This is a genomic window from Rhizobium sp. 42MFCr.1 (genome assembly GCF_000377185.1).
GTDB classification, from domain to species: domain Bacteria; phylum Pseudomonadota; class Alphaproteobacteria; order Rhizobiales; family Rhizobiaceae; genus Rhizobium; species Rhizobium altiplani.
Window position 1 is genome coordinate 1 of the sequence record NZ_KB897842.1, and the last position, 54,962, is coordinate 54,962.

A 54,962-nucleotide genomic window follows, 5' to 3' on the forward strand; every position below is an offset into this window, starting at 1 on the left:
AGCTGGACGGCGGATCGCTTTCGAACGTCCAGCGCCACAGCCGCTGATAGGCGCGCGGGCCCGTCAGCACGTAGGACGGAAAGGTCTTGGAATTGGTGAAGGACAGATAGATCGTCCAGAGGATGAAGCCGTAGACGAACACAAGCGTGATGGCGAAACTCGGCGCGAGCACGATCTTCGGCAGCGCGTCCTGCAGGCGCGCGCGGATGGAAATGGGCGTTCCACGGTGCGGCGTGAGAACGGTTTTATCGGTAGCGATGGTGCTCATGGGGTCATCTCCTCCAACGAGATCGTCCGTGGCGGAATCTTCCCCGCCGACACCGGCGGGGAAGACCGTGGGAGGCCTTGATTACTTGGCGTCGTCGATGGCCTTGACGAGCTCTTCGACCGCCTGGTCGGAGGTCTTGATCTGGCCATGCACGAACTTCGAGACGACGTCCTTGTAGGCATTGGCAACCGCCGGAGGCGCGCCATAGCCCTGGGCCAGCGAGCCGTACAGCGTGCCGCCTTCATTGGCCTTCTTCAGGTCGGCGATACCCTTCTTGCCGCAGGCGTCGAAATCGGTATCCGGAACGTCGGTACGGGCCGGAACCGAGCCCTTGACGACGTTGAACGCCGACTGGAAGCTCTTCGACAGCGTTGCCTTGGCAAGCGCCACCTGTGCTGCCTTGCGGTCGTCAGGCACGTTGAACATGCCGAACATGTCCGAGTTGTAGATCACGCTGCCGTCGGTGCCCGGGAAGCGGTAGCACAGGAAGTCGGTGTTCGGTGTCTTCTTGGCGGCGACGAACTCGCCCTTGGCCCAGTCACCCATCACCTGCACGAGCGCATCGCCCTTGATGACCATGGCGGTCGCAAGGTTCCAGTCGCGTCCGGAGAAGTTCGGGTCGACGTACTGGACGATCTTCTGCAGGTTGTCGAACGACTTCTTCATCGTGTCCGACTTCAGCGACTCCTCGTCGAGGTCGTTCATCGCCTTCTTGTAGAACTCGGGGCCGCCCGTCGACAGCACGATCGAGTCGAACATCGTCGCTTCCTGCCAGTTCTGGCCGCCGAGCGCCAGCGGCGTCACGCCGGCAGCCTTCGCCTTGTCGAGCAGCGCGATCAGGTCGTCGAAGGTCTTCGGCTCGGTGCCGCCGATCTTGTCCATCACACCCTTGTTGATCCACAGCCAGTTGACCGAGTGGACGTTGACGGGGGCTGCGACCCACTTGCCGTCATAGACGGAGAACTTCTGCAGCGCCGCCGGAACCGCCTTGTCCCAGCCCTCGGCCTTCGCCGTCTCCGTCAGGTCCCCCATGACGCCGGCCTGGGCGTAGTCGAGAACGGTGTAGCCGAGCATCTGCGAGGCCGTCGGATAGGTGCCGGCCGCAACCATCGCCTTCAGCGCCGTCATCGCCGCATCACCGCCACCGCCGGCAACCGGCACGTCCTTCCAGGCAAACCCCTCCTTCGACAGATCCTCCTTCAACACGTTCAAGGCCGCAGCCTCGCCGCCGGACGTCCACCAGTGCAGCATCTGCACTTCCTTCACATCCGCAGCCTTGGCAGCACCCAAGCCCGCAACACTCATCGTCACCAACGCTGTCGTCAGCAAAAACTTGCGCATCGTTTCCTCCCGGTTTGCAAGTTCATAAAAGCGGAAAATCCGCGGTCAAAAAGCCCCTGCGCTCCCCGCGCGAAAGACTCTACTTATACGGCGCGAACGCCGCATGGGTTAATTTAAAACGTTATAAACATAAGCAAGTCAAGTGTAGCGACGCTCCTTTCTTTGTCGGAGGCAGTATCATTTACTGCCTGTTTTTACTTGTCTTTCAGACGCAGCCCTATTGCTTGGAAAACGGAAGCCGATTATTTAAAACGTTTCCATAATAGCATTGCTTTCGGCGCCGATATCGCGCTAGTGTCCGGCCAATCGACGCTTTGGAGGAAAGTCGAGCGTGTCTCGCATTACAATGCCGCCCACGACCGGAGTGACCCGCAGGAGCGGCAAGCCGACGTTGCGCACCATCGCGGACATCGCGGGCCTTGCTGTGACGACGATATCGCGAGCCCTTTCGGACGACCCGGTCATCAACCACGAGACCCGCAAGCGCGTCCGGGAGATCGCGCTGCAGGTCGGTTACTCCCCAGATCGAGCGGCCCAGCGCCTGAAGACCGGCCGCACGAACGTCATCGCCATCCTTCTTGAATCGCATGAGGAGATCCTCGGCTACGGCACCTCGATCATGTCCGGCATCGCCGCTGCTTTGCAGGGCACCACCTACCATCTGATCGTCATGCCCAACCTGCCGCACACGACCAATATCGAGGCAGTCAACTACATCATGCGCAATCACATGGCCGACGGCCTGGTGATGTCGCGCACCGAACCGTTCGACCCGCGCGTGCGGCTGCTAATGGAGCACAATTTTCCGTTCGTCACCCATGGCCGCACCGAACTTTCCACGCCGCATCCTTATGTCGACTACGACAATTTCGCGTTCGCCTATGAGGCAACCAAGCGGCTGATCGCCAAAGGGCGTCGTAAGCCCGCTTTGATCGGCGGTCCGATGCAGTTCAGCTTCGGCAGCCATATCCTGCACGGCTTCATGACCGCGGTGCGCGAAGCCGGCTGTGCCTACGAGATTATCTCCGAGATCGACCTCGATCATCCGGCGGGCGCGATTCGCGACCGTATCGCCCGACGGCATCGCGAAGCCGATCCACCCGACGCCTTCATGTGCGGCGGCGAAGTGTGCGCGCTTGCCACGATCACCGGCATGAGCGATTGCGGCCTCACCCTTGGCGTCGAATACGACATCGTCGCCAAGCAGACCTCGCAGTTACTTTCCGCCATCCAGCCGAAGGTGGAAACGATTTATGAGGACCTTACGGCCACCGGCGAACATATCGGCCGCATCCTGAGGAAACGGATCAGCGGCGAGACGGATATGGACCAGTTGCAGATGCTGCTAACGCCGCAGCCGCCTTTCTCCGGCGGTACCGGAAAATAGATGACATCTGCTACTCGATCTCAACTGGCTACGCGGTAGACCTTAGCCTCGTGACTTCGGCGGTTACTGCAAGCGGACACCCTATTGAAGCTCGGATTTCTGCTCGAAATCGACAATGACACCGTGTCGCAATGCCTCTTCTTGAGCTGCACGAAGAGCCTGCTGGATGAAATAGACGACGAGGTCATAGTCCGGGCTCTCCTGCGAGGCGATTTCCCACGCGATGTTCAGAGTGAATATCAGTTGTGGGGCGATCGTATCGGTCACGGCGGCGTATCCCGGAAGCACGGAGATACTAGGGTGCGCCCGCACCCAGGGCAACATCAACGGTTGAGCGTGCCGTAGGAGAATGTCACCAGCGACCTAGTGGGATTTACTATGGCCTTCACAAGGACGCCCAACGATTCAAGAGACGCGCACGTGCTGGGCGGCTTGAGAAAGAGTGGCGACCCCTGCAGGAATCGAACCTGCGACAACCTGCTTAGAAGGCAGGTGCTCTATCCAGCTGAGCTAAGGGGCCGCATGACCGAATTCGCACCCGGTCAAATCTGCGGATGAACGCGGATCAATGCGTCCAGGGTTGCGTCCGCGTATAGCGGAAATTGTCAGGATAAGCCACGATCTGGCGCTGCGGATCCTTCGGGGCAATAACCCGGTACTCGATGCCGTTACGCTTCGCGTAAGCCTCAGCGAGTTCCTGCGTTTCGAAGGTCAGCTTCAGCTGCTGGCGCATATCCGAGGAAGACGTATAGCCCATGATCGGATCGATGGTGCGCGGCGTCTCCTGATCAAACTCAAGAACCCAAATATGTGTCTTTGCCTTGCCGGACTGCATCGCGGTCTTGGCTGGACGGTAGATCTTGGCAGACATTGCTGCAGGGCCTCCGATTTAGCGGCTTTCGCACTTGAAACTTCATTCTGCCCCACAAGGCAGCTACTCTTGACGCAAACCATCGCACGAAGAGATGAATTTTGCTTAGCGGCGAATCCCTTTCTTTTCAAGAAAAAAGCCGTACCAGTCGCAGCGCTGTTCAACCGTTTCCAACAGGCGCCTTCCTCCCGCGATCATCGATTGTCATGCTCATATCGATCGCTTCACACCGCAAGCTTGAGGAAAAGAATGCTCACACCAAGGTTGGGGATAGGCGATTTAGATATTGCGGGCGCGGGGCGAACCGTGTATTGGCCTCCCTCGTCGGCACGGAGTGTAGCGCAGTCTGGTAGCGCATCTGGTTTGGGACCAGAGGGTCGGGAGTTCGAATCTCTCCACTCCGACCACTACCCTTCCCCTCCACATGAAGACTTGTCGGACTTTCGCAGGACATCCTCCGATCGACGCTTCCGAAAACTTCGATGCCGTACTGGGGCCTCCGCGTTGTCCCAGGAATCATAAGTCTAAGATTTCCAGTTCTGAATGGCCGGTTCGGCGAGGCACTTCACCTAGTCCTGATCGGCATTGTCAGAATTTGAGCGATCCGGATCAGCGCCACGGAGAGCCTGCACGCTGGCTGCGGCAATAAGACCCGTAAGGACAATCCCGCATAAGCCGATCACCAGAGCCAGCACCCGCGCGATTGTCTGCTTTGGTACGAGGTCGCCGTAGCCGATCGTCAATCCCGTAACAAAGGTGAAGTACAGGGTGTCGCCGAGCTGCCATCCTTCGATCCATCCGACAAGTGCGCCTGACCCGACGATGACAACAAGAACACCGGAGAAGATCGGCCACAATATTCGAAGTTGCTGGAAGAGAGAGGCGAAGAACCGCCTTCTCATCCTCCTCGATTTAAACTTGCTCTCTGTGCCTCGCGTCATCGGCGCCGCTTTCCTTGCGCTTCCAAGGTGCCTGATTGAGTTTGCTTTGGCGTCGCTGCAGAGCTATCGCGCGGCGCGCCTAGAAGTAGCCTTTCGATCACGTCGGTCCAGCTGGAGGCAAGACAAACAAGGTGAAGGCGAAGATCGCGTAGAGGGCAAGTGCCATCACTCCTGCGTACCAGGCGCCTCGACCACCGTTCGACAGAAGCGTAGCGGCCACGGTGGCGACGATCATCATTGTAACTGCCCCGGGCCAGAACTGCAGCGTCATTGGTTCCGGTCCGATGACGTAGCTGACAATGACCAGCAGCGGGGCAACGAAAAGCGCGATCTGGGCGGCGCTGCCGAGCGCGATCCCAACGCTGAGATCAAGGCGATCCGCACGAGCTGCCGAAAACGCGGTGGTCATCTCCGCGGCCGCACCAACAAGGGCGACCACGATGAAGCCGACGAACGCCGGTGTCATTCCCAGATGTTCAGCCGCAACCTGAACCGACCCGACGAAAATTTCACTGACCAATGCGACCAGCACGGTTACGCCGACGAGAATGGCGATGCTGAGGCCAAGCGGCCAGGTAGCCTGCTCTTCGTCCGCGTGACCGGCACTGGCGAAAAGCTCCTTATGTGTTCGCAAGGAGAACAACATGCCCAAGGCGTAGACGGCGATGAGGATGACCGACAACCCGAGGCTCACGTTCTGAGAGATGGCGAGCGGTGGCGGCTGATCGACTTCACTGATGATCGACGGCACCAGAACGGCAATGGTTGCCAGGAAAAGCAGGCAGGCCTGGAAGCGAGCATTGACGCGATTGAACTCCTGCAGGTGATGCTTCAACCCGCCGAGTAGAAATGCGCCGCCCAGCATGAACAGGGTGTTTGTAACGATTGCGCCGGCCAGCGATGCCTTGACCAGCAGATATTGTCCCGTCCGCAGGGCCGAAAGCGATATCACCAGCTCGGTCAGATTTCCGAGCGTAGCATTTAGCAGGCCGCCGACCGCGTCGCCCGTTCTCGCCGCAACCGCCTCGGTTGCACGGCTAAGGAGCGTCGCCAGAGGAATGATTGCAAGGACCGATATGAAAAAGAGCAGCGTATGACTGTCCGGAACCAGGTGCTCCAGGACGATGACGATCGGCACCAGCACGATCAGCCAGAGAACGGGCGTGTGTCGCAGTTCTTGAAGAACACTTCTTCCGATGCCAGCAGATGGAGAAGATCGTCCGTCGGAGCTGCTCATGTCGTTTCTCCCATCATAAGATAGTCTCGTTTGCAGGCGATGCATTCTCGGTAGGAGTACTCATCCGAGAGGATCGCGATCGGCAGCCGAATCGAGCGTCTGCAAAGACCGCCAGCAAAGCAGGCGTTTCCCAACAGCGTTAGTCTCGGGGCGTTCATCCGAGCCTCCACACTCCCAGGGGGCGGCCCATCAACTGCTGGCGCGCGGCATCGTTTCGACGCCGCGGCCTCTTTCCGATCAGGACTTAATCTTGAAGACACCGAGGTTGATAAGTTGAACACGTCTGTTGTTCGACCCTTTCACGTCAGTGCCTTCGATCGGTAAGTGTTCCCCGACACCGATCGCGTAAAGGCGCGCCGGATCGACGGCAAACGTCGTCGATAGTGCTTCTTTGATTGCAGCAGCACGCTGTTCGCTGAGATCGAGGTTATGTTTTTCGTCCCCGGTCGCGCTGGCATGACCGACCACGAGGAACTTGTAGTCCCACAGGTTCGGATGATGCAACGCGTCGGCGATCAGCCCGAGGGTGCGATAGGAATTCGGCTGGATGGCGACAGAGTCGTTCTCGAAATCGATCTCGACCACCATCTGCGGCAGTTTCCCTATCCGCTTCCAGTTCGGAAGCGCAGACATCGGCTGGTTACCGCCGTTGATAGCCTCCTGTCGCAATATCTCGAGGTCGATCGCAGGAGCCGCCGCCCTGAGTTTACCGAGTCCCTTGACGATGCGCTCCTGGGAGACCTCCTGCGCCGACGCAAAGCCGGAAAACAATACGCCCGTGGCCAGAACGAGAATGGCTTTGGAAATAAGACGTTTCATCGGTTTACCTCCAACCCGCATCGGTGATGACCTGATTGCATTCCTTGCTGACGCGCTTTTCCTTTTTCACCAGACAAGCCAGCACGAAGCCGTCACCCTTGATGCCTGAGCAACTTTTGGACATGTCCCGCTGGCAGACCCGCTCGTAGGCGGTCTGCGCGTGTTCTCGCTGGGTTATCGATTGGAACACTGATGTCAGCGAGCCTTTGCAAGTGGGCGACACTTTTGCCGCGTTCTGCTGCAGGCAGTCGGCGATCCGTCCGCTGCCGAGGTTCAGTCCCTTGCACAGTTTCTGGATGTCCGTGCCGCAGTCGGCGGCGAGCTTCGTGACCGCATCCGCATAGCTCAGCGTCTGCGCCGGCGCATTCCCGGCAAATGTCAGCGTCGCCAACGTGAGCGCCGCCGTAAGAATTCCGCGTTTGAACATGTCGCCCTCTCCCTGCCTCGACGATCTAGGCGGTGAATGTTCTCACGAAGCGCTATGATTGGGGACGTATATTACGGTAGCGCACACCGCAGAGCACTCACTTCGGCGGCGCGGCAGTACCTGCTTCGTGCGCCCGGATCGCCTGCGCGGCAGCCACCGCGCCACCCTCCTTGTCGTCACCTCCGACCTGCACCGTCGGTTGGGCGAACGTGATCCCGTTTGCCAGGAACAACTCGCGAATCTTGGCGTAGGCCTTGCGGCGTATGTAGGTCTGCATGCCGGGAACCGTGGTCATGGCGAAGCTCAATACGATTCCGTAGTCGGCGAACTCCTCGACACCCTTCATCTTCAAGGGCTCGATAAAGAGCGGCCCGAGTTCCGGGTCATCCTTCAGCTCCGCTCCGACCTTTTTGGTCAGCTTGCGTGCCTTGTCGATATCGGTGTTGAAGCCGACCGTGATCCTGAACTTGTCGATCACCCAGTCGCGGCTCATGTTCTGGACGGCTCCGAGTTCGCCGAATGGCACGGTGAAGACCGGACCGCGATGATGACGAAGGCGTACCGATCGCAGGCTGAAGCCCTCCACGGTTCCTTTGTAATCCTTGGCCTGGATGTATTCCCCAACCCGGAAGGCATCATCCAGCATGTAGAACACACCGCTGATGACGTCCTTGACGAGGGTCTGCGAACCGAAACCGATGGCAACGCCGAAGATGCCGGCTCCCGCGATCAATGGCCCGATCTGTACGCCCATCTGGGCCAGCACGACCAACGCCGCCATGACCGCGACAACAACAGCCAATGCATTGCGAAAGATCGGAAGAAGCGTGCGGAACCGTGCCCGTTTGGCGGCATCAGCGGGCGCAAGGGATGTTGCGTCGGTCGCCACCCGCAACGTTCTATCGATCCAGCCTCTGGCCAGTTGCCAAAGAAAATCAGCAACCACGAGGATCAAAACACTCTTCAGGCCCCCGTAGAAAAGGGCAGCGACAACAGGATCGCGCTGACCCAATGTGTCCGGATTGAGACGCCAAACAAGTGCCAGCCACCCGACGGCGAGGAAGATCACCGCCGCGCGTGCGCCACGGACGATCAAGACACCACGAAGGCTACCGGGATCGCTTACGAAAGACCCTGCCACGCGGCCAACGGCGTTGAGCATCGCCGGTAGTACGAGGACATAGACGCCGATCCAGAAAAGGCCTCTCATGTCGAGGCACCAGATGATCCACAGCGCGACGAGGAAGGCAACCACAGCCGCTTTCCACGGCCGAGATCGCTGCGACGTAGCCCACACCATCTCGATCGCGACAAATAGCCCAACGACCGACAAGCAGTAGCTGATTGCATCCCTAACCAGCGGCGGAACGCCCAAAGGTTCTCCGATTGCCGCCGTGGCAACGGCAAAGCAGACAAGCCCGAATAGGATCATCAACCGTGTGCGCAAGAACGGCGTGATACCGGCGGCGGACAAAAATGCGACCGCCAGCCGAAACGCGACGAATGCCGTGAGATAGGCAAGCAAGGTGATACGGGCGAGAGGCGGCCATTCCACGGCAAAGAACAAGATCGCCATTGCCCCCGCGAAGATTCCGACTGGGGCCAGTCGGCCAAGGAGCGTTTCGCGGGGCTTGGCTAGCCTGCGGTACAGCCCCTCGACGAGGAGGCCGAGAGCGACCAGTCCGCCGAATATGACGAATACGGGCGCATAGCCTCGGCTTACGGCGTCATGCCGTGTCCTGGCAGCGGCGGCCGCCACTTCCGCTGGTATCGCCGGTATGGCCGTGATGATTTCGTGAACGCGCGTCCGCGCCGCAGACTCCCAGCTGACCAAATCGGAGGCGCCTGCGGATGAAGCGGGGCTCTGAGGTGCACCGACCTCCTTGCGACTGTTCAGCCAGGCCTGCACCTCCGGGTCCTGAAGAAGGCGCACAAGTTCGTCGATCTTCTGCTGTGGTGCGGCCGCGGGAGCTTGCGCCACGGCATTGAATGCGAAGAGAAGTCCGGCGATGAGAGACAGGATCCATTTCATGCTGGTTTTCCCCCTATTGCGTCAGCGTCTGCGGCTTCAGGTCGCCGCCAAGCGTATCGTCGGCCGGCCGTGGCTTTCTTCTCTCAGCAAGCGGCTGCTCGATGATTGTCGCCGGAACCGCGACGGCTGTAGCCGCAACCGTACCGATGTTCGTCACCGTGCCGCCGACCACGGCTGTAATGCCTTGGCCGAGCGTGACATTCGAATCCGTAAGTGTCTGGCCCGTCATGAGTCGCTGGCCGATAAGTTGGACGATTTCCGGACTTTCGGCAAACTTGCCGTGATTGAGCCCGTCCTCGGTCTTTACTTTCGTCAAATCGATCGCGGCGATGCCCGCTTTTTCGAGCTTCGACCGATAGGGCTCTTCCGCAGGATTGATGGCGCCGAGACGGGAGACCCGCCCCGTAATGAAGCTCGAAACCGCGAGAGCCTTATCATCCTGGGACACGAAGATCGTGAACTTCGGACGTGGCTCGCCCATTTCGGCGAACTGCTTGGCAAAGACTTGGATATCGATATCGGGGGAAGCGAGGATCACATTGTGAATTTTCGGATCCACACGGCCGTCGCGTATCCCCATCTGCCGCAGCGATTCCATCGCCAGCCAGGTCCCCATCGAATGTGCCATGATGGTGATATCCTTGACATTGGGATCGGCAGCGAGCGTGCGAAGGGCCTGCTCCAGTCCCGTGCGCGAATAATTCGTGCTTTCCTTGTCATACTGGTAGGCGGTGATTTCGGCTCGCGACGGCCATGTGAACAGTACCGGCGTCGCCTCCATCCTGCTATCGTGCACGATCTGCGCCAGCCGGAAGACGGAATCCTCGTAGGTGTTGTTGAAGCCGTGAATGAACACTAGCGCATGTCCGCCGTTCACATGCTGCGCGAACCATTCGCGCCCTTGCGCGATGGTGTCTATCTGCTGAGCATTCGTCACAGCGAAATCGGTTGCCGGATCAGGTGGGAGACGCTTCGGCCACTGTACCGTGCCCGGCTCGCGCTTCGGCGGAATCGAGACTGTGATTTGCGTCAGGTGCGGCTTGGAACTGCGCTCCCCATTGAATAGCGTCGCCGGGTCCCCAGACGGATCGCGTGTGGTCGCAACCAGCATCGCAACCTTGGACGTTGGTGGAGCGGAAGCCGACAGCGGAACCGGCGTCATGACACCGTCCGGATGTCCGCAACTCGTCAGAAAAAAGAGAAGAAGAGGGATACTGCGTTTCACCATGCCTGCATTCCAGCTATTGCCCAGGGGGATGGGCGATCTCAAGCCTGGAGGCTAGCAGGTGGCGTGCGGCGAGGCCTGTAGCATCGCGTAGTATCTGTCGGGACGGACGCCGCCGTGGTACGAAATTGCCACGCCAGCGAGAGGATGACGGCAACGGCTAGTTGGTCACTGCCGGCTGAACCTGATCGACCGCGGCACCGGCAGCGCGCAGCCCGGCGAGGACGCGCTCTTGGTCTTGCGGACGCGCCAAGCGCATCGAAATCTCGCGCTTTACCACCGGCATCAGCGCAGGGGCCTTCGTGTCAAGCCAATCGAGTTCCCTTTTCGCCTGCTCGATCTTTCCGGACGCGCCAAGGATGGATGCCAGAACCATGCGGTGCATCGGATTGTAGTTTAGATCAGACATTCGCGACCACAGTTCTGCTGCCTGAAGGTCGCCTCTCATGAAGGCGCACAACGCCATCCCGACTTCGTAGTAACCTTGCGGACCTGCGTTCCTGCTGACTGCCTTGGAAACGAGATCGCAGCCCGTATCCCACTTGCCCGCCATGGAGAGACGTAAGCCGTATTCGCCGGCCACCTCGGTGTCGTTGGGATTCAACTGATAGGCCGCGGCACCCGCCTCGAGGGCGGCGTCAACGTCATTGCGAAAGAAGCTGGTCAGCATCAGCGCCTGCAGGACGCGCGGGTTCTGCGGATCAATTACAGCCGACTTTTTCGCCAGCTCCGATGCCGTCTCCAATATCTTTGGCGACGGTTTGGTTCCAAGCTTGTAGGGGAAGCGTACCTGATCGAGGTAAGTCAGCGACAAGAAAGCAAGAGACGTGGCGTCGCTCGGAAACTTCTCTGTCACGGACCTGAGACATTCCTGTGCTGTCTGAAGCGCTTCCGCCGTCATGCTTCTGCGATAGTTGTAATAGGACAGGCTGCAATCATATGCGTCCCATCCACCCGCCCCATCCGGGGCTATGTCGGTCTGAAATACCACGCCAAAGGGTTGGGCGACGGCGGTCGCGATCTCCTCTGCGAGAGCGGTCTCGACTTCAAACACGCTCTGTATTCGAAGATCGGAATCGTAGTGGTTGGCCCAGATGACGGCGCCGTCGGAACGACGCACCAGGCGCGCCGTGGATCGAACACGATCGCCATCTTGTCGAACACTTCCCTGGAGGGCGTATCGAGCATTCTGGAGGCCGCTCACAGCGTCCTGATCATTACCGGACGCATCGACGACCAGAATGTCCTTGAACTTCACGAGCTTCGACATGATTTCATCGGTCACGCCGCCCGAAATTCCCGAAAATCTGCTGCCACCCGCAATATCCTCGAAGCGATCCACGGCTATCGTCGGTCGGCTGTTGATGGAAGCAACCTCCTTGGAGGCCGGCTTTATGCCAAGGAAAATGGCCCCTGCAGCAATCGCGGCCGCCATTGCCGCGCCAGCTATCAGCCAGCGTTTTCCAGCGGATCTGGAAGCCGCCGGTGCTGCGACAACCTCACTTGATGAAGGCTCGACAGAGACCGGAGAAGGCGGTGCCATCGCCGCGTCCGCTGTGTCGCCACGGCAATGCGACGAAGCTTGGAATATGGGAACATATCGGCCCTTGGGAATCGTGATGACAACCGGCTCGCTGCCGCCAGCCATCAAATAATAGCGCTCCAGCTCCCGCCGGATGCGCCCAGCCTCGATCCGCACCGCGGGATCGCCCTGAGCATCGAAATTCTGCCTTCCGAAAACGACCTCCGCGATCGTGTAGGCCTTGAGGTAGTGGGATCGACCGGCGAGCGTCTCCGTCACGACATACACCAGGAACCGCCGGGCTCGCTCAGGGAGGTGAACACTCTCGCTTCCGAGGATGCGCTCCAGCTGGTCTTGCACTTCCTCGGCAGATGGCGCTACAGGGGCCACGTCGCCTGACCTTGCACTTGCCATCGAATTCCCCTCGATGCTGACTAAGCACAACCCAATGCGTATGTTGCTAGCAGATAAACATGACCTATACGTTGTGGCAATACCGGGTTCACAATCGTTCGGGCAACACTTTCCCTTGGCGAGTGAGGACCACATGCGTTGGCTCCGGGTGGGCTCAATCGCAGCCAACATCACATATGTCGCCGTTGGTACCGAGGTATTCTACCGTATTCTACGCCGCTCATCTGGAGAACCGTGATAGCGTGTCTCCCAGCGACCAATACGCAATCACTGCTGTCGTTTGTGCACCAGGAGGGGACGGTGGCGCGAATGGGCAAGTCATTCAATCGTCTAGGCGGGCTGCAAGATGCGGTCTGGCGCGCATGTTGTTAAGGTTACCGGCATCCCAGCGCGAGGCTGTGCGGTTAGCCGCCAATGGGCGACCGTTGCTTGATGAAGTGCTGGGTGCCTATGAGGAGGCGTGCCTCGCACTCGAACGGTTCCGCAAGGAGGCCAGCGCCGAGCTCACCCTGGTCGATGAATATGAGGAACTTTGTGTGGAGTTGGAGGGCGACGTCATGCGCGAGGTGTTCGGCGCACGTCGCTAAACCGCCCTTCTCACGCCGGGCCTGTCGAGGAACAAGACACCCGCTGCATTCCCGCTTTTCGGGAGAAATTCGGCGCTGCCTCAAGCAGCCCCGTGTCACCGCGTGGCGCGAACGCCTACTTTTTCTTGGTCGTCGTGGCGCTCATCACCTTGTCGCCAGGCTTGATGCCGAGCTTGGCCGTTACACCGGCATTGAGTTCGATCACGTACTTCACCTCCGTCATCGAATCGATGATGTCCTCGGAGTACGGCACCGCGTTCTGCTTGATGTTGCGGATCGTGCCCGTCGAGTCGACGAACAGCATGTCGAGCGGCAGGATGGTGTTCTCCATCCACATCTGCACCCGCCGCGAAACGCCGAAATCGAAGATCATGCCGGCGTCTTCGGCCATGTCCTTGCGATACATCAGCCCGCGCTGGCGTTGCTCGTTGGTGTCGGCTATCTCAACGATGAAATTCAGCCGCTTGCCGGACGCCGTCTGGATAATCAGCGGTTCCTTGTCGAAGGTTATCGGCTGTTGGGAAAGGGCCGGCACGGCGAGAATGAAAAAAAGCGCCGCGATGGCGCTTCTGATCCAGTGAGCTGCAGACATACGCATCAGTGCGCGCGGCTCACCGGGCTCGGCACATCGGGATGGATCTCAGCGGCCATCAGCCCCTTGTCGCCATCGCCGTAACGGACGAGCACCACCTGCCCCGGACGCAATTCCGTGAGACCAAACCGACGCAGCGTTTCCATGTGGACGAAAATATCCTCCGTCCCCTCGCCCCGCGTCAGGAAGCCGAAGCCCTTCGTGCGATTGAACCACTTGACCAGCGCACGCTCGAGCCCGCTCGTCGCCGTCACCTGCACATGCGTGCGGACCGGCGGCAGCATCGAAGGGTGTACAGCCGTCGACTGGTCCATGGAAAGGATTTTGAACGCCTGGTAACCGCGTTCGCGCCGTTGGATGAGCGCAACGATCCGCGTACCCTCGAGAATTGTCTGGTAGCCGTCGCGACGCAGGCAGGTCACATGAAGAAGAACATCCTGCATACCGTTGTCGGGAACGATGAAACCGAAGCCCTTGGCCACGTCAAACCACTTGACGACGCCAGTGATTTCAATGAGATCGACCGCTTCCCCCGCGAGTTGATCGAGGTCGCTGAATTCCTTTGACGAAATTCTGTCAGCCATATCGCCAGTCCCTCAATACGCGTCACACTGTTACGGTTAACTGATTCTTCACATCAAGATTAACATGTTGGTAACGGATTAGCGCAAGTCCTACTTTTCGATTATTCGCAGTTGCCAATCATACCCCGCTATCTTGCCCGAAGCTGGTGTTCCGCCACATAAGATTCCGACAGAATCCAAGACCCCGCATTAGAGAGGAAATAGAATGCGTTATCTCCACACCATGGTTCGCGTGAAAGATCTGGACGCCTCCCTGCATTTTTACACCAAGCTCTTCGGACTCGAGGAAATTAGGCGCACGGAGAACGAGAAGGGCCGCTTCACGCTCGTTTTCCTTGCAGCGCCCGGCGACAAAACCGAGGCCAGTGCCAAGGGCGCGCCCTGCCTGGAACTGACCTACAATTGGGATACCGAGGACTACACGGGCGGCCGCAATTTCGGTCACCTCGCCTATGAGGTCGACGATATCTATGCCACCTGCCAGAAGCTGATGGACAACGGCATCACCATCAATCGTCCGCCGCGCGACGGTCACATGGCCTTCGTGCGCTCCCCGGACGGGATCTCGATCGAGATTCTGCAGAAGGGCGGCAGCCTCCCGACAGCCGAGCCCTGGGCTTCGATGGGCAATACCGGCGCCTGGTAAGTCGAGGCTTTTGCGAGGCTTGCGGCTTTGGCGATTTCGGACCTGCGTGTCCGCATCGCGCTTGCCGCAGGCCAGTGGCGCGGGCACTCTCCAGCCGACTCGAGGCGAACGATGCGTTTTGGCGCAGCACTCGCCGTCCTCTGGAGAATGCTCGCGTGCTCGCTGTTGAAAAGCGGATACCTTTCGGACCTGCCCTTCTCATCGCCACGTCAGCGCTGGTGCTCAGCGGCTGCGTGTCAAACAAGAAGGCCGCCGACGCTGCCGCTGTCGTTTCCCCAGTCGAATCGACTGCGGCCGTTCAACAGGCCACCGCCTCGCCCACCGCCCAACCCGGCTATCGCGACCCTATGGTGGCGAATGTATCGGGTCAGCAGCCGGCACAGGTTCCGGCCGCGCAGTCGATGGCAGTAGGATCGACCGCTTCGGCTCCCGCCAATATCGGCGGTCTCGCAATGCAATCAACTGGGATCAACGCGCAGGCGATGAGCATCTTCTCGGCACACACGCTGCCGCAGAACAACCCGACATCGACCCAGGTGCAGCCCGTCACGGGCAACGCCTACACGCCGGCTGGTGTCAGCCCCATGCGCTCGAGCGTCTACAGCAGCCAGCTTCCTGTCGATCAGCCCCAGCAAACGCAGCAGACTCAACCCCTGTTGCCGCAGCAGTCCTCACAGAACACGGCCATACGCGGCGAGCCGGTTCAGAGTGCCTCGCTCTCGACCGGAGCACTGGCAGGCCAGACGATGAATGCGCTCTATAGCGCGCCGAGGCAAAACCTGCTCGGCAGTCTCTCCGGGCTACTGCAAAAAGCCTCACTGCCCGGCATGACGCGAATTGCGCCCAACGGCCTGCATCTTCAAAACGACAAGGTAGAGGTCGGCTGCTTCAAGCCGAACTTGTTGAATGTGATCAGGGCGGTCGAAACGCACTTTGGCAAGCCGCTCGTCGTCACGTCGGGATATCGCGACCCGGACCATAATCGCATGGTCGGCGGCGCCGAAGAATCCATGCACAAGACATGCGACGCGGCCGATATTCAGATCGACGGCGTGTCGAAATGGGATATCGCAAGCTATATCCGCTCGCTGCCTGATCGCGGCGGTGTCGGTACCTACTGCCACACGAACTCCGTACATCTCGATACCGGAAAAAGCCGCGACTGGAACTGGGGCTGCGGTGGTGGGACGGCTGCATCGCCCCTTGCTCGCGCTCTGTGACGCTCACGCTTCGCTGCCATTAGCGTTACGAAAGCTCGTGTGAAGGATTGGGAACATCGATCCATAGCGTTTTGATTCGGCTGCAATAAACGCCATTTCGCTGCCGCAAAAGAATCCTGTCATTATTTTGAAAAAAATCCAATTTGCTGCTTGCGGGATTCAAAGTGCCTGACTATAAGGGCGCCACCACGAAGGAAGCGCCCTTCGTCTATCGGTTAGGACACCAGATTTTCATTCTGGGAAGAGGGGTTCGACTCCCCTAGGGCGTGCCATCGGTCATTGAAATCATTTGGCTTTTGACGTTTACACGATATCCTCGTAACATTGTTGTGCGTCGCGTCAAATGCTAGTGAATCTGGAATGAAATCCGGTCGGTCAACCGACGACGCGTAGCCCTTGAGCCTGTAGCGCCCTCGCCTTGACTCGCGACTCGGCGACACGCCTGCTTCCTCCAGTCGGCCTCCTCAGCGTGCGCAGAACATCTGGCATCCGAGCGTCGACGCTGCCATAAATGAGCTTCATCGAGGGAGGGATGATTATGCAGAAGAACGCGCCGGACTTCAGCCTTGCGGGCAAGGTGACTTTCGTGACGGGAGCGAGCCGTGGCATCGGTCGGGCTTGCGCGCTTGCCTGTGCCGCAGGCGGCTCCGATATTGTCTTGGGGATCCGCGATGTCGCGGCGTCGGCAGGCCTGGTCGCCGAACTCGAGGGCATGGGACGAAAGGTCCTCCCTGTCGAATTGGACATTCCCAACAGGGTCCATATCGCACAAGCCGTCGACGCGGCGCTTACGAAGTTCGGTCGGATCGACGTACTCGTCAACAACGTCGGCGTGGCTCCGGGCAATCTTGCAGAACTCGTTGAGGAGAAAGACCTTGACGAAATACTTGATGTCAACATCAAGGGCACGTTTCTGATGACGCAGGCGGTGGGCCGTCAGATGATCAAGCGCAACAGCGGCCGGATCATCAACATCAGCTCACAGGCCGGCACCGTGGCACTGCGCGGCGAGGCAATCTATTGCATGAGCAAGGCGGCAATCAATCACCTCACGCGCTGTCTTGCAGCCGAATGGGCACGCTATAATGTCACCGTGAATACCGTATCGCCGACGTTCATCCACACGGATGGTACGGCACCTTTTCTATCCGACGCCGACAATTACAAAGCGACGCTTGCTCACATTCCGCTCGGCCGGATCGGTGAAACCGATGATGTGGTGGGTGCCGTCGTCTTCCTTGCGTCACCAGCTGCGAGCCTAGTCACCGGCGCGAACCTGCTCGTAGACGGCGGATGGTCAGTCGCCTGATGCCGAGGTGCACAATGCTATGCAGACGAGAACGACGATTTTCCGTGGGGCGTGTCGGTTTCTTTGAATTTCAGCCTGGATTCGACGACGCGTTGGTATCGCTACTCATGCTGAGTATGGACCAGCCTTGCTTCGGCCTGCCCCACCGAATAGAGTTGCCGGATGGCTAGGCAGGTCCTCTTCGTACAAGGAGCCGGCGAAGGCGTCTACGATTGCTGGGACAGCAAGCTCGTGACCAGCCTCGAGCGCGAACTCGGCGAAAGCTATACCGTCCGCTATCCCCGAATGCCCAATGAGGACGATCCAAGCTACGCAGCGTGGGAGCCTGCGTTAACGAGAGAACTCGCTTCGCTGGACGACGGGGCAATTCTCGTCGCTCACTCGGTCGGCGGCACCATTTTGATCCATGTGCTTGCCGAACAGCAGCCGAAACCGAGGTTCGGAGGGCTATTCGTCATCGCTGCGCCCTTCATCGGCGAAGGCGGATGGCCGAGCGACGGCATCGGCGACTGCAAGGACGTCTCAGAGGGTCTCCCGCCCGGCCTTCCCATCTATCTCTATCATGGCGCCGCCGACGACGTGGTACCCACTGCCCATGTTCATCTCTGTGCGAAGGCGATTCCGCACGCCGTCGTCCGCACACTCGACCGCAGGGATCACCAGCTCAACAACGATATGAGCGACGTTGCACGAGACATACTTTCAGCCGGCTAAGCTGTCAGCACGCCGAAGCGCGCGCCGGTTCTCTTTTCCAGCAAGCTGAACGTCTTGCCGAACAGCCATGCCGTTCCTATTTTCTTGTCAGATGCGCCCTTCGTCTATCGGTTAGGACAACAGATTCTCATTCTGTAAAGAGGGGTTCGATTCCCCTAGGGCGTACCAAACCACTCGATTCCAGATTGCCGAATGGCGCATTGGCGCGAGTTCCATTCATACACGAAATCAGAAGCCGCTGATCAGTTCTACCTTCGAGCCGTCGCTGAAGCGCGAGAGCCGGAACGCTTTCGGGTCGACGACGGGCGCCCGGCCCGTGACGATATCAGCCATCAGCCGTCCCGCTGCCGGTCCAATGCCGAAACCGTGGCCGGAGAATCCGGTCGCGATATGAAAGCCGGGAATGGAATCGACCGCCGAGATGACGGGCACGGCATCCGGCGTGACATCGATGTAGCCGCCCCAACGCTGTGCGATTTCCGCCTTTGCGAAAACCGGAAACGCCTTCTTCAGACTGTCAAGTGCATCCAGCGTCAACTTCTTCGAGGGCACCGGATCGAGAACACGGTGATACTCGAACGGACTTGCGTCATCCATTGACCAGCGCCGCGGAATGCGCAGCTCGTCAAAGAAGCGGCCAGCGAGGCGGAAGGAAAGCGACTTCCACTCTGCCCGCAAGGCCGGCAGAAACGCAGCAGCATGGCGGAACGAGGCCGGCACGATATCGACGATGTTGTCGTGGCCGCAGGCCACTGTGTAACCACCGTCCTGCCGCTTGCGGATAGCGAAATCCTTGGCCCATATCGTTTGCGCCGGCCCGTCTTCCAGCGGCTTCGTGCGCATAACGCTGTTCAGCACCTTCAGTTGCGGCAGATCGATGCCGAAGCGACCGGCAAACAGGCTGGACCACGCGCCGCCGGCCAGGACCACGGCCTTGCAGGCGATCGCGCCGCGTTCCGTCACGACACCGCTAACGGCCCCTGCCGAGGTCTCGATGCCGCGTACAGCGCACTCCGTGAGAATGGTCGCTCCCTTGTCGCGTGCCGCTTCGGCGATCGCCGGTGCCGCCTTCTGCGGCTCCGCCCGCCCATCGGCCGGCGTGTAGAGCGCTCCCGCCATATCGACACTTGAGCCGGGAACCGTTTCACCGAATTCTTGCGCCGTTAGCATGCGGGATTCGATCTGGTAGCCGTCCAGATTGGTGCGCCAACGCTCGCGCTCCGCCACCTCCTTATCATTGGCGCAGGTGAAGATGATGCCGGTGCGCTTGAAACCCGTATCGCGCCCCGTGCGCTTGTCGAGGCCATCCCAGATTCTCAGCGCCTCTGCCATCAGCGGCACCTCGCGCGGATCGCGCATCGAGATCCGCACCCAGCCCCAGTTCCGGCTCGATTGTTCCTTCCCAATCCCGCCTTTCTCGCAAAGCGTCACGCGCAGGCCGCGTTCGGCGAGTTCCAGCGCCGTGGAGCAACCGACAATGCCGCCGCCGATCACAACGACGTCGCACTCTTTCGGAAGCTCCTCGTCGCCATGGACGGGAACAACATAGGGACCGGGCATGAGGGATTGTCTCCTGGCTGGGACTCAAGATCGTTTGGCTTGTGTAGCCCTACAACCCCGCCCCGATTTTAGGAACCCTGCCCGCGCTTCGTCTGCATATCTTACAGCTTCAGGATCGCTTGAAGGCAAACACATCAACTGGCTCGCCCAAACCACGCAGAGGGAACGCGCCGAGGCTTTCCATGCCTTCCTTGCACGAAGCCATCTCGACGAAGGCCCTGGAGAAGAGCACCGGCCGCTTGATCTCTTTCGTCAGGCTTTCCAGACGCGATGCCACGTTGACCGCAGGCCCAATGACCGTGAAATCCAACCGGCGGCGCGAGCCGATGTTGCCATACATGACGTCGCCGACATGCACGCCGATACCGTAGCGCAGCACCTCGCGACCCTCGCGCGCATTCTCCTCGTTGAGCGCAGCGACCGCGGCGTCGGCCTCCTTGATCGCCGTCAGGAGGTTTCTGCAGGCCATCGGATCGGTCAGCGGGAAGATCGCCAACATCCCGTCGCCCATGAATTTTAGGATCTCGCCGCCGTGTTTCTCAATTGGCTCCGACATCGCGTCGAAATAGCCGTTCAGCAACTCGATCACGTCATCGCGCGGCCATTGATCCGAGATCGTCGTGAAATCGCGCAGATCGCAGATCAGGATCGCCGCACCGACGGTGGCCCCGCTGCCACGTGTTGTCGCCCCAGCAAGGATCTGTCCGCTGGCATGCGGCCCGACATAGGTCTCCAACAACGTGCGCGCGAGAATGTTCTTGAGGCGGATCTCGGTCACCAGTGTCAAGGCGGGCAGAAGATCCTGGAGGAAAGCAATGTGCTCGTCAGAAAAACCGCCGGGCCGGTCGCTGGTGAAGGTCGCGATGTGGCGCTTTCCGAGTGTGTGCTCCATCGGCCAAGCGATATATTCCGTAAGCCCATCACGTATCAGTTCGTCATAAAATTGATGGTGGCCGTCTCCGTCTCTCATAGCCTCGAGGTTTTTGCGAACCTCGATCGCGCCGCTGAAGATCTCGTTGACCGGACTGTTGCGAAACTGCGGTGTCCTCTCGACGCCATAGCCGAACGTATCGATCTTGGCCTCGGCCAACCCGGTGCGCCACAGGATACGTGCTCCGAGCCATTGCGGATGAAGCGTCCTGAAGTGCAACGATGCGCGCGCTACCGGTACGCCTTCGTTCCGGAGCCGCTGGCACATCTGCACGAAGATGTTGTCGATGAAGCGCTCGTCACGCGTTTCCGTGACCAGCCAATCGATGATCTTTCGCCGACGCGAGGGCCACACGCCCTCACTCTGATCGTTGAAGGACAAAGGCACGTCCGAAACGGATTGCATGGTTATACTCCACAAACACGGTCGCGTCCCGATTGAGGAAGGACATCATTCATCCCCTAGATGGTGCGTGACTCTGCAGATTGAAATGGTTGCGTCCACCGGAGTCTGAGTCACCCGGCTTCTAGCCGAGCATACGCCGGGTCTCCACAATCGTCGCAGCGCTCGCTGCCAGCGGCCTGTATTCCAGCCCGATCGCGCCTCGGTAGCCATGTTCGACAAGCCAATCGACCCGTCGCTTAAGGTCGACATTTCCGCTGCCGGGCTCATTCCGTCCCGGATGATCGGCTACATGGACGTGGAAAACTCGGTCGATATCATCGCCGATCACCTCGGCCGTGTCCTCTCCCATGACGGCGGAATGATAGACATCATAGACAATGCCGATCTCGGAACGCCCCGTCGCCCTTACGATCTCGAGACCTTCCACTGTTGAATGAAGGAAATAGCCGACGTGGTCGATCAGCGTGTTGAGCGGCTCGAGGCCGAGGCGAACCCCACTGCCCTCGAGAATTTCGCCGGCGGCGGTCAGGGTTTCGATCAGCGCTGCCTTCTGCTCCTCGCGAGACTTGCCGGCAAGATCATCACCTGCCTGCGCAATCAGGGTGTGCGCGCCGAGGCGTCTTGCCGTTGCGATCGAACTTTTCAGACCTTTCAGAAACGCTTCCTTATTGGTTCTGTCTGTCAGGGCAATCATCGGTTCCGCCACAAAACTCGTGAGTTCTATGCCGGTTTCCGTCAGCGCCCATTCGATGCTGCCGATATCCTTGTTCGTCCACTTCCAGAATTCGACTGCCTCCACGCCGTGCGCGTGCGCAAGGCGGATCCTGTCCGCGAAGTTGTCGGCGTCAGCTGCGAACAGCCATTCGATGCAGGCGGAAAGTCTCATGGCGGCCTCGCTGAATCGGGAACTCTTTCGCCGACAATAGTCGAGCCGCGGCAAATGGCAAAAAGCTTCCATGCTCCGTTTCTGACTTGACGTCATATTCAAGATTGCTAACGTGCGGGTGCGTATTAATCTCCCAACTCCGCCCGTCATCATTGACGGGCGTATCTTTTCCGGCTCGATCCAGAAAGTCAGGAATGGCGACAGAGGGACGATGGCTGCGGTGGGCGTATCGTTTGGCAAAGCACGCATCGTAGCGCTGGTGGCCAGCTTTCTGTTGGCACTTACCCAGATGGCCCTCTCCCAGCCGCCCGCTGCAACGTCGCATCGTGTCTGTGTCTATTCCCTCGACATGCCGAACTCTGGCGAGCGCCTATGTATCACCCGCGAAACTTACGGGCGCGATCTCTGCGTCGCGATCGATCACTTCGCGCGGGAAAACGACCTGCCGCCGGAATATTTCGCCCGGTTGATCTGGCGGGAGAGCCGTTTTCAGGCAGGCGCCATCAGTCCCAAAGGCGCGCAGGGCATTGCGCAGTTCATGCCTGGCACCGCAAGGCTGCGCGGATTGAGGGATAGTTTCGATATCCTCGAATCCCTCAAGGAATCAGCGCGCTACCTCGACGAGCTGCGAATACGCTTTGGCAATCTCGGCCTCGCTGCCGCGGCCTATAATGCCGGCGAGCAGGGCCTCTCCGACTATCTCGATACGGGCCTGCTGCCCTTCGAGACACGCAGCTACGTTCTTGACATCACGGCGAATACGATCGAGCAGTGGAAGAACGATCCGCCTGTCGAGGCTGCGCAGTTTCTCATTCCGGACAAATCCTTCATCGATGGTTGCATAGAGCTTGCCAGCAAGCGCCGCCTGACCGAAACCGCCTCGGTCCAACAGGGTCAGTGGGCGCCATGGGGCGCCCAGCTTGCGGCAAATAGCAACGATGCCGCAGCACTTCGCCTATTTACCGCAGTCGCGCGTCAACTTCCCGCACCTCTCGCGAGCGAGGAGCCGGTCATCGTGCGCATGCGGGATCGCAGCTTTGGCTTCAGGCCGCGCTTTGCTGCTCGTATCGGCAGAGAGACTCGCGCTGAAGCTGACAAGGTTTGCATGACTGTCCGTGCCGCCGGGGCAGCCTGCACCGTCTTCCGAAACTGAGACCGTTTCGGCCCCTGCTGAGGATCGGCGACGGCGAATTTTCCCGTGGAGCCATGAACTTTGGCGCGAGTTGTGCGTTTCCCCGGAGGGAGGAAAGAGCCATGCACAGCACGCAAAACCGACAGATTAGAAATCCGGGGCCGAGGGGCCGGAGCATCGCCAACCAAGGCAGGCGGAACGGTGCCGATTCCGCCGAAGAGCGCAAATTGCACAAGCTCCTCGGGCGCCACGTCCCTGAACACGAAATTCAGGCGAATATCACCAGTAAGCCACCGAAACTTCGATAGCGGCAGCGAAAATATCAGAAGACCAGAAAATCCGGGGCCGTCTGCTGGGAGGTCAACTTAAGCGTTCCATCAGGCTGGACCACGTATTTCTCGAATGTGCGGTAACCCCATTTTCCCAGGAACGTGTTATTGATCACCGTTCCCGGCGGGTACGGCGAGCGCACGACGCGTCCATAGGTCAGGCTTCCCGGCACAGGCCCAAGCGGCGGTGCAGTCGTGTTGCAGCCGGCAAGCGCTATCGCCATGATTATTGGGGTATATCTCATCTCTCCCTCCTGAGCCGAAGCCCAAGCTGGCCGCACAAGAATGCGGCCAGATTTATTCAAGAGCGCGCCAATCGATAGCCGGCGAGACGCCGTTAGCCTTGTGGCGTCAACGTCATGGACGTTCCGGTAGCGGCAACGTTGAGGCCGAGCTGTCCGGTCACGCTCAGCGTCTGCAACTGCACCGAGCCACTGGTGCCGCCGACGAGGATGTTGGCACCAACACCGGCGACAAGCGTCGCTTCGGCCGATGCGCCCTGGTAAAGGCCGCCCAGCGAACCGCGATGGTATCCCGTCGTCGGCGCAAACACCGCCCACACAATCCGGCCGCGCGTGGTAAATCCGACATCAACGCCCAGTTTGCGGATCGCACCCGCGTACCGATCCTGCGTCTCGCTGCCCGATGTCGGGCTGAAAACGCAATCAACCGATTTTGCCGAACCGAGGACATAACCGACACCGCCACCGACGTCACAGGTCAGAATCCCGATCTTGACGCCGTCACTCAGGTCGGGCTCGGGCTGCTGATAAGTGGTGACCAAATCGGCAGCACCGACGCTCGTGGCCAAGGCTTGCATCAGCGATACGGCAGCAACTGCGGTTGCAATCTTCTTCATCATTTTCTCCTTGTATTGCACGGAGATAGATAGCGCATCGCTATGATTTACCAAGGCCGCTGATGCATGGCTGCCCTTCCGATCTTGCACGCTAATTGAGCCAATTCGTGAGCATCCTTGCCAGCGCACGGCAGCGCGCCGCCCATCTAAAACAGCTCGATCACAGCCAAACACAAGGGCTCGCCCGATCCGCGACCTCAGACCGATTTTGGTGAGACAGTTCTGCCTTGAGGACCGGGAGAAGTAGGCCCGAGAAAACCGCCGTGCATAGGTGGGACGGCCAACGCGGCAAAATCAGGCTGGGGCGTCTAGGGCGGATGGCGGCAGAAACGCCAGGTTCCCGAGAAAAAGCCTCGCTTCACGCGAGGCCGATTCTCTATTCGCAAACCGTTCTATACCTGGTGATATAGTGGTGGTGGCTTCGGTGCTGGTAAGGCACCCTCCAGCATACGTCGCGGCGGGCGTAGCGCGGTCCGTCATAGTCGTAATCACGGTACCTTGGGCCGTATCGGTAGTAACGAGGCGGTGGTGAATCATCATAATACCTGTGGCCGCCGGAACCGAACTCGAAATAGACACCTTGGGCGTCGGCAGGAGCACTCACCAGTACTGCTGCGAGGCCGGCCATTGCGATGATCAACCGTTTCATGGTCAGTCTCCTTTCTCTGGAGATCAACGCGGCAGGCCTGCATATGGTTCAGGTTTTTGAGGTCCTATAGGACCTAAGTCCTACAAGAGCCGGCTGAAAAGACGACAAAGGAAAAGCCCCGCGGTGTCGGCGGGGCTCTCTAATATCGTTGCACTTCAAAACAACGTGCCTAGGGCGGCACGACCTGAGCGAAAAACGCCGGTGGTTCGCTTCTGTTCCCAACCATTGTTCGTTTTGTCCACTAAGATCGATCCGCACACCCGCGCGCCACGTCGATCAGCGTGTGCAACTGTTTCTCGTCACGGACTCCCTGGCGATAAAACTCGATGATGATTGAGGCGATCCGATCGGATTCGTCGAGGACGCTTCGATCCCCTGCTCGTTGCGGATGTGATCGAGCACCCGAAGGCAGACTGACAGATCCATGGAATGTAGCGGCTCGTCGCGACGACTGTAGCGCTTATGTGACATGGTGGCTCCCCTTCCTCGACAAGCAGAAAGGAGCCCCGCAACAAGCGGGGCAGATGACAGGGACTTTTGGAAAGGCCAAGGCGGGTGTGCGGATCGCCTTGGAACTGTGTCTAAAACGCGGCGCCACACTGTTGGTTCCCACAGTCTTTTTTTCCGTGTGAAAGGACCGGCGGTGGCTCAAGTTCGCCAGAACAGCGTCATTGGCTGGCAGTCTCGGCACTGGTGTTGCTGGAGAATGGCGAAACACATTCGCGCCTCGGTCGGCCGTACGGCTGGTATGTATTGTCGTTTGCCCGATAGGACGCATAACGCGCAAAGCACCACGCGAGATGGTCTGGGTTTCCACTCACCGATCCAGTGATCTCCATCGATGGGGCGGCGAAGGGCGACACGCAGATGCGGATTTGACCGCTGTAGGAGCGATAGGTGTCACGGGCACGATCATAGGACCGGTATCGCGACGCGCACCATTGTTGATGCTCGTTACGCAGTGACGCCGAGGCGGCGTCCGTCGATGCGTCCTCGGACGCGGAATTTGCTACCACGTCCGCCTTGGGCTTGGGTGCTGCGGATGTAACGGGATAGGCCGCTGACACAAGGGGCGCAATCCGCTCGAACTTCTGACTACGTGCATCAACCCGCTCGGGAGATGCAGTCCAAAGGTTCGGTGTATCCAGATTCGCGAACTGCCGCCCATCAGGCACGGCGAGGATGTACGTGGCGGCCGCAGCCCCGATGAAACAGGCCCCGACAGCCGAGGCAATGCCGAACAGCATCGTTGCAATCGCTCTCATGACAGCTTCCCTACCCTCATGACTGATGCATGCGCCCTCTGCGCTCGATCTGCGGAGCCGCACGACGCCTTAAAATGGCGCCTTGCGGATGCCCCATGGCGAGGCGGCGCAGGCCTGGTCGAGATAATCGCGATCAGCCAAGAAACCCGTGCGAGGGAACTTTGTTCCGCGTCACTATCGTCTTGCCGGCAATACCCGAGCCAAGCGCCGCCGGCGGCGTCTATCCGATCGCCGCTGCCCAACAATCATGGATAGTTTCTTGTGTTCCATGTCTCTTCTCCGTGGACGACAAGGCGCACGCAACGTACGGCATCGAGCCGCAGCGTATGTCCTTGACGTCAAATTTGATTGGAGTTGGTTGAGCGCAGCATAGCCGCGCTCTCGAACCAGGATCAGTTGAGAACCCGGATAGCCTTGCGCGACGAAGGCTCGACGATCACACGCTCGTCGTTCACGACCGCGTAGCAAAATTCGGATTGTCGGGAACAGGTGTTAGGACAATGGTCTCCGGAAGCGGCTGACCGACGACGATCTTTTCCTCGACGACGACCCGTGCCTGCGGAGCCGGGACCTCGCGGACATTGGTGACAAAAGTCTGCGGCGGCTCAAGCATGGCGCCAACTGCCGCACCCGGAATTGGTGATGGAATGGCAGCGGGCGAAGGTCATCTAACCGATGAGGGCGCGCAAACCATTGCTGGAGAGGCGACGGGAGGATCCCGTGCAACGAGGGCGCGCAGCCGTCGGACGGATCGCCCTTCGGCAGGCGCTACCGCCCGTCAGTAACTGCAGGACCGGCCGTCGCTGGGTCTGAAGCCGTCGGAGCAGGCTCGATTCATTGAATCTCCCGGCTCATAGCCTGACGCATTGCCCATCGAGTTCGGGGGCGTCCCGCAGGCCGACAGAAGCGTGGAAAGACTGATCATCGCTCCAGCTGCTACAAATGCCCGAAATCTGCTCATTCATGCTTCTCCTGGCTGCAGCGGTTTACGAGAAAGAGATGTTAGACGAAAGCGGCCCCGCGCTAAACCGCTGTCCCCTGCTTCCATTCAAGCTTCACACAACCCATGCGCCGATCAATGCCTTCGCCTCGAACCGGTGGCTGCCAATTGACACCGTGTCAAGCTGAAAGCTCGTCATCTCAAAGTCGCTGACGCAATTATCGTCCATTTCATCGCTCGCCGAACCAGTCTCTGGTTTGCAACCCACCGACACGATTACGGATTCTGACATTTGCTGATAATCTGGGAGCCGCCACGGTCAGGCCTAGCCGGCCTCGCCCTATGCAACTATCGCGTTCTTTTCCTCGCGATGGTCTGGCCGAAACGGTCATGTTGGGCGTTTTTCAGGACCGGCATGGGTCAAACAGTGAGGATGATTATGAGTATCGTCACAATAATGCGTGGATCTTCGCTCGTCTCATCAGTGCTCGCCTTGGCAATAGTGGCGTCACCGGTGGCGCTTCCCCGTGAAGCGATTGCCCAAACCGACATCAGCATACACATCGGGATCGGTAGCAGCCTCAATAGAGGTCGAGGGATAACCTGTAGTCAGGGTGAACGACTGCTTCGCAATCGCGGCTTCCGCGATGTTCGTCGGGTCGACTGCCGTGGCAGGTTCTTCATCTATCGTGCGTGGCGAGGCAACACCCGCTTCGAGATCGCAATCCGTCGAACTGACGGCCGCATTGTCGACATGCACCGCATTAGCCGCCGGCGATAGCTGCAAACCTCCACGCTGCTCTAATGAGAACTCGCTGCTTTAACGCCGACGGGATGCACGCGCCTGTGTCCAGGCGCGGGGCTTGGATGACGGAAGCCACTTTCGATTTTGTGACAAAGTTTGTGACAGAATTGGCAGAATGGCCAGAACTCCCGCTTGGGAGTTTTTTTCTAACTGCTTACTTTTCTTGAGGTTTTTGGTGGGTGATGTAGGGCTCGAACCTACGACCCGCTGATTAAGAGTCAGCTGCTCTACCAACTGAGCTAATCACCCGTAACCGCCGTGTTGCGCGGTGTGAGGGGGCGTATAAACAGGATCGTTCGGCTTGTCTAGCGCCTGCCTGAAAATTCTTTGGTTAAATGCGAAGATTTTTGCGCATGGCTGAAATGCAATGAAATCAAAGGTCCAGCGTTCCGCTTGCGATGCGCACAGCCTGCCCGCCGATCCGGGCATTTGAGATCGTTCCGCCTTCAACATCCATGTGCAGATGAATGAAGGATGGCCGGCCCATTTCCACGCCCTGCTCGATCGTCATGCCATGGTGCCCGTCCGTCAGACGGTCGAAATAGTGAATGGTGCCGGAGAGCGCGGCGGCAGCCGACCCGGTCGCAGGGTCCTCCACGATCCCCATGCCGCTCGCAAACATCCGCGCATGGAATTTCGCCACATGGTTCACGCCGCCCCGGCAGTAGATATAGGCCGAGGCAAGCGCGCCATCCACGAAGGGAACGGTCTCTTCCCAAAGTTGCGGGTCGAACTCCATGTGCTGCGCGGCGCCGACGTCGTGCACCGGCACCATCAGGTACGGCACGCCGGCGCTCCACAACGACGGTACGTGGTTCTCAAAGCCGATCTCGGTCGTCTTCAACGACAAAGCATTGGCGATTCCAAGCTTGTCGAGCGGCATCGTGATCTGCTGCGACTTCCGCGGCAGGTCGAACTCGGCAAAACTCGCCTCGCCTTCCCGCAGGCGAACGGCGCAACGCACCGGTCCGACATTTTCCTCCAGCACCGAAACGAGATCGATGCTCGAGCCGCCATGCGCCTGCTCGGCGAGAGCGATCGCCGTTCCAACGGTCGGATGCCCTGCAAAGGGAAGCTCCCGCCCGGGCGTGAAGATGCGGATTCTCGCCGTGTAAGCGGGATTACCCGACGGCTGCACGAAGACCGTTTCCGAGAGGCTCATTTCCTTGGCGATCGCCTGCATGGCGTCATCGCTCAAATCGTCACCATCGAAGATAACGGCGAGCGGATTTCCGGCGAGCTTGCGGTCGGTGAACACGTCATAGACGCTGTAGCTTCGCCCCACATCGGCCTCCTGATGGTCTCGATCCTCGTTTCGCCAACCTGCCCGACCGGACGACCGAGCGCAAGGCGTTAAGCGCCGCGCCGTTCCCGGAAGTACCAGTCGATGACGGGGAGCATCGCAATATTGTAGGGGTGTGCCTTCGGGTCGGCCGAACGTATAGCAACCGCGCCGGCAATCTCCTTGTCGTCGGCAACCAGCATGTGTGCGTGGATCTTCTCTATCATGTCATCGGCGGTCAGGTCGAAGCGGAAGAGACGCAGCACAGTCACCGTGCGCCTGACATGGCTCGCGTAGTAGCGATCGCCGGCCTTGGCCTCGTTGAGGTCAAGCCCCGTCTCCTCCATCACCTCGCGACGCATATTGCCTTCGACGTCGCAACGACCTTCGCTGACGTCCTCGGGTTCGAGGGAACCGGCAGCGAAATAGACCTGGCCGGGATTGGCCGTATGGCTCCCCATGCGGATAGCCACCAGCGCGCCGTCCGAGGTTTCGAGGACCGGATAGGCGAACAGATGGATGCCGCCTTGCCGGCTCGGTTGGCGACGCCACCACATGAATGTAGAAAACGGGATGACATGGCCCTCGCCTGCTATGCCGGCATCGGTTAGAGCCAGCCGCTCCTGAAAGACCATGCGGCCGTCGAACAGCGCCGGGTTTGCAGCCGTTTCCTTCGCCCAGTTCTCCCGGATCGCCTCGTGCTCCGCGACATAAAAGGAATGGTCCCCGGCGAGAACGCGAAGGTCCAGCCCAGCAATCGGAAATACGGTCTGCTCCGGCGGCCAGCCGGCGAAATCCTCGGAGAAATGCAGGTTCATATCAAATCCAGTGTCATGACAACGGGGCAATGGTCGGAGGCCTTTGGCCGGTCCCAGCCGGTGCGAGGATAACGCTCGACCTCCTGGCCGGGCGGGAAGGCCGTGCGGTAAGGCTGTCCATGTCGAACGATCTCCGGCAGGCGTCCGACATTCGTTCTGGCGAGCGCCTTCGAGAGCCAGATGTAGTCGAGCTGACACAGCCATTGCTCTTCGGGTCCACGGGCATGGTAGAGCGTCCAGCGGTCGAGCGGATCACGGCGGCGCACGACATTCTCCAAAAAGCCGTCGCGACTGAAGACGTCGAGCGCGCTGATGCTCTCGACCTGATGCTCGAAGCGGTAGCCCGTTTGGCGGCGCCCGATGACGTCGACGCGCTCCTGATAATCGTTCATGTCACCACATATAACGAACCTCTTGTCATCGGTATGACCGTGAAAGCGGTCCTCGATGATACGGCGAACCGCCAGCGCCTCGGCCCGCCGGATCGGCATGGTGCCGAGCCTGCTGTCGACGCCATTCGTGCGCGGCCCGTCCATCGACTTGAAATGGACCACGTAGAGCGACAGCGCGACACCACCGATCTCGAGCTCCAGTTCCAGGCAGTCGCGCTTGAAGATCTTGTCGTCGATGCGGTTGGTCAGCGCCAATTGGTCGTTGAAAAGCCCCAGATCGCGATAGGTGAGCATTGCATGGCTCTTGATCTGCTTGAGCTCGATCTTCTGCCCGTCACGTGTCTCTTCCCGCATCAGGACTGCGACGTCGATCCCGCGGCTGTCGTTGCCCTCGACGAGATATTTTTGCCGGTAACCGTTGCCGACCATCCTGAAGAGATAGCCGTATTCGAAGGCTTGCAACGCCTCCATGTTGTCGACTTCCTGCAGGCAGAGAATGTCGGCGTCGGCGTCGGCAATCGCGAGCGCCGTCATCTGTCGGGTATCGTCGGTGGAAGCGATCACCCGCGCCTGCTCGAGCTGCTGGTAGACGCCTTCACTGCGCACTTCGAAAAGCTTGATGACCCGGTCTTGGCGCAACTGGTTGCGGAAGCCGGTAAAGTCGAAACGCGTCATGAGGTTTTCGACGTTGAAGGTGGCAATGCGAAGCGACATCGAACATTTCCAATTGGCGTTATGCCATTAGTAGTGGCTAAGCCCCGCTTCGGAAAGACGTTTCGCGATCAGAGACGCCAGGCGGCGCGCGCAACGACCCACACGCTTTCGCCGACCCGCAATCGCTCACGGTTGAATGCGCGAAGCACCTGTCCGTCACCAAGCAGCAACTTCACGGCGTAGCGTTCGCCTTCGTAGAGGATCGACTCGACGCGTGCTGGAACGCCTTCACCAGCAATCAAGACGTCTTCCTGGCGCACCAACACATCCACTCTCGGCTGGTGCCTCGCCTCGTGAGACAGCATGGACTCGAGAGCGCTCCAATCGAGAAGCCTGATGTCACCAACTGGAGATGAAAGCGAGAGGATCGCACCGCGACCGATCAGCCCACCGACCAGCCGGCCCTCTGGCCGGGCGTAGATCTCCGCAGGCGGCGCAGCCTGCAGAAGGCGGCCCTCGGACATGACCGCAACATCAGTCGCAAGGGCCATCGCCTCGCTCTGATCGTGCGTCACATAAACCATGGTCGCTCCGGAGCGCTGGTGGAATTCGCGGAACGTTTCCTCCATCTCTTGCTTCAGGTGCCGGTCGAGATTGGCGAGCGGCTCGTCGAGCAGCACGACATCAGGTGACGAGACAAGGCAGCGGGCCAATGCCACGCGCTGTCGCTGGCCGCCGGAGAGATCGGCGGGACGCCGCTCGGCATGGTCGGCGAGCCTCACCGTCGCCAGTGCCTCGCGGACCTTCTGTCTGTAGGACTCGCCGGAGATGCCGCGCACTTTCAGAGGATAGCCGACATTGTCTGCGACGCTCATATGCGGCCACAGCGCATAGGATTGAAACACCATTGCCATGTTGCGCCGTTCCGGTGGTAGCGACCTCGAGGCGTCTGCAAGCAGCCGCTCGCCAAGATGGATAGAGCCGTCGGTTGGCGCCTCGAAACCGGCGATCATGCGCAGAACAGTTGTCTTGCCGCAGCCAGACGGTCCGAGCAGCGCCAGGAAGCCGCCATGCCGCACTTTCAGGGAGAAGTCGGCGACCGCCGCGCGCCCGGTACCGAAGTCCTTGGCAAGATGGTTGAGGATCAGTTCCGCCACGGTACGACTCCTCTCGGCAGGCGTTTTGCCATCAATTCCAGGAGAAGCATCATGAAGACGACCATAAGAACGACGAGCACGGAGAGCGCCGACGCGAGATCGGAACTACCGCTGTCGTCGAGATTGTAGATGGCGACGCCAAGCGTCTGCGTCCCGGCCGACCACAAAAGCGCGGAAATAGTCAGCTCATTGCAAGCGATCAGGAAGACCAGGATCACCGACGCGCCGGCAGCGGGCGCGATCAAGGGCACGATGATGTCGGCGAGCCGCCGGAAGAAGCCCTCTCCCGAAAGCTTTGCCGCCTCCTCCAGTGCCGGATCGAGCTGATGGAACGCACTGACGACAGGCTTCAGGCTAACGGCAAAGAAACTGGAGAGGTAGGCGATCAGAATGATCCAGATCGTTCCGTAGAGCGTCACATGCAGGATCGGAAGCGGTGCGGCAAACACCAGAATGAAGCACACGGCCATGACGATGCCGGGCAGCGAATAGGGAATCTCGATCAGGCTCGAAACGATCCGGCCCAGCAGGTCCTTCCGCCGGGTCAACGCGTAAGCCGTCAGCACAGTCACCAAGAGGAGACATAGCGCCGTCCCCGCCGCGAGAGAGAGCGAATTGGCGAAAGCCGTGCGCGTGACCGCCTGACGGAAGAGAATTTCGTAGAAGGCGCTTGCCGACAGGGTCTTGAAGGTCAACGGCACGCCATAGGCCGGCACGAGTGCACCGGCGAGGAGAGCGAAGAATGGCGCTACCAGCATGAAGAAGATGCAGAGCCAGAGCAGCGGCTGCAAAAGGAGCTTCCAGCGCCCCAACTCGAAGGCCGCGGTCGCGCCCGAAAGCCCGAGGACGCGGTAGTCGCGTCCGCGCAGGGCGCGATCCTGAATGGCAAGCCCGGCAACGGAAATGATCGCGATCAGTGCCGAAAGCACTGCAACGTCGCCGAAAGTACGGCTCGTAAAGGCGGAGAACTTAGTGAAGATAAGTGTCGGAAGCGTGTAGATCGAGGCGGGTATGCCGAGAATGGCGGGAATGCCGAAGTTGCCTGTACAGGATACGAAAGAGATTGCGGCACCGGCAATGATGCCCGGCAACGAAAGCGGCAGGATGATATCGCGGAAGACCCGAAAGCTGCCCGCCCCAGCAAGACGCGCCGCCTCGACACCATCGCGAGGCAACGCCATCAGGCCTGCACGGAGGGCGAGATAAACGAGCGGCGCGTGCTGTACTCCGTAGAGCAGCGAAATGCCCCCGACCGAATAAAGCGGCTGCGGCGATCCAAGCGGAGGCGCAAGGTGCAACGCCTTCAGCAGTGGGCTTGACGGCCCGGACATCTGCACCCAGGCAAGCGCCGTCACCTGCGGCGGGATCATCATCGGCAGGACGAACAGGAAGCTTAGCGCTCCCTTGCCGCTGATATCCGTCAGCGTCAGCAGGAACGCGAAGGCGCAGCCGATGGCAAGCGAGATCAGTGTGCCAAGAATGGCCGTGGCGAGCGTGTAGTAGGTTGCCGACCAAAGGGCAGGATCGCTGAGCACCGCGCCGACGCCGCCCTTTGCGAGCGCCGCAATGCCTGTCATCGCGAGCCGCGCTAGCGGCAGCACGCTAAGTATCAGGACAATGATAACGACAAAAGGAAACAGCCAAGCAGGCTGGCTGTTTCCAGGACGAACATATCCGCGCATCTGCTTTCCGGCGGCGATCAGTTCGAGCCGTAAATGCCGGAAAAGGTCTTGAGGTCCTGATCGGTAGTCTTCAGCGCCTCCGCGGCATTGACTGGCAGCACCTTGATGCTGTCACGAGCCGGGAAGCCTTCCGGCAGCTTCATGCCGTTGCGGGCGGGGATATAGCCGAGCTTGAGGAAGCCTTCCTGCCCCTTTTCAGAGAGCACGTAATCGACGAATTTCTTCGCCGCATCGGCATTCTTCGAACTTGCGAGAATACCGACCGGCTCCGTGACGGCGGAGACGCCTTCCGTCGGGAAGACGAATGCGACCGGCGCGCCCTTGGCCTTTTCGCGGATCGGCATGTAGTCGACGATCATGCCGAAGGCTTTTTCACCCGAGGCAACCGACTTGAGCACAGCACCGTTTCCACCTGCGGCGGTCGCGCCATTGGCGGCAAGATCCTTGTAGAAATCCCAGCCGAGGCTGCTGACGCCGGCCAGCGTCTGCGCATGAATGAGGGCTGCACCCGACGTCAAGGGGCTCGGCATGGTCACGAGACCCTTGGCTTCGGCCTTCGTCAGGTCCTTCCAGCTGGTCGGCTTGAACGCGGCAGAGGTGTTGTAGACGATGCCTGTCGTGATCAGCTTGGTCGAATAGTAGTAGCCGTCACCGTCGTAGAGTGCCGCGTCGTAGCCGGCAGCTTCCGGCGACTTGTAGGCGAGCAGTTTGCCGGCTTTCTTCAGACGCTCGAGCGTCACCGTGTCGGCGATCAGCAGGACGTCGGCGACGGGATTGTCGGCCTCGATCTCCGCCTGCAGCTTCGCCATGATCTTGGGCGTGCCATCGCGCACCCAGTCTACCTTGACGTCCGGATTGGCTGCCATGAAGCCATCCACGGTTGCCTGCGCGTCCTCGTTCGGCTGGCTCGTATAGAGGACGAGATTGGCGGCGGAGGCTGGGATTGCAAGCAAGCTCGCTGCGAGTAGCGCGGCGGCGGAAACGATCGTCTTCATGATTGGTCCTCGGTGGTGGGAGACCCGTTCCTTAGCCATCGCGGATAACATGATTGTGACAGTCGGCTTCGGTACCAAGACGTCGGACATCTGCCCTTGACCCACCTTCCCCGCCCCTATCTTCTACCGCACGTTTTGACTTGTGCATTTTGGAGGAGCGCAAATGGAATACCGGCTTCTTGGCCGTTCTGGCCTGAAGATTTCGACCTTGACGATGGGCACCATGACATTCGGTGGCCAAGGCTGGGCAAAGATGGTTGGCGATCTCGGCGTTACCGAGGCACGCAGGCTTGTCGACCTGTGCATAGACGCCGGCGTCAACCTGATCGACACTGCCGACGTCTACTCGCAGGGTGTTTGCGAGGAAATCCTCGGCGAGATCATCGGCGGGCCGCGCAAGGACGGCGTTCTCATCGCCACCAAGGCGCGCTTTCGCATGGGAGACGGCCCGAACGACACCGGCCTGTCGCGCTATCACTTGATCGGCGCCTGCGAGGCCAGCCTGCGGCGCATGAAGACTGACGTCATCGACCTCTACCAGCTTCACGAGTGGGACGGGCAGACGCCACTGGAGGAAACCATGGAGGCGCTCGATACACTCGTGCGCCAGGGCAAGGTCCGCTATGTCGGCTGCTCCAATTTCTCCGGTTGGCATATCATGAAGGCGCTCGGCGTCAGCGCGAGGGAAAAGCGGGAGCGGTTCGTCAGCCAGCAGATCCACTACACGCTCGAAGCACGCGATGCGGAATATGAACTCCTTCCGATCAGCATCGACCAGGGCCTCGGTGTCCTCGTCTGGAGCCCGCTTGCTGCCGGCCTGCTTTCGGGCAAGCATCGACGCAACCGGGCAGCACCTGAGGGTTCGCGGCAGTTCTCAGGCTGGACCGAGCCGCCGATCCGCGATGAAAACCGCCTCTGGAATATCGTGGAAACGCTGGTGGCGATCGCCGATGAGCGCGGTGTCTCGGCAGCCCAGGTGGCGCTTGCCTGGCTGATCGGCCGCAAGGCGGTCACGTCTGTCATCATCGGAGGGCGCACCGAAGCCCAGTTCAAGGACAATCTCGCCGCGGCCGAGCTGAAGCTGACCGAGCAGGAGCGCAGTCGACTGGACGCGGTCAGCCTGCCGCCCGTGCTCTATCCGTATTGGCACCAGCTGAACACGGCCAGCGACCGGCTGAGTGAGGCGGACCTCGAATTGCTCGGCCCACACCTCAATCGATAGTTGGCTCTGAAGAGGTCGGCGGCTGATCAACCGCCGATTTCACCGGCGATCAACGCACCAAGGCGGCTGATCCCCTCCTCGATCATTTGATCGTTCGCGCAGGAGAAGCTGACGCGGAAGGTGTTCTCACCCGAACCATCGGCGAAGAAGGCCTTGCCCGGGACGAAGGCGACGTTGGCCGTTTCCAGCGACTTGGCTAGCAGCTTCGCGCCATCCATGCCATCAGGCAGCGTCACCCAGATGAACATGCCGCCTTCGGGCTTCGTCCAGCTCGTGCCTGCAGGCATGTACTTCTCAAGCGCCGCCAGCATGACATTGCGGCGGTGACTATAAACCGACTTGATCTTGGCGACCTGTGCATCGAAACCGCGTTCCGCGACATGCGCGATCGCCATCTGATTGATCGTCGAGGAGTGCAGGTCAGCCGCCTGTTTCATCAGAACAAGCTTGCGGATAACGGGAGCGTTGGCGACGATGAAGCCAACGCGCAGGCCCGGCGCAAGCGTCTTCGAGAAGCTGCCGCAGTAGATCGTGCGGGTATCGTTGATGTGCCCCTTCTTCGCGATCTCCGTCGCCAGAATCGGCGCGATCGGCGTCCCATCGTAGCGGAGTGATTGATACGCGGCATCTTCGATGACTGCGATATCGAGTTCCTCTGCCAGGGCAAGAACCTTCTCTCGTCCAGCCTGATCGACAGTCTCGCCCGTCGGATTGGCAAAGTCGGCCGAGAGATAGGCGAACTTCACCTTGCCGCCCGCGCTCGCGGCCTGCGCCTTGTAGGAATCAGGCGTGCGGTTGCCGTTCGGCGTCAATTGATCGTAGGCCGGCTCATAGGCATTGAAGGCCTGGAGCGCACCGAGGTAGGTCGGCCAGGTGACCAGCGCCGTGTCATTGGGCGAGAGGAAAAGCTTGCCGAGATAATCCAAGCCCTGCTGCGAGCCAGAAACGATGAAGACGTTATCGAGTTCGCAAGGGATGCCGATGGCGGCCATCTGCTTGACCAGCCATTCGCGGAGCGGCCTGTAGCCCTCGCTGACCGAATACTGCAGCGCCGAGTTCACGGCCGAGCTATCGAAGATATCGACGTAGGCCGCCTTGAATTCCTGATCGGGGAAAAGCGCCGGATCCGGAATACCACCGGCAAAGGAAATAATATCTGGGCGGTCAAGAAGCTTCAGAAGCTCGCGAATCTCCGAAGCACGCATACGGGAAGAACGCGTCGCGAATATGCTTTCCCAATTCAGCATGGGCATTTCCTCGTAATTTTTTGTCTTTAGGCGACAGAACCACGCAACAAATAATAAGTCAACATTACTGACCTATTTGTTTGCTACCATGACAATTTTGGGAAGCGAAGGTCACTTCCGTGATCAGAAGCCAGAACTGGCTAAAATCGATCTTTTCAAGACCCACTCCGTGGCAGTAGTGTCGCCGCCACTATCAAATATGCTATGAAGGTGCCAGCAATGCCCGCGTCGTCGAACACTCCTGAAATCAAGATCGAATTCCACACGTCGCCGGTCTCGGACGCCGACCGAATTCAGGCCCTGGAGTCGCCCGGCTTTGGCAAGGTCTTCACGGATCATATGGTTCTGGCTCGGTGGACTCCTGACAAAGGGTGGCACAATGCGAAGGTAACGCCCAGGCGGCCCTTGGAACTCGATCCTGCCAGCGCGGTGTTGCACTACGCGCAGGAAATCTTTGAGGGCATGAAAGCCTACAGGGCGGACGATGGTCGCATTCTGCTCTTCCGGCCTGAAGAGAACGCCCGCCGCTTCGCCCAGTCAGCCATCCGCATGGCGATGCCTCCCGTGCCGGACGAACTTTTCCTGAAGGCGGTGGAAGAACTCGTCCGTGTTGATAAGGACTGGATTCCATCGGGCGACGCCAGCCTGTATCTTCGCCCCTTCATGTTCGCCAACGAGGCATTCCTGGGTGTTCGTCCGGCTCAGGAATATATCTTCTGCATTATCGCTTCTCCGGTCGGCGCCTACTTCAAAGGTGGAGCAAAAGCGGTCTCCCTTTGGGTCGAGACCGAATACACTCGGGCGGCCAACGGCGGCACCGGTGCTGCAAAATGCGGAGGAAACTACGCCGCAAGCCTCATCGCGCAGGCCGAGGCCTCGAAGAGGAATTGCGATCAGGTCGTCTTTCTCGATGCGGCAGAGCACCGCTGGGTCGAGGAACTCGGCGGGATGAACGTATTCTTCGTGATGAACGACGGATCCGTCGTCACGCCACCGCTCGGCGGCACGATCCTGCCGGGCATCACCCGCGCCTCGGTTATCGTTCTCGCCGAAGAAAAGGGCTTGCGCGTCGAGCAGCGCCCCTACTCGTTCGCGGAATGGCAGGCCGATGCCGTCAGTGGCAAGCTCGTGGAAGCCTTCGCTTGCGGCACTGCAGCGGTACTCGCGGGCATCGGCCTGGTGCGACACGCTGGTGGCGAATTCCTGATCGGAGACGGACAGACCGGGAAGCTCACCACCGAGCTGCGCCAGGAGCTGGTCGGCCTGCAGAAGGGCGTGACGAACGATGAGCGTGGCTGGACACGCCGCATCCTGGTCTGAGGTCAGCGGCCGCAAGTAGTCGGCCCAGCAATTCAGAAAACTCGAAAACCGGGCAACGCCCGGGGCAACGCCCGGTTTTTTTGTGGCCGGACCAGAGGAAGAGCGCAGAGAGGCGCGAGGCTTCGGCCGGTCGCAAAATCATCAGGGGCGGCATGGAAAAAACACTCGTTCGCCCCGCTTCCGACCGGGAAACGGGGCGAGTCTTCTGCGATACTGCAGCTCGATCGTACCGCGCTCAGGAACGGAACAAGGAGGCGATCTGCTCTTGTGTCGGCAGTTGGCCTCTGGGTGTCAGCTTGTCGACCACTCCGGGCAGGACTGTCGAAAGTTGATTCAGGAGTTCTTGCTCACTGATTCCCGCCTGGCGTGCGAGATCGCTGATCGTCTTCGACCCAAGCGCATCGTTGAGGCTGCCCGGCGCGATCGGTTTGTTCTGTCCGGGCTGGACCCAGGAATCCACCGTATCGCCCTGCCCGGCCTCCGTCAGCTTGCCGAGAAGACCACCGAGACCGCCGAGCCCACCAAGAAGCCCGCCGTCACCAGCTTGGGGATTAGCCTGCTGAGCGGCTGGATCCGTCTGGCTGCCTCCAGCACCAAGAAGCTTTCCCACTAGTAACGCGCCAAGCGCGACCATGATCGGCTTCGAGATACTTCCGCCCGGAACGGCGTCATCAAAAATACCCATGACATCCTCCTTTTCGGTTGCTTCATTTCATTGAACAACAACTGTAGAATGAAAGAACAAGGTTCTCGCGAACCTTGAATTCCCCGACGAGCTATTTAGCTTAAACGGGAAGATGGTCTGAATATTCAACCAATCAAGGAGGGGAATGGCAGATGTCTGTTATCGGGTGGATTATCCTTGGATTGATCGCAGGATTCATCGGCAGCAAGATTGTGAACAAGTCGGGCGCAGGCATGCTGATGGACATCGTCCTCGGCATCGTCGGAGCGATCGTCGGTGGCGTCATCTTCAGCTTCTTCGGCGCATCCGGCATAACGGGCTTCAATATCTACAGCCTCGTTGTCGCCGTCATCGGCGCGGTCGTGGTTCTTTGGCTGTACCACGCCATCAGCGGGCGCCGTTCCATCTAGCTCGCTCTTTTGTATCGACGGAATGAGCGCTGCCTCAAAGGCGGCGACCTTATGCGTGTAACTCCGGCCTTGGGTCATTGGGCGAACGATCATGGCAGACGAGAGTACATCTTCATTCTATGACGACAACGCGGCCACCTATGCTTCGCGGCAACGCACGCTGCCGGTTCGACGCCTAGACGCTTTTCTGTTGATGCTGCCGCCAGGTGCAGCCATCCTCGATCTGGGATGCGGCGGCGGACAGGACAGCGCCTACATGCTGTCAAAGGGCTTCGATGTCACGCCAACGGACGGATCGCCGGCGATCGCGGAGCAGGCCGAAACCTTTCTTGAGCGTCCCGTCGCGGTGTTGCGCTTCGAGGATCTGGACGAAGAGGAAGCCTTCGACGGCGTCTGGGCCGAGGCCAGCCTGCTGCATGTCCCCCGGGCAGACCTCCCTGATGTGCTGGAACGGATCCGCACGGCGCTGCGGCCCGGCGGCGCCTTTCACGCCACCTTCAAGGCGGGCGAGGCCGAGGGGCACGACGGCTTCGGTCGCTACTACAACTATCCGTCGGCGGAACTGCTTTCGGAAATGCTGAGCAATGGCGGCTGGCACAACATTGTGATCAGCGAAGGCGATGGGACCGGCTACGACGGAAAGCCGACCCGCTGGCTTGCGGTACGGACGCAAAAATAAGGCCGGAGCTTTCGCCCCGGCCCTGCTGACTCAGCAGTGTGAAACCGCTTAGTTGACGGACTTGTCGACCAGCTTGTTCTTGCCGATCCAAGGCATCATGCCGCGCAGCTTCGCGCCGACTTCTTCGATCTGGTGGCTGTCGTTCATGCGGCGGATGCCCTTGAAGCGCGAACCCCCTGCCTTGTACTCCTGCATCCAGTCGGACGTGAACTTGCCGGTCTGGATGTCGTGCAGGACGCGCTTCATTTCAGCCTTGGTTTCAGCCGTGATGATGCGCGGGCCGGTGACGTATTCGCCCCACTCGGCCGTGTTCGAGATCGAGTAGTTCATGTTGGCGATACCGCCTTCATAGATCAGGTCGACGATCAGCTTCACTTCGTGCAGGCACTCGAAGTAGGCCATTTCAGGCGCATAGCCGGCTTCGACCAGCGTTTCGAAACCAGCACGGATCAGTTCGACGAGACCGCCGCAGAGAACGACCTGTTCGCCGAAGAGGTCGGTTTCGCACTCTTCGCGGAAGTTGGTTTCGATGATGCCCGAACGACCGCCGCCAACGCCGCAAGCGTAGGAGAGAGCGAGTTCGAGAGCGTTGCCGGAAGCGTTCTGGTGAACGGCAACGAGGCAGGGAACGCCGCCGCCCTTCTGGTATTCGCCGCGAACCGTATGGCCCGGGCCCTTCGGCGCGATCATGACGACGTCGAGCGACGCCTTCGGCTCGATCAGGCCGAAGTGAACGTTGAGGCCGTGTGCGAAGGCGATTGCAGCGCCGTCACGGATGTTGCCGGCGATTTCGCCCTTGTAGATGTCGGCCTGCAGCTCGTCAGGCGTTGCCATCATGATCAGGTCGCCCCACTTGGCAGCGTCGGCAACGGTCATGACCTTGAAGCCGTCGGCTTCTGCCTTCTTGATGGTTGCCGAGCCAGCCTTGAGAGCGATCGCCACGTTGGCATGGCCGCTGTCCTTGAGGTTCAGCGCGTGCGCACGGCCCTGGGAGCCGTAGCCGACGATGACGACGTTCTTCGACTTGATGAGGTTGAGATCTGCATCACGATCGTAATAGACGCGCATTTGAATTTCCTTCCCTTTGCTTGTCCTGTGACTTGTAAGAGGGGATCAGCCGACGAGCGGCATCTCCGCCAAAACCTTTTCCGTGCCATAGAGGCGCAGGAAGGCGGAAACCGCCCTCTCCGCCTGACGCGCGGTATCCTTGAGACCCGGCTCGCCGAGCAGCATGCGAACATGCAGATCGGAAACGATCAGGCCATAAAGCGTGTGATATGCCTCGTCGGCATCATGGAAGCGCAGCAGCCCAGCGCGCTTGCCGGAATCGATCAGCCCCATGGCGCGGCGATCGATCTGACGGCGACCCCGCTCCAGAAGCAGCTTGCCGAGCTTGGAGCCGTCGCGATGCGACTGGCCGATGGCGAGACGGTTGAGCGCCAGCGAGACATCGCCGGCGAGAACTTCAAGCAAATCCTTTGAGAAGATGACGAGGTGGTCGTGGAGGCTCGCCGACGTCAGCCGCTCGCCATTGCGCTCGAAGGTGCGCACCTTGCTCGCCTGATAGGCGATCATCGCGGACAGCAGGCCGTCGCGGTCGCCGAACCACTTGTACAGGCTTTCCTTGGAGCAGTTCGCCGCGCGCGCAACGCCCGATGTCGTCAGCGCCTTCTCGCCGCCATCGACGAGCAGCTGCAATGCCTGCTCCAGGACGGCGTTTTGGCGCGGCGAAAACTCGCTGGGCTCCAAATTATCGACGGACACGGCCTCACTCCCAATAGTACCGTACGGTACGGTTCGCAGGCTTTATGCTGCAAACCACTGTGCGCGTCAAGCGGCATGGCACGAAAATTTCAGCGTCCTTGTGCGCTATCGGCGCGACCGTCGCTGCCTACAGCGCACTACTCAGGCGTCGTCAGAAGGCTCGCGTGCCGCCTCGACGTCTCTCACCGGGGACATGCCATAGACGCGGCTGTATTCGCGGCTGAACTGCGACGGGCTCTGATAGCCGACACGATGCCCCGCCGTCCCTGCATCCAGCCGCTCGATCAGCATCAGACGCCGCGCCTCATGCAGCCGCAGCTGCTTCTGGTATTGCACCGGCGTGATCGCGGTGATCGATTTGAAATGGTGATGGAAGGACGACACGCTCATGTTGACCTGCTCCGCGAGGTCCTCGATGCGCAGCGGCTGGGCAAAATTCTGCCGCAACCATGCGATGGCGCGTGCAATGCGGTTGCCGTGACTGTCGGCGACCGCAATATTGATCAGCCGGCCACCGTCCGGGCCGGTAAGAACCCGATATAGAATCTCCTGCTCTATCAGCGGCGCCATCGCCGCGATGTCCGTTGGACTATCGAGCAAACGTAGCAGCCGCACTGCCGCGTCCAAGAGCTCTGGCGTCGCGACATTTACGACGATCCCGCGTCCTCCAACGGGCGCGGTTGGCCGCGGGATATCGGCCCGGCTCAGGAGATCGAGAACCTTCTCGCTGTTGATGGCGAGCGTCAGGCAGAAATGCGGAACCTCGGGGCTTGCCTCCACCACTCGCCATGTCACCGGCAGGTCGAGCGATGTCAGCAGGTAGTCGCCAGGCCCGTAATTGATGACGTCGGTACCGAGGCGCAGGCTCTTGGCGCCCTGGATAACAAGGGCGATGCAAGGGCGGTAGCTGCCGTGGCAGGGAGCGCTCGGTGAAGAGCGCCGACTGATCCCCACGCTCTCGATTGCGGTCCTGCATTCCCCGTCATCGCCAAGATGGCGCGCGGCAATGGAGACGATTTCTTGGTAGGGATTGAACGGCAGAGTCATACGAGCGAACCCTTTATGTATCGCCTCGGAGAGATGCGCACTATCTAGGACAGCTTTGCTCCCGCGAGAATAGGCCCGTCTGTCACTTTTGCAGGATCGTGCAAGAAGCTCGGAGTATCGCTCTAACGCATCGACATCGATCCGGTGCATGGTCTGCCATCACCCAGCAACCCGAAAGGAAGTCTTAGATGGCCATTGCAAAAGGCTATGCTGCCACCGACGCGTCCAAGCCCCTTACGCCCTTCACCTTCGAGCGCCGTGAACCCAATGCCGATGACGTTGTGATCGACATCAAATTTGCGGGCATCTGCCACTCGGACATCCACACCGTCCGCAACGAATGGAAGAATGCGGTCTATCCGATCGTACCAGGCCACGAGATCGCCGGCATCGTCTCGGCTGTCGGCTCGGCCGTCACCAAGTTCAAGGTCGGCGACCGCGTCGGTGTTGGCTGCTTCGTCGACAGCTGCGTTGGCTGCGCAGCCCGCGACCTCGACCGCGAACAATATATGCCCGGCCTGGTCGGCACCTACAACGACTTCGAAGCCGATGGCAAGACGCGCACTCAAGGCGGTTACTCCGACTCGATCGTCGTCAAGGAAGGTTACGTCATGTCCATTCCGGACAACCTTCCGCTCGACGCCTCGGCCCCGCTGCTCTGCGCCGGCATCACGCTCTACTCGCCGCTGCGTCACTGGAATGCCGGACCAGGCAAGAAGGTCGCAATCGTCGGCATGGGCGGCCTCGGTCACATGGGCGTCAAGCTCGGCGCGGCCATGGGTGCTGACATCACCGTCCTCTCGCAGAGCCTTTCCAAGAAGGAAGACGGCCTCAAGCTCGGTGCCAAAGAATACTATGCGACCAGCGACGAGGAGACGTTCAAGAAGCTTGCCGGTACATTTGACCTGATCATCTGCACGGTCAGCGCCGAGATCGATTGGAACGCTTATCTTGGCCTTCTGAAGGTGGACGGTGCATTTGTGGTCGTCGGCATCCCGGAAAACGCGATCCCGGTTCATGCATTTTCGCTGGTCCCGGGCCGCAAGAGCATTTCCGGCTCGATGATCGGCTCAATCAAGGAAACCCAGGAAATGCTGGACTTCTGCGGCAAGCACAACATCGTCTCCGAGATCGAGACGATCAACATCCAGCAGGTCAACCAGGCCTATGAACGCGTTCTGAAGAGCGACGTTCGTTACCGCTTCGTCATCGACATCGCCTCGCTGGCAGCTTGATAATGGGAAAGGGCGGCCTTGAGCCGCCCTTTCTATGCGCTGCTATCGTCGCGCATCGTTTCCTTCTGGGTGATCAACCGCGCGCTGTGCTGGCCGCTCAGGTAAATCCAGAGCCAACTCCAAGCCACGGCAAAACGCGAACGCGTCCCGATCAGGAAATAGATGTGGGCGATGCCCCATATCCACCAAGCGATCCAGCCTTTCAGCTTGATCCGACCGAAATCGATGATCGCGGCACTTTGACCGATCGTCGCAAGGCTGCCCTGATGACGATATCGAAATGGCGGGAGTGCCGGCTTTCCCGCGAGACGCGCCCGGATCACCTTTGCAGCATAAGCGCCCTGTTGTTTGGCAGCCGGTGCAATCCCGGGCACGGGAGCACCTCCCTCCCGCGTGACAGACGCCGTATCGCCGACGACGAAAACATCCGGAAGTCCCGGTGCCGTCAGATCCTTCTCGACGACGACGCGGCCGGCCCGATCGGCCGGAACATCCAGCCACTTAGCGGCGGGTGAGGCCTGTACGCCTGCAGCCCAGACGATCGTGCGGCTCGGAATGAACTCCTCGCTCGTCTCGACACCGTCTGCCGTGCACTCCAGGACACGCTCGCCGATATGCAGCTCGACGCCGAGTTCCTGAAGGGCCTTGCTGGCATAGTCAGAAAGCTCCTCGGCAAAGGTCGGAAGCACGCGCCGCCCCGCCTCGACCAGCACGACCCGTGTCTTGCGCGTATCGATATTGCGGAATTCGCGCGGCAGGGTCCTGCGTGCAAGCTCGGCGATGATCCCGGCAAGCTCGACCCCCGTCGGCCCGGCGCCGACGATAGTGAAGGTCAATAATGCGTCGCGCGCAGCGGGATCGGCTTCGGTCTCCGCCCGCTCGAATGCGAGCAACATGCGCCGGCGGATCGTCGTTGCATCCTCCAGCGTCTTTAGGCCGGGGGCCACCGACTCCCAGTCGTCTCGCCCGAAATAGGCGTGCGTTGCACCCGTGGCGAGGACGAGCGTGTCATAACGCAACGTAGTGCCGTTACGTAAGGAAACTTCCTTTACGTCAGTATCGACACCTACGACTTCGCCTAACAGCGTCGTCACGTCCTGGCGGTCGCTATAGAGATGGCGAATGGGCCAGGCAATCTCGGAGGTGGAAAGGATTGTCGTCGCCACCTGGTAAAGGAGCGGTTGGAAGAGATGATGATTGCGTCGGTCGATCAGCGTGATCCGGACGCCCGCACCCTTCAGATCGTTGACCAACTGCAGGCCGCCGAAGCCGCCGCCGACAACCACAACATGGTGTTCGCTCATGAGCTGCCTTTCCGTGCCACTTCGTTATAGCCAATGTCGTTGGTCGCGCGCGGCTTTCAATCACTGTTTGGGCATAGCTCGCCTGCTCTGGGCGGTAGTCACGAATGCTCAATTTGGTGTCGGGGTCACTCAGTCTGCATAGGCAACAGGGATCGATGTCCCGCTTTTCAGCAATTCCATCGATATGGACGCTGACACATCGAAGAGTTCGATCTTGCGGACGATCTGCTTATAGATCACGTCGTAGTGCTCGACGCGTGGGAGCACGATCTTTAGAATATAGTCGTGGTTGCCGGTAAGCCGATGCGCCTCGACGATCTCCGGTATGCTGCTGATCGCCCGGCGAAACGCCTCGATCCACTCGTCGGCATGGTGTGCCGTCTTGATCAGCGCAAATACCGTCGTCGGCACGCCCATTTTCTCGCGGTCAAGCACCACGATCCGCCGCGCGATATGGCCGCTCTCCTCCAGCCGCTGGATGCGGCGAGAACAGGCAGAGACCGATAGTGCGACCCTTTCAGCAAGCTCCGTCACCGAAATGCCCGCATCGGTCTGCAAATATTCTAGGATTCGTCGATCGCGGTCATCAAGCATGGTGCCTCGGAAATTTCACGGCTGCAGTTTGCGCAGTTTGGAGATTATACGCAAAAATGCAGCGCCAATGAAGAGTTTGAGACAAAGAAAGCAAACCATTTGCGCGAGGTTCGATGCATGATCTCGCCACTACGAAATTCCAGACGGGAGCATAACAAAAATGCAGACAATCGGACTAATTGGCGGAATGAGCTTCGAAAGCTCGGCGGTCTACTATCGCCTGATCAATGAAATGGTACGCGAGCGCCGCGGCGGGCTCACGTCGGCTGACCTCCTGATGCATTCCGTCAATTTCGACGAGATCGTCTCCATGCAGAAGGCGGGTGACTGGGACTCTGCAGCAAGCCGGCTCGGCGACGTGGCTCTGCACCTGCAGATTGCCGGCGCCCGCTGCATGCTGATCTGCACGAACACGATGCATCTGATTGCCGATCAGGTCGCCTCCCGCATCTCCGTGCCGCTGATCCACATCATCGACGAGACTGCGAAGTCTCTGAAGGCAGCCGGGCGCAAGCGCCCGCTCCTGCTCGCCACACGATACACCATGGAACACGGTTTCTATGCCAATCGCATGAAGAGCCTGGGCGTTGACGTCGTGGTTCCCGAAGCCGCCGACCGCACGTCCGTCCATGACATCATCTTCAATGAGCTCTGCGCCGGCAAGGTGCTCGACAGCTCGCGCGACAAGCTCATGCAGATCATCGAACGCGAGCGCGCCAAGGGCGCGGACAGTATCATTCTCGGCTGCACGGAAATCTGCCTGATCCTTGACCCGAAGCATCTGCCGCTGCCGGGCTTCGACACAACCGAGATCCATGCTCGCGCCGCCGTCGAGTTCGCACTTGGCGACGAACAAGCACGCGTGATCGCGGCTGCTTGAGTCAACAAATTAGTTGACTCAGTCAAATAAAAGCAGGACAAAATCTCCTATCAGGAGGTTTTGTCCATGTCTGACCCTGGCTTGATCGACGCTGCCCGCGACTTCAATCGTTTCTACACGAGCTTCCTGGGGGTCCTGAACCGGGCCTACCTCGACACCGATTTCACGCTGACGGACGCGCGCGTCCTCTTCGAGATCGGCTCGCGCAAGGGCGTCACCGCGGTCGCGTTGGCACGCGACCTGCAACTCGACCCCGCCTATCTCAGCAGAATTCTCAAACGCTTCCGCTCCAATGGCCTGATTGAAACAACGGCCGATCCCGACGACCTGCGCAGTCAAATCATCAACGTCACCACCAAGGGACACGATCAATTCGAGGAACTGGGCCGTCGCTCCAACACTCAGATAGCAGAGCGCTTCGCTAACCTCGTCGACGGCGAACCGCAAAGCGTCGTAGCCGCGATGAGTGCCATTCGGGGGCTATTGGATCCCGAGGCCGCGCGCCCACCCTTGATCATCCGCGCACACCGGCCCGGCGACATCGGCTGGATCGTCCAAAGCCAGGGCAAGGCTTACGCCGGGGAATACGGCTGGGACATGCGCTTCGAGGGCCTCGTTGCAGAGGTCGCCGGCAAGTTCCTGGCGAATTTCGATCCGTCGAAGGAGTATTGCTGGATTGCCGAGCGTGGAGGCATCAACGTCGGCTCGATCCTTGTCACCAATGGTGGCGATGGCGTTGCGAAGCTTCGCCTGCTCTATGTGGACAAGGCGGCGCGCGGCCTCGGACTCGGCAAGATGCTGGTCGACGAATGCATTCGCTTTGCCAGGGCAAAGCAGTATCGACAGATATCGCTATGGACGAACGACATCCTGCATGCCGCGCGCGGCATATATTTGAAGGCCGGTTTCCGCCTTGTCTCCGAGGGGAGACACCGGATGTTCGGCCCTGAGGAAAACGGCCAAACCTGGGTTCTTGATCTCTGATTTGCTGCGTCGCAAAAGTTTCCCTTGATTTGGAAACGATCATTTCCTAATTAAGTCGACCATGACCACGGCGACCCTCACTGAAACGATCAGGACACGCGGCAGACCGCGCGAATTCGATCGCGACGCAGCGCTCGACAGGGCGCTCCAGGTATTTTCCGAGCGCGGCTATCATGCCGCGTCGATCAGCGAGCTTACCGAAGCCATGGGCCTTGCCTCCGGCAGCGTCTACAAGGCGTTCAAGGACAAGCGCGGCATATTCCTCGCAGCCTTCGACCGATACCGCGCTGTTCGTCGCGGCCTTCTGGACGCACGCATGGCGAAGGCCGCAACCGGCCGTGAGAAGATCCGCGAAGTCTTGGCCCACTATGCGCTCTCCTCGCATGGTGCCTCCGGTCGGTGCGGCTGTCTTGTCGTCAGCAGTGCGAACGACCTGGCGCTTTTCGACGAAGAGGCCGCAGACCGTGTCGCGGCTGCGTTTGCAGCCAACGAAGCGCTGATCCGCGATCTCCTCCGCCTCGGCCAAAGCGACGGCTCGATCGCCGCGAACGTTGACGTCGCCGCCACCGCCCGTACCCTGCTTTGCGTGACCAATGGAATGCGAGTGGTTGGCAAAACGGGGCGTAGCGAGGAAGAAATGGTCGCTGTCGCCGAGATTGCAATGAAACTTCTTGCGTAAATCGGGTTGCGACCGACCCGCCTCACGCGCAACCTTTTTGATGATCCGATAGCCCCGGAGCCTAATATGAGCCTTTCGACCACCACGCGGGAAACCGTCGCGCCGCAGACGATCTCGCCTTTAATGACGTTTCTTTTTGCGGCCGCCTGCGGACTGGTCGCGGCCAATCTCTATTACGGCCAGCCGCTTGCCGGCCCGATCAGCGCATCCCTCGGATTCACTCCGGCGGCAACCGGCTTGATCGTCACCCTGACGCAAATCGGCTACGGCCTCGGCCTTCTGCTGATCGTTCCGCTCGGCGACCTCCTGGAAAACCGCAGACTTGTGCTGACGCTGATCGCCATCTCTGCGGTTGCTTTGGTCGGCGCGGCACTGTCCTCGACACCGATGATGTTTCTACTAGCGTCGCTCTGCATCGGCCTTGCATCCGTTGCCGTCCAGGTACTTGTTCCCTTTGCCGCCCAAATGGCGCCGGACGCTACGCGCGGCCGCGTCGTCGGCAACGTCATGAGCGGCCTGCTCTGTGGCATCATGCTGGCGCGGCCCTTCGCCAGCTTCGTTGCCGAAGCAACCTCCTGGCACATGGTCTACTTCGTGACCGCGGCGCTCATGATCGCGCTCGTTGTCATCCTGAGAGCCAACCTTCCGGTCCGTGTTCCCCACACCAGACTGAGCTACGGCAGACTGCTCGCCTCGATGGCGGATCTTGCCCTCCATTCGCGCATTCTTCAGCGTCGCGCGCTCTACCAGGCCGGGATGTTCGGTGCGTTCAGCCTATTCTGGACCACGACGCCCCTGCTGCTCGCAGGCCCTGAGTTCGGGCTGACGCAGAATGGCATCGCCCTGTTCGCGCTGGCTGGCGCGGCTGGTGCCATTGCGTCGCCAATTGCCGGGCGGCTCGCCGATCGCGGACTGACGAAGGCTGCCTCGACGCTAGCGATGCTGCTTGGAATGTCGGCCTTTCTCATCAGCCAGTTCGCAACCGATGGGTCGCTGACGGCGCTGCTTTTGCTGACCGCTGCAGCAATACTGCTTGATTTCGGCGTAACCACCAATCTGGTCTGCGGCCAGCGAGCCGTCTACGCGATCAGCGCCGAGCATCGCAGCCGCCTGAACGGTCTCTACATGGCGACGTTCTTTACGGGCGGTGCGATCGGATCCGCCGTGGGCGGCTGGGCCTACGCGACCGGCGGCTGGACGATGACCGCGTGGATCGGCTTCTGCTTCCCAGCCTTTGCGTTCCTTCTGTTCCTGACGGAAGGCCGCGGCCGGCAGGCAGTCTCAGAGGCTGGCTGAATCGAATCGGAGCCGGGCGGCGCGAACCGCGTCATGGTTTGCCTCCGCCCAGTTCAGTAGCAAGGCGAGCGTGCTGTAAAGCGAGCGGCCGAGATCAGTCATCCGGTACTCGACGCTCGGCGGTTTCGTCGGAAACACTTCCCGCTCGATGTAACCGTCACGCTGCAGATCCCTTAGGGTCTGTGTCAGCATGCGCTGCGAGATATCCGGAATCATCCGCCGTAATTCGCCGAAGCGATACGGACGTTGCGACAGCGCCTCGAGCATCAGTGTCGACCACTTGCCGCCAATCTGCTGCATCATGTCCCGGACCGGGCAATTGTTGAAGTCGAGGTTGCTGAGATCGACGTCTCGACGAATGCCGGGGGCCTTGTTCTTCAGGTTGACGACGGCGCCACTCATTCTTGGTTCCCTTTTGGTAACGTAGAGCCAAAAAACTGCCTTCTTTACAGCGCGCAGTCAATTCCTAATCTAGAGCTACTCTCTTTTTGAGACCAACAGCAAACCTAGAGGAAAGACACATGAGCGAGACCATTCTCATCACGGGTGCGGCCGGCCAACTCGGCCAGCGGATCATCCATCACCTGCTTGAGACCGAAAAGGTTCCAGCGGCAAATATCATCGCCGCGACGCGCGATCCGGCCAAACTCGCGGACCTTGCCACAAAGGGTGTCATCACCCGCAAGGCCGATTTCGACAACACCGCCTCGCTCGAATCTGCCTTCAAGGGCGTCGATCGGTTGCTGATCATCAGCACCGACGCACTCGCCGTCCCCGGCCTACGTCTCAAGCAGCACAAAGCGGCAGTGGACGCGGCAGCCAAGGCAGGCGTGAAGCACATCGCCTACACCTCGATGCCCTCGCCCGATAAATCTCTGGTGACCTTTGCACCCGATCATCTTGGCACCGAGAATGCCATGAAGGCCACTGACATCCCCTACACGATCTTTCGGAATGCCTGGTACATGGACAACTATCTCCATGGCATGCCGCACAATCTCCAGTCGGGAAACTGGTACACGAGCAGCGACGGCGGCAAGGTTGCGAACATCTCGCGCGAAGACTGCGCGCGGGCAATCGCAGCGTCCCTTGCCTCCGGCAGCGATGAAAGCGCGACCTATACGCTGACCGGAGCCGAATCGCTGAGCGCCGACCAGATCGCCGCGGTCCTCTCCGATGCGGTTGGAAGGCCGTTGAAGGCCGTCAGCGTCACGGATGAGCAGCTTGGCCAAGGCATTCGCGGCGCGGGTCTTCCCGATTTCGTCGCGGACATGCTGGTCTCAGCCGACGCCAACATCCGCGCCGGCAACTTTGATCTGGTAACGGCGGATTACGAGACGCTGACTGGCAACAAGCCTCAAACGCTCAAGGGCTTCTTCGTCGCACACAAGACCGCCCTCACGGCCTGAGTCGGTCGATAAAGCCCGCTTCGCACCACCGGAGCGGGCTCACTCATGCAGTTCTCAGATCTTCTGGCCGCATGCGCGGCAGAACCGCCGAACCGTTTCGGCCATGCCGAATTCCAGCGCGTCCGCCGTCAGCCCGTGCCCGATGGACACTTCCGCGAGTTTCGGAATGCGCTTTAAGAGCGGTGGCAAATTCGCCACCGTCAGATCGTGCCCCGCATTGACGCCCAAGCCGATCGCCAGCGCCGCGTCCGCTGTCTTACCTAGCGCCTCGAGGATTGGCCCTACCCGTTCAGGCGCATCGTAGCAGCCGCCATATGGCCCCGTATAAAGCTCGATCCGGTCAGCACCGACCGCCTTGGCAATCGCGACGGCCTCGGCGTCCCCATCGCCATCGGCGAACAGCGATACGCGCGTGCCCATCTTCTTCAGCCGCGCAATGACATCAGTCAGGAAATCGCGGTGCTTGCGGAAATCCCAGCCATGATCAGAGGTCGCCTGTGAGGGGTCGTCCGGAACCAGCGTGACCTGCTCGGGTGCCACCCCAACGCAGAGATCGAGAAACTCCTCGGTGGGATAGCCCTCGATATTGAATTCGGCGTTTGGAAATTCGTCATCGATCAGATTGCGGATGATGGGCAGGTCCGAAAAACGGATGTGTCTTTGGTCGGGTCGCGGATGGACCGTCAATCCGCTCGCGCCGGATTGCAGCGCAATCCGCCCCAACCCCTCTACACTGGGCCATGGAAGATCGCGGCGGTTGCGCAGCATCGCGACGGCATTGAGATTGACGGAAAGCGTAGTCTGCATGGCGGGATTCCACTGAAGCGAAGGATGATCGTTTCTAAGCCAACGAGTCGGCATCGGCCAACGAGATTCGTACATGGATGCATGTGAATCTGTGATGACGCGAGCGTTTGGTCCGTCAACGCGGCGGCTGAATGTAGATCTGGTTTGTTCTTCGCGCTTTAAACGATCAAGCGTTTCTCCAGCGCTGATTTCTCGCGAGAAACGCGTCTCCTGGGGCAGCTTTCCCGCCGGATTGCGCTGTAAATTAAACGTCACTAATTTTGATACTAACAAAATACGTCAATCACGAGTAACGTAAGCTCGCGATATCGAAGCAAACACCGCCAGTTGCTTTGATGCCTGAACAGGAACGATCAAGAAGGAACCCCACTCAACCGCACCCTTTTTGCAATTTGCAGACGCACAATGAGCACAACGGGAGGGACCATGGCAGAAGGTTACAAGCAGGATTTCACGTCAGACCTCGCGACACAAACACGAGCGCGGCACCGTTTTCTTCCTTCTGCGGCGCTCCGCCCCGCAGATTTGCCCCGCGGGCGAGTTCCGATCGCCGACATGGCCAATGCCTTTGGCGTCACCCACCGCACACTCCACTTCTATGAGGAAAAAGGGCTCATTTCGGCCAGCCGAATCGGCCTGATGCGCGTCTATGAACCGGGCGACGTGATGCGCATGGCTGTCATCAACGCCTGCCGCGAGGCTGGAATGGCGGTTGCTGTGATCCAGGATTTGATGAGCGACCTCATAGAAGCCGACTCGCAGGAGGCTGCCGAGGCTCTGTTTCGTGACGCGCTCGTGACCCGCAAACGCGAACTCAGCGCGGAAATGTCCACATTGCATCGGCAGATGCAGCAGGTGAGCGACCTGCTCGACCGCGAGGCAGCCGAGGAGCAGCTTCTCAACGATAATCAGAGCGGCTCGATGCTCACGGATCAGGAGTTGCGGTGCCTGGCGCTGATGGCGGCAGGGCTTTCCACGCAGCGTATTGCGCGCACCCTCGACCTTCGAAATGACGATGCACAGTCACTTGAGGCCGGCATCATCCAGAAATTCCACGCCAACAATCGTTTTCAAGCCATAGCCAAGGCCGTCATGCTCGGCGTCGTCCAGGTCTGACGCCCCCGGAAAATCGCCTAGCGCACAATCGTCAGGGTTTCCGCCGCGCGCGTGATCGCTGTATAGAGCCACCGTTCGCGTGTATCGCGGAATGCCCAGCTTTCATCGAACAACACGACGTTGTTCCACTGCGAACCCTGCGCCTTGTGCACCGTCAGTGCATAGCCGTAGTCGAATTCGTCGTAGCGCTTGCGCGTGTTCCAGGGAATCTCACCCTCGACATCCTCGAAAGCCTGCTTCAGCAGTTTGATCTTCGCCGCGCCGCGATCCATGTCGTCATCCTCGGGCCGGACCAGCAGGTTGATGCCAGGCTTCGTCGTCTCCTTGGACGACGTCATCACCTGCCAAAGTGAGCCGTTGAGCAAGCCCTTTGCCGGATCGTTGCGCAGGCAGACAAGCTTGTCGCCCGTTTGCGGATATTCGGTCGCAAAACCCTTCAGCTCGCGAAGACGCTGATTGTATCGGCGTCGCGTGCGATTCGTGCCGACGAGCACCTGATCGGCATCGAGGACCAGCGACTGGTTCACCTCGCCCTTCGAGATGACCCGCGCGGTACCGTAGTCTCCGTAGCTGACTTCGTTGCCCTCACGCACCTGCATTGCAAGCTGGATGATCGGATTATCGCGCGCCTGGCGGTGAATGTCCGTCAGCAGATAGTCCGGTTCCTGATTGGTGAAGAAGCCGCCGCCCGACACCGGAGGCAGCTGCCCCGGATCTCCAAGCACCAGGATCGGTGTGCCGAAGCTCATCAGGTCGCGGCCCAAAGCCTCGTCCACCATCGAGCACTCGTCGACCACGATCAGCGCAGCCTTGGCGACTGGGCTCTGACGGTTGATGGAAAACATCGGCGCAATGGAAGTTTTGCCCGTCTCCTCGTCCTCGACAGCCTCCTCGCCGCGCGGACGATAGATCAGCGAATGGATGGTCTTCGCGTTGCTGGCGCCGCGCGACCGCAGCACCTGGGCCGCCTTGCCCGTAAACGCGGCAAACAATACGTCACCATCCACATACTCCGCGAAATGCCGCGCAAGCGTCGTCTTGCCCGTACCGGCATAGCCGAACAGACGGAAAAGCGGTGTCCGCCCTTCCTTCAGCCATTGGGAAACGGCCCTGAGGGCTTCATCTTGTTGCGGAGCAAATTGCATCGTGGATCGACTTGGCAGGATTCGCCTGACATAGGCAACCCTGAAATCCGCGCAAGCGGGCAATCGAAAGGGAATAAAATCGGCATCGATGGTGTCTCATGTCAGGCAACGCAATCAAGCGTGCCCTACACGTGAGGAGAGAGCCCATGAAATCCGCAAAGATGCTGATCGCCTTTGCCATTGCATCCGCCGCCGCAACGTCCGCATTTGCGGCCCCGCCCGTCAAGGCCGTAAAGTCCACCAAGGGCGAGGTTCTTGCCGG

57 protein-coding genes, 5 tRNA genes and 2 pseudogenes (1 of these 64 running past the window's edge) are annotated in these 54,962 nt (G+C 59.9%); 23 read left to right on the forward strand and 41 right to left on the reverse strand.

Features of this window, described 5'->3' with window-relative positions:
* Both C934_RS32290 and C934_RS0121155 read right to left on the reverse strand, forming a co-directional pair.
* Positions 1-268 (reverse strand): annotated as a pseudogene (locus C934_RS32290) (sugar ABC transporter permease); the annotation flags it as partial.
* An 81-nt stretch (positions 269-349) separates the two neighbouring features.
* Positions 350-1,609, reverse strand: a complete 1,260-nt coding sequence (locus C934_RS0121155; protein ID WP_018858615.1) for an ABC transporter substrate-binding protein — start codon at positions 1,607-1,609, stop codon at positions 350-352.
* Positions 1,610-1,955: 346 nt separating this feature from the next.
* On the opposite strand from C934_RS0121155, the gene C934_RS0121160 reads away from it, so the two are divergent.
* A complete protein-coding gene (locus tag C934_RS0121160; RefSeq protein ID WP_018858616.1) occupies positions 1,956-2,996 on the forward strand; it encodes a LacI family transcriptional regulator in 1,041 nt (346 codons plus the stop codon).
* A gap of 81 nt (positions 2,997-3,077) precedes the next feature.
* Here the strand turns inward: C934_RS0121160 and C934_RS0121165 are convergent, their stop codons facing one another.
* The 3 genes from C934_RS0121165 to C934_RS0121175 form a co-directional block, all read right to left on the reverse strand.
* Positions 3,078-3,263: a hypothetical protein gene (locus C934_RS0121165; RefSeq protein ID WP_018117079.1), complete on the reverse strand. Its 186-nt coding sequence runs from the start codon at positions 3,261-3,263 to the stop codon at positions 3,078-3,080.
* A gap of 176 nt (positions 3,264-3,439) precedes the next feature.
* Positions 3,440-3,516: transfer RNA gene (locus tag C934_RS0121170), tRNA-Arg, on the reverse strand.
* Between the two features lie 45 nt (positions 3,517-3,561).
* Positions 3,562-3,867, reverse strand: coding sequence for an ETC complex I subunit (locus tag C934_RS0121175; protein WP_016554394.1), 306 nt, complete (start codon positions 3,865-3,867; stop codon positions 3,562-3,564).
* A gap of 330 nt (positions 3,868-4,197) precedes the next feature.
* Here C934_RS0121175 and C934_RS0121180 point away from each other — a divergent pair.
* Positions 4,198-4,274 (forward strand) — tRNA-Pro (locus C934_RS0121180).
* Positions 4,275-4,436: 162 nt separating this feature from the next.
* On the opposite strand, the gene C934_RS0121185 is transcribed toward C934_RS0121180, so the two are convergent.
* From C934_RS0121185 to C934_RS0121215, 7 genes are all read right to left on the reverse strand, one after another.
* Complete coding sequence (locus C934_RS0121185) at positions 4,437-4,769, reverse strand: potassium channel family protein (protein ID WP_018117080.1); 333 nt, start codon at positions 4,767-4,769, stop codon at positions 4,437-4,439.
* A 136-nt stretch (positions 4,770-4,905) separates the two neighbouring features.
* Positions 4,906-6,045, reverse strand: coding sequence for a calcium/proton exchanger (gene cax, locus C934_RS0121190; RefSeq protein WP_018858617.1), 1,140 nt, complete (start codon positions 6,043-6,045; stop codon positions 4,906-4,908).
* A gap of 237 nt (positions 6,046-6,282) precedes the next feature.
* The gene (locus C934_RS0121195) at positions 6,283-6,864 is read right to left on the reverse strand and encodes an OmpA family protein (RefSeq protein ID WP_018858618.1); all 582 of its coding nucleotides are present in this window, start codon (positions 6,862-6,864) and stop codon (positions 6,283-6,285) included.
* A 4-nt stretch (positions 6,865-6,868) separates the two neighbouring features.
* Complete coding sequence (locus C934_RS0121200; RefSeq protein WP_018858619.1) at positions 6,869-7,291, reverse strand: hypothetical protein; 423 nt, start codon at positions 7,289-7,291, stop codon at positions 6,869-6,871.
* Positions 7,292-7,388: 97 nt separating this feature from the next.
* Entirely contained in the window at positions 7,389-9,323 is a 1,935-nt protein-coding gene (locus C934_RS0121205) for a mechanosensitive ion channel family protein (RefSeq protein WP_018858620.1), read from the reverse strand.
* Positions 9,324-9,336: 13 nt separating this feature from the next.
* Positions 9,337-10,551: an alpha/beta hydrolase gene (locus C934_RS0121210; RefSeq protein WP_018858621.1), complete on the reverse strand. Its 1,215-nt coding sequence runs from the start codon at positions 10,549-10,551 to the stop codon at positions 9,337-9,339.
* A gap of 157 nt (positions 10,552-10,708) precedes the next feature.
* Positions 10,709-12,484 (reverse strand): hypothetical protein, encoded by a 1,776-nt coding sequence (locus C934_RS0121215; protein ID WP_026371974.1) that lies wholly within the window; start codon positions 12,482-12,484, stop codon positions 10,709-10,711.
* Positions 12,485-12,909: 425 nt separating this feature from the next.
* Here C934_RS0121215 and C934_RS35765 point away from each other — a divergent pair, with 425 nt between their 5' ends.
* Complete coding sequence (locus C934_RS35765; protein WP_245267989.1) at positions 12,910-13,071, forward strand: hypothetical protein; 162 nt, start codon at positions 12,910-12,912, stop codon at positions 13,069-13,071.
* A gap of 115 nt (positions 13,072-13,186) precedes the next feature.
* On the opposite strand, the gene C934_RS0121225 is transcribed toward C934_RS35765, so the two are convergent.
* Positions 13,187-13,669: a DUF192 domain-containing protein gene (locus C934_RS0121225; protein WP_018858624.1), complete on the reverse strand. Its 483-nt coding sequence runs from the start codon at positions 13,667-13,669 to the stop codon at positions 13,187-13,189.
* Positions 13,669-14,247, reverse strand: a complete 579-nt coding sequence (locus C934_RS0121230) for a cold-shock protein (protein WP_018117103.1) — start codon at positions 14,245-14,247, stop codon at positions 13,669-13,671. The genes C934_RS0121225 and C934_RS0121230 overlap by 1 nt, the downstream gene beginning before the upstream one ends.
* A gap of 205 nt (positions 14,248-14,452) precedes the next feature.
* On the opposite strand from C934_RS0121230, the gene gloA reads away from it, so the two are divergent.
* The 6 genes from gloA (at position 14,453) to C934_RS0121260 (ending at position 18,304) form a co-directional block, all read left to right on the forward strand.
* Positions 14,453-14,893 (forward strand): lactoylglutathione lyase, encoded by a 441-nt coding sequence (gene gloA, locus C934_RS0121235; RefSeq protein WP_018858625.1) that lies wholly within the window; start codon positions 14,453-14,455, stop codon positions 14,891-14,893.
* Positions 14,894-15,048: 155 nt separating this feature from the next.
* On the forward strand, positions 15,049-16,113 hold the full coding sequence (locus tag C934_RS0121240; RefSeq protein WP_018858626.1) for a YcbK family protein: 1,065 nt from the start codon (positions 15,049-15,051) through the stop codon (positions 16,111-16,113).
* 197 nt (positions 16,114-16,310) lie between these two features.
* A tRNA-Glu gene (locus C934_RS0121245) sits at positions 16,311-16,385 on the forward strand.
* A 266-nt stretch (positions 16,386-16,651) separates the two neighbouring features.
* Positions 16,652-17,422: an SDR family NAD(P)-dependent oxidoreductase gene (locus C934_RS0121250; RefSeq protein WP_026371976.1), complete on the forward strand. Its 771-nt coding sequence runs from the start codon at positions 16,652-16,654 to the stop codon at positions 17,420-17,422.
* Positions 17,423-17,584: 162 nt separating this feature from the next.
* Positions 17,585-18,136, forward strand: coding sequence for an alpha/beta fold hydrolase (locus tag C934_RS0121255; protein WP_018858628.1), 552 nt, complete (start codon positions 17,585-17,587; stop codon positions 18,134-18,136).
* Positions 18,137-18,229: 93 nt separating this feature from the next.
* Positions 18,230-18,304: transfer RNA gene (locus C934_RS0121260), tRNA-Glu, on the forward strand.
* A 60-nt stretch (positions 18,305-18,364) separates the two neighbouring features.
* Here the strand turns inward: C934_RS0121260 and C934_RS0121265 are convergent.
* The 3 genes from C934_RS0121265 to C934_RS0121275 all read right to left on the reverse strand — a co-directional run bounded on the left by C934_RS0121265 (position 18,365) and on the right by C934_RS0121275 (position 21,918).
* Complete coding sequence (locus C934_RS0121265; protein WP_018858629.1) at positions 18,365-19,696, reverse strand: NAD(P)/FAD-dependent oxidoreductase; 1,332 nt, start codon at positions 19,694-19,696, stop codon at positions 18,365-18,367.
* A gap of 109 nt (positions 19,697-19,805) precedes the next feature.
* Positions 19,806-21,032, reverse strand: a complete 1,227-nt coding sequence (locus tag C934_RS0121270) for an adenylate/guanylate cyclase domain-containing protein (RefSeq protein WP_018858630.1) — start codon at positions 21,030-21,032, stop codon at positions 19,806-19,808.
* A 121-nt stretch (positions 21,033-21,153) separates the two neighbouring features.
* Positions 21,154-21,918 (reverse strand): TIM barrel protein, encoded by a 765-nt coding sequence (locus tag C934_RS0121275; RefSeq protein ID WP_018858631.1) that lies wholly within the window; start codon positions 21,916-21,918, stop codon positions 21,154-21,156.
* Between the two features lie 211 nt (positions 21,919-22,129).
* Between C934_RS0121275 and C934_RS0121280 the strand changes: the two genes are divergently transcribed.
* Positions 22,130-23,071, forward strand: a complete 942-nt coding sequence (locus tag C934_RS0121280; RefSeq protein ID WP_018858632.1) for a lytic transglycosylase domain-containing protein — start codon at positions 22,130-22,132, stop codon at positions 23,069-23,071.
* Between the two features lie 101 nt (positions 23,072-23,172).
* Complete coding sequence (locus C934_RS35770; RefSeq protein ID WP_018117094.1) at positions 23,173-23,358, forward strand: hypothetical protein; 186 nt, start codon at positions 23,173-23,175, stop codon at positions 23,356-23,358.
* A 14-nt stretch (positions 23,359-23,372) separates the two neighbouring features.
* On the opposite strand, the gene C934_RS0121290 is transcribed toward C934_RS35770, so the two are convergent.
* The 14 genes and pseudogenes from C934_RS0121290 to C934_RS0121355 all read right to left on the reverse strand — a co-directional run bounded on the left by C934_RS0121290 (position 23,373) and on the right by C934_RS0121355 (position 34,877).
* A complete protein-coding gene (locus tag C934_RS0121290; RefSeq protein WP_026371977.1) occupies positions 23,373-23,624 on the reverse strand; it encodes a hypothetical protein in 252 nt (83 codons plus the stop codon).
* Positions 23,625-23,716: 92 nt separating this feature from the next.
* Positions 23,717-24,238, reverse strand: coding sequence for a DUF992 domain-containing protein (locus C934_RS0121295; RefSeq protein ID WP_018117092.1), 522 nt, complete (start codon positions 24,236-24,238; stop codon positions 23,717-23,719).
* Positions 24,239-24,614: 376 nt separating this feature from the next.
* The gene (locus C934_RS33870) at positions 24,615-24,887 is read right to left on the reverse strand and encodes a hypothetical protein (protein WP_082728603.1); all 273 of its coding nucleotides are present in this window, start codon (positions 24,885-24,887) and stop codon (positions 24,615-24,617) included.
* A gap of 668 nt (positions 24,888-25,555) precedes the next feature.
* The gene (locus C934_RS0121305) at positions 25,556-26,152 is read right to left on the reverse strand and encodes a BA14K family protein (RefSeq protein WP_018858634.1); all 597 of its coding nucleotides are present in this window, start codon (positions 26,150-26,152) and stop codon (positions 25,556-25,558) included.
* 392 nt (positions 26,153-26,544) lie between these two features.
* Positions 26,545-26,789, reverse strand: a pseudogene (locus C934_RS33880) (DUF1236 domain-containing protein); the annotation flags it as partial.
* A 141-nt stretch (positions 26,790-26,930) separates the two neighbouring features.
* Positions 26,931-27,113: a hypothetical protein gene (locus C934_RS35775; RefSeq protein ID WP_082728602.1), complete on the reverse strand. Its 183-nt coding sequence runs from the start codon at positions 27,111-27,113 to the stop codon at positions 26,931-26,933.
* Between the two features lie 487 nt (positions 27,114-27,600).
* On the reverse strand, positions 27,601-27,879 hold the full coding sequence (locus C934_RS0121320; protein ID WP_210258390.1) for a hypothetical protein: 279 nt from the start codon (positions 27,877-27,879) through the stop codon (positions 27,601-27,603).
* A gap of 191 nt (positions 27,880-28,070) precedes the next feature.
* A tRNA-Lys gene (locus C934_RS0121325) sits at positions 28,071-28,146 on the reverse strand.
* A 124-nt stretch (positions 28,147-28,270) separates the two neighbouring features.
* Positions 28,271-29,182, reverse strand: a complete 912-nt coding sequence (locus C934_RS0121330; protein WP_018858636.1) for a PhzF family phenazine biosynthesis protein — start codon at positions 29,180-29,182, stop codon at positions 28,271-28,273.
* 68 nt (positions 29,183-29,250) lie between these two features.
* A complete protein-coding gene (locus tag C934_RS0121335; RefSeq protein ID WP_018858637.1) occupies positions 29,251-29,997 on the reverse strand; it encodes an NUDIX hydrolase in 747 nt (248 codons plus the stop codon).
* Positions 29,994-31,103, reverse strand: coding sequence for an endonuclease/exonuclease/phosphatase family protein (locus tag C934_RS0121340; RefSeq protein WP_018858638.1), 1,110 nt, complete (start codon positions 31,101-31,103; stop codon positions 29,994-29,996). The genes C934_RS0121335 and C934_RS0121340 overlap by 4 nt, the downstream gene beginning before the upstream one ends.
* A gap of 68 nt (positions 31,104-31,171) precedes the next feature.
* Positions 31,172-32,200 (reverse strand): ABC transporter ATP-binding protein, encoded by a 1,029-nt coding sequence (locus C934_RS0121345; protein WP_018858639.1) that lies wholly within the window; start codon positions 32,198-32,200, stop codon positions 31,172-31,174.
* Entirely contained in the window at positions 32,188-33,882 is a 1,695-nt protein-coding gene (locus C934_RS0121350) for an ABC transporter permease (RefSeq protein ID WP_018858640.1), read from the reverse strand. The genes C934_RS0121345 and C934_RS0121350 overlap by 13 nt, the downstream gene beginning before the upstream one ends.
* 17 nt (positions 33,883-33,899) lie before the next feature.
* On the reverse strand, positions 33,900-34,877 hold the full coding sequence (locus tag C934_RS0121355; protein WP_018858641.1) for an ABC transporter substrate-binding protein: 978 nt from the start codon (positions 34,875-34,877) through the stop codon (positions 33,900-33,902).
* A 163-nt stretch (positions 34,878-35,040) separates the two neighbouring features.
* On the opposite strand from C934_RS0121355, the gene C934_RS0121360 reads away from it, so the two are divergent.
* Positions 35,041-36,099: an aldo/keto reductase gene (locus C934_RS0121360; protein WP_018858642.1), complete on the forward strand. Its 1,059-nt coding sequence runs from the start codon at positions 35,041-35,043 to the stop codon at positions 36,097-36,099.
* A gap of 26 nt (positions 36,100-36,125) precedes the next feature.
* On the opposite strand, the gene C934_RS0121365 is transcribed toward C934_RS0121360, so the two are convergent.
* Positions 36,126-37,346 (reverse strand): aminotransferase-like domain-containing protein, encoded by a 1,221-nt coding sequence (locus C934_RS0121365; RefSeq protein WP_018858643.1) that lies wholly within the window; start codon positions 37,344-37,346, stop codon positions 36,126-36,128.
* 219 nt (positions 37,347-37,565) lie between these two features.
* Here C934_RS0121365 and C934_RS0121370 point away from each other — a divergent pair, with 219 nt between their 5' ends.
* Positions 37,566-38,666, forward strand: coding sequence for a branched-chain amino acid aminotransferase (locus C934_RS0121370; RefSeq protein ID WP_018858644.1), 1,101 nt, complete (start codon positions 37,566-37,568; stop codon positions 38,664-38,666).
* A 235-nt stretch (positions 38,667-38,901) separates the two neighbouring features.
* On the opposite strand, the gene C934_RS0121375 is transcribed toward C934_RS0121370, so the two are convergent.
* On the reverse strand, positions 38,902-39,351 hold the full coding sequence (locus C934_RS0121375) for a YidB family protein (RefSeq protein WP_018858645.1): 450 nt from the start codon (positions 39,349-39,351) through the stop codon (positions 38,902-38,904).
* A 152-nt stretch (positions 39,352-39,503) separates the two neighbouring features.
* Here C934_RS0121375 and C934_RS0121380 point away from each other — a divergent pair, with 152 nt between their 5' ends.
* Together C934_RS0121380 and C934_RS0121385 are read left to right on the forward strand one after the other, a co-directional pair.
* A complete protein-coding gene (locus C934_RS0121380) occupies positions 39,504-39,761 on the forward strand; it encodes a GlsB/YeaQ/YmgE family stress response membrane protein (protein WP_007534948.1) in 258 nt (85 codons plus the stop codon).
* Between the two features lie 91 nt (positions 39,762-39,852).
* A complete protein-coding gene (locus C934_RS0121385; protein WP_018858646.1) occupies positions 39,853-40,440 on the forward strand; it encodes a class I SAM-dependent methyltransferase in 588 nt (195 codons plus the stop codon).
* A gap of 48 nt (positions 40,441-40,488) precedes the next feature.
* Here C934_RS0121385 and ilvC read toward each other — a convergent pair whose 3' ends face one another.
* The 3 genes from ilvC to C934_RS0121400 all read right to left on the reverse strand — a co-directional run bounded on the left by ilvC (position 40,489) and on the right by C934_RS0121400 (position 43,251).
* Positions 40,489-41,508, reverse strand: coding sequence for a ketol-acid reductoisomerase (ilvC, locus tag C934_RS0121390; protein ID WP_018858647.1), 1,020 nt, complete (start codon positions 41,506-41,508; stop codon positions 40,489-40,491).
* Between the two features lie 45 nt (positions 41,509-41,553).
* A complete protein-coding gene (locus tag C934_RS0121395) occupies positions 41,554-42,219 on the reverse strand; it encodes a TetR/AcrR family transcriptional regulator (RefSeq protein ID WP_026371979.1) in 666 nt (221 codons plus the stop codon).
* Positions 42,220-42,345: 126 nt separating this feature from the next.
* A complete protein-coding gene (locus tag C934_RS0121400; protein ID WP_018858649.1) occupies positions 42,346-43,251 on the reverse strand; it encodes an AraC family transcriptional regulator in 906 nt (301 codons plus the stop codon).
* Positions 43,252-43,439: 188 nt separating this feature from the next.
* On the opposite strand from C934_RS0121400, the gene C934_RS0121405 reads away from it, so the two are divergent.
* Complete coding sequence (locus C934_RS0121405) at positions 43,440-44,486, forward strand: NAD(P)-dependent alcohol dehydrogenase (protein ID WP_018858650.1); 1,047 nt, start codon at positions 43,440-43,442, stop codon at positions 44,484-44,486.
* Positions 44,487-44,518: 32 nt separating this feature from the next.
* Here C934_RS0121405 and C934_RS0121410 read toward each other — a convergent pair whose 3' ends face one another.
* Both C934_RS0121410 and C934_RS0121415 read right to left on the reverse strand, forming a co-directional pair.
* Positions 44,519-45,790 carry an NAD(P)/FAD-dependent oxidoreductase gene (locus C934_RS0121410; protein ID WP_018858651.1) on the reverse strand — a complete coding sequence of 424 codons (1,272 nt, stop codon included), beginning with the start codon at positions 45,788-45,790 and terminating at the stop codon, positions 44,519-44,521.
* 129 nt (positions 45,791-45,919) lie between these two features.
* Positions 45,920-46,384: an Lrp/AsnC family transcriptional regulator gene (locus C934_RS0121415; RefSeq protein ID WP_018858652.1), complete on the reverse strand. Its 465-nt coding sequence runs from the start codon at positions 46,382-46,384 to the stop codon at positions 45,920-45,922.
* A gap of 160 nt (positions 46,385-46,544) precedes the next feature.
* On the opposite strand from C934_RS0121415, the gene C934_RS0121420 reads away from it, so the two are divergent.
* From C934_RS0121420 to C934_RS0121435, 4 genes are all read left to right on the forward strand, one after another.
* Positions 46,545-47,264, forward strand: a complete 720-nt coding sequence (locus tag C934_RS0121420; RefSeq protein ID WP_018858653.1) for an aspartate/glutamate racemase family protein — start codon at positions 46,545-46,547, stop codon at positions 47,262-47,264.
* Positions 47,265-47,330: 66 nt separating this feature from the next.
* Positions 47,331-48,248 carry a bifunctional helix-turn-helix transcriptional regulator/GNAT family N-acetyltransferase gene (locus C934_RS0121425; protein ID WP_018858654.1) on the forward strand — a complete coding sequence of 306 codons (918 nt, stop codon included), beginning with the start codon at positions 47,331-47,333 and terminating at the stop codon, positions 48,246-48,248.
* A 61-nt stretch (positions 48,249-48,309) separates the two neighbouring features.
* Positions 48,310-48,927 (forward strand): TetR/AcrR family transcriptional regulator, encoded by a 618-nt coding sequence (locus C934_RS0121430; protein WP_018858655.1) that lies wholly within the window; start codon positions 48,310-48,312, stop codon positions 48,925-48,927.
* Between the two features lie 66 nt (positions 48,928-48,993).
* Positions 48,994-50,223, forward strand: coding sequence for an MFS transporter (locus C934_RS0121435; protein WP_018858656.1), 1,230 nt, complete (start codon positions 48,994-48,996; stop codon positions 50,221-50,223).
* Here C934_RS0121435 and C934_RS0121440 read toward each other — a convergent pair.
* The gene (locus C934_RS0121440; protein WP_018858657.1) at positions 50,209-50,625 is read right to left on the reverse strand and encodes a winged helix-turn-helix transcriptional regulator; all 417 of its coding nucleotides are present in this window, start codon (positions 50,623-50,625) and stop codon (positions 50,209-50,211) included. The two genes, C934_RS0121435 and C934_RS0121440, sit on opposite strands and share 15 nt — an antisense overlap.
* Before the next feature lie 119 nt (positions 50,626-50,744).
* On the opposite strand from C934_RS0121440, the gene C934_RS0121445 reads away from it, so the two are divergent.
* Positions 50,745-51,632: an SDR family oxidoreductase gene (locus C934_RS0121445; RefSeq protein ID WP_018858658.1), complete on the forward strand. Its 888-nt coding sequence runs from the start codon at positions 50,745-50,747 to the stop codon at positions 51,630-51,632.
* Positions 51,633-51,686: 54 nt separating this feature from the next.
* Here C934_RS0121445 and C934_RS0121450 read toward each other — a convergent pair whose 3' ends face one another.
* Positions 51,687-52,439, reverse strand: coding sequence for a pyridoxine 5'-phosphate synthase (locus tag C934_RS0121450; RefSeq protein ID WP_018858659.1), 753 nt, complete (start codon positions 52,437-52,439; stop codon positions 51,687-51,689).
* A 426-nt stretch (positions 52,440-52,865) separates the two neighbouring features.
* Here C934_RS0121450 and C934_RS0121455 point away from each other — a divergent pair, with 426 nt between their 5' ends.
* A complete protein-coding gene (locus C934_RS0121455; protein ID WP_018858660.1) occupies positions 52,866-53,555 on the forward strand; it encodes a MerR family transcriptional regulator in 690 nt (229 codons plus the stop codon).
* Positions 53,556-53,572: 17 nt separating this feature from the next.
* On the opposite strand, the gene C934_RS0121460 is transcribed toward C934_RS0121455, so the two are convergent.
* Positions 53,573-54,700 carry an ATP-dependent DNA helicase gene (locus C934_RS0121460; protein ID WP_018858661.1) on the reverse strand — a complete coding sequence of 376 codons (1,128 nt, stop codon included), beginning with the start codon at positions 54,698-54,700 and terminating at the stop codon, positions 53,573-53,575.
* A gap of 146 nt (positions 54,701-54,846) precedes the next feature.
* Here C934_RS0121460 and C934_RS0121465 point away from each other — a divergent pair, with 146 nt between their 5' ends.
* Positions 54,847-54,962 carry the 5' portion of a COG4315 family predicted lipoprotein gene (locus C934_RS0121465; RefSeq protein ID WP_018858662.1) on the forward strand. The gene runs 265 nt beyond the window's last position, so only the first 116 of its 381 coding nucleotides appear in the window; its start codon is at positions 54,847-54,849; its stop codon lies off the right edge, out of view.

Bases quoted from the DNA above. Each gene is read 5' to 3' on its own strand.
- C934_RS0121155 (WP_018858615.1), bottom strand. From the start codon at position 1,609: ATGCGCAAGTTTTTGCTGACGACAGCGTTGGTGACGATGAGTGTTGCG.
- C934_RS0121160 (WP_018858616.1), top strand. From the start codon at position 1,956: ATGCCGCCCACGACCGGAGTGACCCGCAGGAGCGGCAAGCCGACGTTG.
- C934_RS0121175 (WP_016554394.1), bottom strand. From the start codon at position 3,867: ATGTCTGCCAAGATCTACCGTCCAGCCAAGACCGCGATGCAGTCCGGC.
- C934_RS0121185 (WP_018117080.1), bottom strand. From the start codon at position 4,769: ATGAGAAGGCGGTTCTTCGCCTCTCTCTTCCAGCAACTTCGAATATTG.
- cax (WP_018858617.1), bottom strand. From the start codon at position 6,045: ATGAGCAGCTCCGACGGACGATCTTCTCCATCTGCTGGCATCGGAAGA.
- C934_RS0121195 (WP_018858618.1), bottom strand. From the start codon at position 6,864: ATGAAACGTCTTATTTCCAAAGCCATTCTCGTTCTGGCCACGGGCGTA.
- C934_RS0121200 (WP_018858619.1), bottom strand. From the start codon at position 7,291: ATGTTCAAACGCGGAATTCTTACGGCGGCGCTCACGTTGGCGACGCTG.
- C934_RS0121205 (WP_018858620.1), bottom strand. From the start codon at position 9,323: ATGAAATGGATCCTGTCTCTCATCGCCGGACTTCTCTTCGCATTCAAT.
- C934_RS0121210 (WP_018858621.1), bottom strand. From the start codon at position 10,551: ATGGTGAAACGCAGTATCCCTCTTCTTCTCTTTTTTCTGACGAGTTGC.
- C934_RS0121215 (WP_026371974.1), bottom strand. From the start codon at position 12,484: ATGGCAAGTGCAAGGTCAGGCGACGTGGCCCCTGTAGCGCCATCTGCC.
- C934_RS0121225 (WP_018858624.1), bottom strand. From the start codon at position 13,669: ATGCGTATGTCTGCAGCTCACTGGATCAGAAGCGCCATCGCGGCGCTT.
- C934_RS0121230 (WP_018117103.1), bottom strand. From the start codon at position 14,247: ATGGCTGACAGAATTTCGTCAAAGGAATTCAGCGACCTCGATCAACTC.
- gloA (WP_018858625.1), top strand. From the start codon at position 14,453: ATGCGTTATCTCCACACCATGGTTCGCGTGAAAGATCTGGACGCCTCC.
- C934_RS0121250 (WP_026371976.1), top strand. From the start codon at position 16,652: ATGCAGAAGAACGCGCCGGACTTCAGCCTTGCGGGCAAGGTGACTTTC.
- C934_RS0121255 (WP_018858628.1), top strand. From the start codon at position 17,585: ATGGCTAGGCAGGTCCTCTTCGTACAAGGAGCCGGCGAAGGCGTCTAC.
- C934_RS0121265 (WP_018858629.1), bottom strand. From the start codon at position 19,696: ATGCCCGGTCCCTATGTTGTTCCCGTCCATGGCGACGAGGAGCTTCCG.
- C934_RS0121270 (WP_018858630.1), bottom strand. From the start codon at position 21,032: ATGCAATCCGTTTCGGACGTGCCTTTGTCCTTCAACGATCAGAGTGAG.
- C934_RS0121275 (WP_018858631.1), bottom strand. From the start codon at position 21,918: ATGAGACTTTCCGCCTGCATCGAATGGCTGTTCGCAGCTGACGCCGAC.
- C934_RS0121280 (WP_018858632.1), top strand. From the start codon at position 22,130: ATGGCTGCGGTGGGCGTATCGTTTGGCAAAGCACGCATCGTAGCGCTG.
- C934_RS35770 (WP_018117094.1), top strand. From the start codon at position 23,173: ATGCACAGCACGCAAAACCGACAGATTAGAAATCCGGGGCCGAGGGGC.
- C934_RS0121290 (WP_026371977.1), bottom strand. From the start codon at position 23,624: ATGAGATATACCCCAATAATCATGGCGATAGCGCTTGCCGGCTGCAAC.
- C934_RS0121295 (WP_018117092.1), bottom strand. From the start codon at position 24,238: ATGAAGAAGATTGCAACCGCAGTTGCTGCCGTATCGCTGATGCAAGCC.
- C934_RS33870 (WP_082728603.1), bottom strand. From the start codon at position 24,887: ATGAAACGGTTGATCATCGCAATGGCCGGCCTCGCAGCAGTACTGGTG.
- C934_RS0121305 (WP_018858634.1), bottom strand. From the start codon at position 26,152: ATGAGAGCGATTGCAACGATGCTGTTCGGCATTGCCTCGGCTGTCGGG.
- C934_RS35775 (WP_082728602.1), bottom strand. From the start codon at position 27,113: ATGAGCAGATTTCGGGCATTTGTAGCAGCTGGAGCGATGATCAGTCTT.
- C934_RS0121335 (WP_018858637.1), bottom strand. From the start codon at position 29,997: ATGAACCTGCATTTCTCCGAGGATTTCGCCGGCTGGCCGCCGGAGCAG.
- C934_RS0121340 (WP_018858638.1), bottom strand. From the start codon at position 31,103: ATGTCGCTTCGCATTGCCACCTTCAACGTCGAAAACCTCATGACGCGT.
- C934_RS0121350 (WP_018858640.1), bottom strand. From the start codon at position 33,882: ATGCGCGGATATGTTCGTCCTGGAAACAGCCAGCCTGCTTGGCTGTTT.
- C934_RS0121355 (WP_018858641.1), bottom strand. From the start codon at position 34,877: ATGAAGACGATCGTTTCCGCCGCCGCGCTACTCGCAGCGAGCTTGCTT.
- C934_RS0121360 (WP_018858642.1), top strand. From the start codon at position 35,041: ATGGAATACCGGCTTCTTGGCCGTTCTGGCCTGAAGATTTCGACCTTG.
- C934_RS0121365 (WP_018858643.1), bottom strand. From the start codon at position 37,346: ATGCTGAATTGGGAAAGCATATTCGCGACGCGTTCTTCCCGTATGCGT.
- C934_RS0121370 (WP_018858644.1), top strand. From the start codon at position 37,566: ATGCCCGCGTCGTCGAACACTCCTGAAATCAAGATCGAATTCCACACG.
- C934_RS0121375 (WP_018858645.1), bottom strand. From the start codon at position 39,351: ATGGGTATTTTTGATGACGCCGTTCCGGGCGGAAGTATCTCGAAGCCG.
- C934_RS0121380 (WP_007534948.1), top strand. From the start codon at position 39,504: ATGTCTGTTATCGGGTGGATTATCCTTGGATTGATCGCAGGATTCATC.
- C934_RS0121385 (WP_018858646.1), top strand. From the start codon at position 39,853: ATGGCAGACGAGAGTACATCTTCATTCTATGACGACAACGCGGCCACC.
- ilvC (WP_018858647.1), bottom strand. From the start codon at position 41,508: ATGCGCGTCTATTACGATCGTGATGCAGATCTCAACCTCATCAAGTCG.
- C934_RS0121400 (WP_018858649.1), bottom strand. From the start codon at position 43,251: ATGACTCTGCCGTTCAATCCCTACCAAGAAATCGTCTCCATTGCCGCG.
- C934_RS0121405 (WP_018858650.1), top strand. From the start codon at position 43,440: ATGGCCATTGCAAAAGGCTATGCTGCCACCGACGCGTCCAAGCCCCTT.
- C934_RS0121410 (WP_018858651.1), bottom strand. From the start codon at position 45,790: ATGAGCGAACACCATGTTGTGGTTGTCGGCGGCGGCTTCGGCGGCCTG.
- C934_RS0121415 (WP_018858652.1), bottom strand. From the start codon at position 46,384: ATGCTTGATGACCGCGATCGACGAATCCTAGAATATTTGCAGACCGAT.
- C934_RS0121420 (WP_018858653.1), top strand. From the start codon at position 46,545: ATGCAGACAATCGGACTAATTGGCGGAATGAGCTTCGAAAGCTCGGCG.
- C934_RS0121425 (WP_018858654.1), top strand. From the start codon at position 47,331: ATGTCTGACCCTGGCTTGATCGACGCTGCCCGCGACTTCAATCGTTTC.
- C934_RS0121430 (WP_018858655.1), top strand. From the start codon at position 48,310: ATGACCACGGCGACCCTCACTGAAACGATCAGGACACGCGGCAGACCG.
- C934_RS0121435 (WP_018858656.1), top strand. From the start codon at position 48,994: ATGAGCCTTTCGACCACCACGCGGGAAACCGTCGCGCCGCAGACGATC.
- C934_RS0121440 (WP_018858657.1), bottom strand. From the start codon at position 50,625: ATGAGTGGCGCCGTCGTCAACCTGAAGAACAAGGCCCCCGGCATTCGT.
- C934_RS0121445 (WP_018858658.1), top strand. From the start codon at position 50,745: ATGAGCGAGACCATTCTCATCACGGGTGCGGCCGGCCAACTCGGCCAG.
- C934_RS0121450 (WP_018858659.1), bottom strand. From the start codon at position 52,439: ATGCAGACTACGCTTTCCGTCAATCTCAATGCCGTCGCGATGCTGCGC.
- C934_RS0121455 (WP_018858660.1), top strand. From the start codon at position 52,866: ATGGCAGAAGGTTACAAGCAGGATTTCACGTCAGACCTCGCGACACAA.
- C934_RS0121460 (WP_018858661.1), bottom strand. From the start codon at position 54,700: ATGCAATTTGCTCCGCAACAAGATGAAGCCCTCAGGGCCGTTTCCCAA.